The 55,844-nt window shown below is 64.5% G+C and carries 50 protein-coding genes, 1 tRNA gene and 3 pseudogenes (2 of these 54 running past the window's edge); 31 read left to right on the top strand and 23 right to left on the bottom strand.

Translation table 11 applies throughout. The annotated features are described in order from the left end of the window. Both GGD66_RS16510 and GGD66_RS16505 read right to left on the bottom strand, forming a co-directional pair. A protein-coding gene (locus tag GGD66_RS16510; RefSeq protein WP_183258356.1) for an alkene reductase crosses the window boundary here: on the bottom strand, nucleotides 1-756 show its 5' portion. It extends 372 nt beyond the left edge of the window; 756 of the gene's 1,128 nt are visible here — the first part of the coding sequence; the start codon lies at nucleotides 754-756; its stop codon lies off the left edge, out of view. A gap of 117 nt (nucleotides 757-873) precedes the next feature. Next, nucleotides 874-2,370, bottom strand: coding sequence for an aldehyde dehydrogenase family protein (locus tag GGD66_RS16505; protein WP_018321502.1), 1,497 nt, complete (start codon nucleotides 2,368-2,370; stop codon nucleotides 874-876). A 182-nt stretch (nucleotides 2,371-2,552) separates the two neighbouring features. On the opposite strand from GGD66_RS16505, the gene GGD66_RS16500 reads away from it, so the two are divergent. Beyond that, nucleotides 2,553-3,398 carry an SDR family NAD(P)-dependent oxidoreductase gene (locus GGD66_RS16500; RefSeq protein WP_183258355.1) on the top strand — a complete coding sequence of 282 codons (846 nt, stop codon included), beginning with the start codon at nucleotides 2,553-2,555 and terminating at the stop codon, nucleotides 3,396-3,398. 159 nt (nucleotides 3,399-3,557) lie between these two features. On the opposite strand, the gene GGD66_RS16495 is transcribed toward GGD66_RS16500, so the two are convergent. The 3 genes from GGD66_RS16495 to GGD66_RS16485 all read right to left on the bottom strand — a co-directional run bounded on the left by GGD66_RS16495 (nucleotide 3,558) and on the right by GGD66_RS16485 (nucleotide 4,957). Next, nucleotides 3,558-3,764 carry a hypothetical protein gene (locus tag GGD66_RS16495; RefSeq protein ID WP_092255423.1) on the bottom strand — a complete coding sequence of 69 codons (207 nt, stop codon included), beginning with the start codon at nucleotides 3,762-3,764 and terminating at the stop codon, nucleotides 3,558-3,560. A 181-nt stretch (nucleotides 3,765-3,945) separates the two neighbouring features. After that, nucleotides 3,946-4,221 carry a YiaA/YiaB family inner membrane protein gene (locus GGD66_RS16490; protein ID WP_018321499.1) on the bottom strand — a complete coding sequence of 92 codons (276 nt, stop codon included), beginning with the start codon at nucleotides 4,219-4,221 and terminating at the stop codon, nucleotides 3,946-3,948. A gap of 40 nt (nucleotides 4,222-4,261) precedes the next feature. After that, nucleotides 4,262-4,957, bottom strand: a complete 696-nt coding sequence (locus GGD66_RS16485) for a PspA/IM30 family protein (protein ID WP_092255426.1) — start codon at nucleotides 4,955-4,957, stop codon at nucleotides 4,262-4,264. 103 nt (nucleotides 4,958-5,060) lie between these two features. Here GGD66_RS16485 and GGD66_RS16480 point away from each other — a divergent pair, with 103 nt between their 5' ends. The 3 genes and pseudogenes from GGD66_RS16480 to GGD66_RS16470 all read left to right on the top strand — a co-directional run bounded on the left by GGD66_RS16480 (nucleotide 5,061) and on the right by GGD66_RS16470 (nucleotide 8,848). Beyond that, nucleotides 5,061-5,669 (top strand): TetR/AcrR family transcriptional regulator, encoded by a 609-nt coding sequence (locus tag GGD66_RS16480; protein ID WP_092255429.1) that lies wholly within the window; start codon nucleotides 5,061-5,063, stop codon nucleotides 5,667-5,669. A gap of 169 nt (nucleotides 5,670-5,838) precedes the next feature. Then, nucleotides 5,839-7,075: pseudogene (locus GGD66_RS16475) on the top strand (DUF892 family protein). A gap of 150 nt (nucleotides 7,076-7,225) precedes the next feature. Beyond that, the gene (locus GGD66_RS16470; protein WP_183258354.1) at nucleotides 7,226-8,848 is read left to right on the top strand and encodes an ABC transporter substrate-binding protein; all 1,623 of its coding nucleotides are present in this window, start codon (nucleotides 7,226-7,228) and stop codon (nucleotides 8,846-8,848) included. Here GGD66_RS16470 and GGD66_RS16465 read toward each other — a convergent pair. Continuing rightward, entirely contained in the window at nucleotides 8,845-10,188 is a 1,344-nt protein-coding gene (locus GGD66_RS16465; protein WP_183258353.1) for a glycoside hydrolase family 3 protein, read from the bottom strand. The two genes, GGD66_RS16470 and GGD66_RS16465, sit on opposite strands and share 4 nt — an antisense overlap. A 188-nt stretch (nucleotides 10,189-10,376) precedes the next feature. Here GGD66_RS16465 and GGD66_RS16460 point away from each other — a divergent pair, with 188 nt between their 5' ends. The 3 genes from GGD66_RS16460 to GGD66_RS16450 are packed head-to-tail and all read left to right on the top strand — an operon-like array spanning nucleotide 10,377 to nucleotide 14,185. Continuing rightward, nucleotides 10,377-11,885, top strand: a complete 1,509-nt coding sequence (locus tag GGD66_RS16460) for a DUF4173 domain-containing protein (RefSeq protein WP_183258352.1) — start codon at nucleotides 10,377-10,379, stop codon at nucleotides 11,883-11,885. 12 nt (nucleotides 11,886-11,897) lie between these two features. After that, entirely contained in the window at nucleotides 11,898-12,602 is a 705-nt protein-coding gene (locus GGD66_RS16455; RefSeq protein WP_092255443.1) for a response regulator, read from the top strand. Then, nucleotides 12,599-14,185: an ATP-binding protein gene (locus GGD66_RS16450; RefSeq protein WP_183258351.1), complete on the top strand. Its 1,587-nt coding sequence runs from the start codon at nucleotides 12,599-12,601 to the stop codon at nucleotides 14,183-14,185. Before GGD66_RS16455 ends, GGD66_RS16450 begins: the two co-directional genes overlap by 4 nt. 83 nt (nucleotides 14,186-14,268) lie before the next feature. Here GGD66_RS16450 and GGD66_RS16445 read toward each other — a convergent pair whose 3' ends face one another. Beyond that, complete coding sequence (locus GGD66_RS16445) at nucleotides 14,269-14,409, bottom strand: hypothetical protein (protein ID WP_018321489.1); 141 nt, start codon at nucleotides 14,407-14,409, stop codon at nucleotides 14,269-14,271. A gap of 79 nt (nucleotides 14,410-14,488) precedes the next feature. Between GGD66_RS16445 and GGD66_RS16440 the strand changes: the two genes are divergently transcribed. The 6 genes from GGD66_RS16440 (at nucleotide 14,489) to GGD66_RS16415 (ending at nucleotide 20,375) form a co-directional block, all read left to right on the top strand. Beyond that, complete coding sequence (locus GGD66_RS16440) at nucleotides 14,489-15,058, top strand: alpha-ketoglutarate-dependent dioxygenase AlkB (protein WP_183258350.1); 570 nt, start codon at nucleotides 14,489-14,491, stop codon at nucleotides 15,056-15,058. A 205-nt stretch (nucleotides 15,059-15,263) separates the two neighbouring features. Further along, entirely contained in the window at nucleotides 15,264-15,680 is a 417-nt protein-coding gene (locus GGD66_RS16435) for a DUF3606 domain-containing protein (protein ID WP_104464870.1), read from the top strand. A 236-nt stretch (nucleotides 15,681-15,916) separates the two neighbouring features. Further along, entirely contained in the window at nucleotides 15,917-16,846 is a 930-nt protein-coding gene (locus tag GGD66_RS16430; RefSeq protein ID WP_183258349.1) for an alpha/beta hydrolase, read from the top strand. 153 nt (nucleotides 16,847-16,999) lie between these two features. Continuing rightward, complete coding sequence (locus GGD66_RS16425; RefSeq protein WP_183238415.1) at nucleotides 17,000-18,223, top strand: ABC transporter substrate-binding protein; 1,224 nt, start codon at nucleotides 17,000-17,002, stop codon at nucleotides 18,221-18,223. A gap of 402 nt (nucleotides 18,224-18,625) precedes the next feature. After that, complete coding sequence (locus GGD66_RS16420; RefSeq protein WP_018316147.1) at nucleotides 18,626-19,252, top strand: LysE family translocator; 627 nt, start codon at nucleotides 18,626-18,628, stop codon at nucleotides 19,250-19,252. A gap of 31 nt (nucleotides 19,253-19,283) precedes the next feature. After that, nucleotides 19,284-20,375 (top strand): enolase C-terminal domain-like protein, encoded by a 1,092-nt coding sequence (locus GGD66_RS16415; protein ID WP_183258348.1) that lies wholly within the window; start codon nucleotides 19,284-19,286, stop codon nucleotides 20,373-20,375. Nucleotides 20,376-20,384: 9 nt separating this feature from the next. Here GGD66_RS16415 and GGD66_RS16410 read toward each other — a convergent pair whose 3' ends face one another. Further along, entirely contained in the window at nucleotides 20,385-20,924 is a 540-nt protein-coding gene (locus GGD66_RS16410; RefSeq protein WP_246788897.1) for a RidA family protein, read from the bottom strand. An 89-nt stretch (nucleotides 20,925-21,013) separates the two neighbouring features. On the opposite strand from GGD66_RS16410, the gene GGD66_RS16405 reads away from it, so the two are divergent. Beyond that, the gene (locus GGD66_RS16405) at nucleotides 21,014-21,481 is read left to right on the top strand and encodes an NUDIX hydrolase (protein WP_018316151.1); all 468 of its coding nucleotides are present in this window, start codon (nucleotides 21,014-21,016) and stop codon (nucleotides 21,479-21,481) included. A gap of 14 nt (nucleotides 21,482-21,495) precedes the next feature. On the opposite strand, the gene GGD66_RS16400 is transcribed toward GGD66_RS16405, so the two are convergent. The 3 genes from GGD66_RS16400 to GGD66_RS16390 all read right to left on the bottom strand — a co-directional run bounded on the left by GGD66_RS16400 (nucleotide 21,496) and on the right by GGD66_RS16390 (nucleotide 22,851). Further along, entirely contained in the window at nucleotides 21,496-21,981 is a 486-nt protein-coding gene (locus tag GGD66_RS16400; RefSeq protein ID WP_049814776.1) for an L-2-amino-thiazoline-4-carboxylic acid hydrolase, read from the bottom strand. 73 nt (nucleotides 21,982-22,054) lie between these two features. After that, nucleotides 22,055-22,591 (bottom strand): DUF488 family protein, encoded by a 537-nt coding sequence (locus tag GGD66_RS16395; RefSeq protein ID WP_092255465.1) that lies wholly within the window; start codon nucleotides 22,589-22,591, stop codon nucleotides 22,055-22,057. 32 nt (nucleotides 22,592-22,623) lie between these two features. Beyond that, entirely contained in the window at nucleotides 22,624-22,851 is a 228-nt protein-coding gene (locus GGD66_RS16390; protein ID WP_183238404.1) for a DUF2945 domain-containing protein, read from the bottom strand. A gap of 286 nt (nucleotides 22,852-23,137) precedes the next feature. Between GGD66_RS16390 and GGD66_RS16385 the strand changes: the two genes are divergently transcribed. Continuing rightward, nucleotides 23,138-23,572 (top strand): DUF4440 domain-containing protein, encoded by a 435-nt coding sequence (locus tag GGD66_RS16385; RefSeq protein WP_312014140.1) that lies wholly within the window; start codon nucleotides 23,138-23,140, stop codon nucleotides 23,570-23,572. Between the two features lie 241 nt (nucleotides 23,573-23,813). Here the strand turns inward: GGD66_RS16385 and GGD66_RS16380 are convergent. Both GGD66_RS16380 and cpdR read right to left on the bottom strand, forming a co-directional pair. Further along, nucleotides 23,814-23,888: transfer RNA gene (locus GGD66_RS16380), tRNA-Val, on the bottom strand. A 75-nt stretch (nucleotides 23,889-23,963) separates the two neighbouring features. Further along, entirely contained in the window at nucleotides 23,964-24,323 is a 360-nt protein-coding gene (gene cpdR, locus GGD66_RS16375; protein WP_007597092.1) for a cell cycle two-component system response regulator CpdR, read from the bottom strand. Nucleotides 24,324-24,649: 326 nt separating this feature from the next. Here cpdR and GGD66_RS16370 point away from each other — a divergent pair, with 326 nt between their 5' ends. The 4 genes from GGD66_RS16370 (at nucleotide 24,650) to GGD66_RS16355 (ending at nucleotide 28,204) form a co-directional block, all read left to right on the top strand. Then, nucleotides 24,650-25,540: an N-formylglutamate amidohydrolase gene (locus tag GGD66_RS16370; protein ID WP_183258346.1), complete on the top strand. Its 891-nt coding sequence runs from the start codon at nucleotides 24,650-24,652 to the stop codon at nucleotides 25,538-25,540. 532 nt (nucleotides 25,541-26,072) lie between these two features. Next, nucleotides 26,073-26,855: a histidinol-phosphatase gene (gene hisN, locus GGD66_RS16365; protein ID WP_018316157.1), complete on the top strand. Its 783-nt coding sequence runs from the start codon at nucleotides 26,073-26,075 to the stop codon at nucleotides 26,853-26,855. Between the two features lie 21 nt (nucleotides 26,856-26,876). Then, nucleotides 26,877-27,842, top strand: a complete 966-nt coding sequence (locus tag GGD66_RS16360) for a tripartite tricarboxylate transporter substrate binding protein (RefSeq protein ID WP_092255473.1) — start codon at nucleotides 26,877-26,879, stop codon at nucleotides 27,840-27,842. Nucleotides 27,843-27,967: 125 nt separating this feature from the next. Then, entirely contained in the window at nucleotides 27,968-28,204 is a 237-nt protein-coding gene (locus GGD66_RS16355) for a DUF3551 domain-containing protein (protein WP_092255938.1), read from the top strand. Between the two features lie 149 nt (nucleotides 28,205-28,353). Here GGD66_RS16355 and GGD66_RS16350 read toward each other — a convergent pair. Beyond that, nucleotides 28,354-28,635 (bottom strand): annotated as a pseudogene (locus GGD66_RS16350) (SIR2 family protein); the annotation flags it as partial. A 126-nt stretch (nucleotides 28,636-28,761) separates the two neighbouring features. After that, a complete protein-coding gene (locus GGD66_RS16345; RefSeq protein WP_092255480.1) occupies nucleotides 28,762-29,652 on the bottom strand; it encodes a LysR substrate-binding domain-containing protein in 891 nt (296 codons plus the stop codon). A gap of 170 nt (nucleotides 29,653-29,822) precedes the next feature. On the opposite strand from GGD66_RS16345, the gene GGD66_RS16340 reads away from it, so the two are divergent. Then, nucleotides 29,823-30,575: a sulfite exporter TauE/SafE family protein gene (locus GGD66_RS16340; RefSeq protein WP_183258345.1), complete on the top strand. Its 753-nt coding sequence runs from the start codon at nucleotides 29,823-29,825 to the stop codon at nucleotides 30,573-30,575. 133 nt (nucleotides 30,576-30,708) lie between these two features. On the opposite strand, the gene GGD66_RS16335 is transcribed toward GGD66_RS16340, so the two are convergent. Continuing rightward, complete coding sequence (locus GGD66_RS16335; protein ID WP_183258344.1) at nucleotides 30,709-31,341, bottom strand: LysE family translocator; 633 nt, start codon at nucleotides 31,339-31,341, stop codon at nucleotides 30,709-30,711. A 247-nt stretch (nucleotides 31,342-31,588) separates the two neighbouring features. Between GGD66_RS16335 and GGD66_RS16330 the strand changes: the two genes are divergently transcribed. Both GGD66_RS16330 and GGD66_RS16325 read left to right on the top strand, forming a co-directional pair. Continuing rightward, the gene (locus GGD66_RS16330; protein WP_179731779.1) at nucleotides 31,589-33,385 is read left to right on the top strand and encodes an adenylate/guanylate cyclase domain-containing protein; all 1,797 of its coding nucleotides are present in this window, start codon (nucleotides 31,589-31,591) and stop codon (nucleotides 33,383-33,385) included. A 190-nt stretch (nucleotides 33,386-33,575) separates the two neighbouring features. After that, nucleotides 33,576-36,338, top strand: a complete 2,763-nt coding sequence (locus tag GGD66_RS16325) for a di-heme-cytochrome C peroxidase (protein WP_183258343.1) — start codon at nucleotides 33,576-33,578, stop codon at nucleotides 36,336-36,338. A 215-nt stretch (nucleotides 36,339-36,553) separates the two neighbouring features. On the opposite strand, the gene GGD66_RS16320 is transcribed toward GGD66_RS16325, so the two are convergent. Next, nucleotides 36,554-37,501, bottom strand: coding sequence for an alpha/beta fold hydrolase (locus tag GGD66_RS16320; protein WP_028140009.1), 948 nt, complete (start codon nucleotides 37,499-37,501; stop codon nucleotides 36,554-36,556). A gap of 221 nt (nucleotides 37,502-37,722) precedes the next feature. Between GGD66_RS16320 and GGD66_RS16315 the strand changes: the two genes are divergently transcribed. Next, a complete protein-coding gene (locus GGD66_RS16315; protein WP_026201620.1) occupies nucleotides 37,723-38,184 on the top strand; it encodes an Hsp20 family protein in 462 nt (153 codons plus the stop codon). Between the two features lie 285 nt (nucleotides 38,185-38,469). Then, on the top strand, nucleotides 38,470-39,240 hold the full coding sequence (locus GGD66_RS16310; RefSeq protein WP_092255496.1) for an alpha/beta fold hydrolase: 771 nt from the start codon (nucleotides 38,470-38,472) through the stop codon (nucleotides 39,238-39,240). Between the two features lie 238 nt (nucleotides 39,241-39,478). Here the strand turns inward: GGD66_RS16310 and GGD66_RS16305 are convergent, their stop codons facing one another. After that, complete coding sequence (locus tag GGD66_RS16305) at nucleotides 39,479-40,270, bottom strand: hypothetical protein (RefSeq protein ID WP_092255499.1); 792 nt, start codon at nucleotides 40,268-40,270, stop codon at nucleotides 39,479-39,481. A gap of 492 nt (nucleotides 40,271-40,762) precedes the next feature. Between GGD66_RS16305 and gltB the strand changes: the two genes are divergently transcribed. Next, nucleotides 40,763-45,496 carry a glutamate synthase large subunit gene (gltB, locus tag GGD66_RS16300; RefSeq protein ID WP_183258342.1) on the top strand — a complete coding sequence of 1,578 codons (4,734 nt, stop codon included), beginning with the start codon at nucleotides 40,763-40,765 and terminating at the stop codon, nucleotides 45,494-45,496. Nucleotides 45,497-45,656: 160 nt separating this feature from the next. Further along, complete coding sequence (locus tag GGD66_RS16295) at nucleotides 45,657-47,108, top strand: glutamate synthase subunit beta (RefSeq protein ID WP_183258341.1); 1,452 nt, start codon at nucleotides 45,657-45,659, stop codon at nucleotides 47,106-47,108. A 99-nt stretch (nucleotides 47,109-47,207) separates the two neighbouring features. Here the strand turns inward: GGD66_RS16295 and GGD66_RS16290 are convergent, their stop codons facing one another. After that, complete coding sequence (locus GGD66_RS16290) at nucleotides 47,208-47,765, bottom strand: hypothetical protein (protein WP_183236627.1); 558 nt, start codon at nucleotides 47,763-47,765, stop codon at nucleotides 47,208-47,210. 419 nt (nucleotides 47,766-48,184) lie between these two features. Here GGD66_RS16290 and GGD66_RS16285 point away from each other — a divergent pair, with 419 nt between their 5' ends. The 3 genes from GGD66_RS16285 to GGD66_RS16275 all read left to right on the top strand — a co-directional run bounded on the left by GGD66_RS16285 (nucleotide 48,185) and on the right by GGD66_RS16275 (nucleotide 50,480). Next, nucleotides 48,185-48,907, top strand: coding sequence for a hypothetical protein (locus GGD66_RS16285; protein ID WP_183258340.1), 723 nt, complete (start codon nucleotides 48,185-48,187; stop codon nucleotides 48,905-48,907). A gap of 87 nt (nucleotides 48,908-48,994) precedes the next feature. Further along, a complete protein-coding gene (locus GGD66_RS16280; protein WP_183258339.1) occupies nucleotides 48,995-49,744 on the top strand; it encodes a hypothetical protein in 750 nt (249 codons plus the stop codon). Between the two features lie 22 nt (nucleotides 49,745-49,766). Next, on the top strand, nucleotides 49,767-50,480 hold the full coding sequence (locus GGD66_RS16275; RefSeq protein WP_183258338.1) for a hypothetical protein: 714 nt from the start codon (nucleotides 49,767-49,769) through the stop codon (nucleotides 50,478-50,480). A gap of 10 nt (nucleotides 50,481-50,490) precedes the next feature. Here the strand turns inward: GGD66_RS16275 and GGD66_RS16270 are convergent, their stop codons facing one another. Next, a complete protein-coding gene (locus tag GGD66_RS16270; protein WP_183258337.1) occupies nucleotides 50,491-52,248 on the bottom strand; it encodes an outer membrane beta-barrel protein in 1,758 nt (585 codons plus the stop codon). 193 nt (nucleotides 52,249-52,441) lie between these two features. On the opposite strand from GGD66_RS16270, the gene GGD66_RS16265 reads away from it, so the two are divergent. Further along, nucleotides 52,442-53,449, top strand: coding sequence for an SIS domain-containing protein (locus tag GGD66_RS16265; protein ID WP_183258336.1), 1,008 nt, complete (start codon nucleotides 52,442-52,444; stop codon nucleotides 53,447-53,449). Between the two features lie 40 nt (nucleotides 53,450-53,489). On the opposite strand, the pseudogene GGD66_RS16260 reads toward GGD66_RS16265, so the two are convergent. Continuing rightward, nucleotides 53,490-54,038 (bottom strand): annotated as a pseudogene (locus GGD66_RS16260) (carboxymuconolactone decarboxylase family protein); the annotation flags it as partial. 72 nt (nucleotides 54,039-54,110) lie between these two features. Here GGD66_RS16260 and GGD66_RS16255 point away from each other — a divergent pair. After that, nucleotides 54,111-54,431, top strand: a complete 321-nt coding sequence (locus GGD66_RS16255; protein ID WP_183258334.1) for a helix-turn-helix domain-containing protein — start codon at nucleotides 54,111-54,113, stop codon at nucleotides 54,429-54,431. Nucleotides 54,432-54,632: 201 nt separating this feature from the next. On the opposite strand, the gene GGD66_RS16250 is transcribed toward GGD66_RS16255, so the two are convergent. Further along, nucleotides 54,633-55,076: an NfeD family protein gene (locus tag GGD66_RS16250; RefSeq protein WP_026201621.1), complete on the bottom strand. Its 444-nt coding sequence runs from the start codon at nucleotides 55,074-55,076 to the stop codon at nucleotides 54,633-54,635. Nucleotides 55,077-55,131: 55 nt separating this feature from the next. Next, nucleotides 55,132-55,844 carry the 3' portion of an SPFH domain-containing protein gene (locus tag GGD66_RS16245; protein WP_183258333.1) on the bottom strand. Its footprint extends 292 nt past the window's final position, so the window shows 713 of its 1,005 coding nt (coding positions 293-1,005); its start codon lies beyond the right edge, outside the window; the stop codon is at nucleotides 55,132-55,134.

Below are 55,844 nucleotides of genomic sequence, written 5' to 3'. Positions count from 1 at the left end.
GTAGAGCGGCATCGGATCGGGCTCGCCGGAATCATTGGCGATGCCATGCGGCGACAGCCGCACGCCGACGCGGTTCGCCCCCCAGACGTCGATCGCGGCCTGCGTGATCTCCAGCAGCAGCCGCGCGCGGTTCTCGATCGATCCACCATATTGATCGGTGCGCTGGTTGCTGCGTGATTGCAGGAATTGCTCGAGCAGATAGCCGTTGGCACCGTGGATCTCGACGCCGTCGAAGCCGGCCGCGAGCGCATTCTTCGCGCCTTGCCGGAAGGCCTCGACGATACCCTTGACCTCCTCGGTCTCCAGCGCGCGCGGCGCCTCATAGTCCGAGATCTTGCCGTCGGCCGTCATCGCCTTCATGCCCTCGGCCTTGATCGGGATCGCCGAAGCCGAAACCGGCAGCTCGCCGCCGTGGAACGAGGAATGCGAGACGCGGCCGACATGCCAGAGCTGGAGGAAGATGATGCCGCCCTTGGCGTGCACGGCATCCGTCACCTTGCGCCAGCCGGCGATCTGCGCCTCGGAATAGATGCCGGGCGTCGCCGGATTGCCGCGGCCGTGCGAGAGCACCGGCGAGGCTTCGGCGATGAGCAGGCCGCCTTGCGTCGCACGCTGGCCGTAATATTCGGCGTTGAGCGGCCTCGGAGAAAAGCTCTCGCGCTCGGCCCGCATGCGCGTCAGCGGTGCCATCGCCACGCGATGCGCAAGCTTGTACGGCCCGACCTGCAACGGTCTAAACAACGCCTCGAATTTCATGCTGACCCCGAATTACTTTGGAAGGATGCGGATCATATAGCGAGGGGCGGCCCCCGGAAAAGGCGCCGCCCCACAAAAGCAGATATTCCCTCTCGCGGAAGGCGGAGAGCACAGGGGCTAGGCCGTCTTGACCCAGACGGCCTTCACGTTGAGATATTCCTCGACATGCTGCTTGCCGGACTCGCGGCCATAGCCGCTCATCTTGTAGCCGCCGAAGGGCACGGCCGGGTCCATGGCCTGGTAGCAGTTCACCCACACCGAACCGGCACGCAGCGATTTTGCGACCGCATGCGCTTTGCTGACGTCGCGCGTCCACAGGCCCGAACCGAGGCCGAAGGTGGTGTTGTTGGCGCGCTTGACCAGCTCGTCCATGTCCTTGAATGCGATCGCTGAGATGACGGGGCCAAAAATCTCCTCCTGCGCGATGCGCATGTTGTCCTGCACGCCTGCGAACACGGTCGGCGAGACGAAGAAGCCCTTCGACAATGCCCCCTCGGTGACGCGGCCCCCGCCGGCGAGCGCCTTCGCGCCTTCCTTCTGGCCGATGTCGAGATAGCCGGTGACGCGCTCGAGCTGCTGCTCGGACACCAGCGGGCCGATCTGCACATTGGGATCGAGACCGTTGCCGACCTGCAGCTTCTTGCCGAACTCGGCGACGCGGCCGACGAACTCCTCGTAGATCGACTGCTCGACGAAAAGGCGCGTGCCGGCGCTGCAGATCTGGCCCGAATTGGCGAACACCGCCATCGCCGCACCCGGCACTGCGGCGTCGAGATCGGCGTCGGCGAACACGATGTCCGGCGACTTGCCGCCGAGCTCGAGCGAAACACGCTTCAAGTTGCCGGCGGAGGCGCGGATGATCGACTGACCCGTGACATGCGAGCCGGTGAAGGCGACCTTGTCGACGTCATGATGCGAGGCGAGCGCGGCGCCCGCGGTCTCGCCATAGCCGGGCACGACGTTGACGACGCCGGGCGGAATGCCGGCCTCCATCGCCAGCTCCGCGATGCGCAGCGAGGTCAGCGGCGCCTCTTCGGCGGGCTTGAGCACCACGGTGCAGCCGGTCGCGATCGCCGGACCGATCTTCCAGATCGTCGCGGTCAGCGGGCCGTTCCAGGGAATGATGGCGCCGACGACACCGATCGGCTCCTTCAGCGTGTAGGAGAAGATTTCGCCGGGCAACGAGTTCTCGATGGTCTCGCCGTGGATCGCCGTGGTCTGGCCGGCGTAATAACGCAGCATGCCGACGGCGCGCAGACGATAGGCCCGGGTGCGGCTGAGAGGCGCACCCATGTCGAGGGTGTCGAGCTGCGACAATTCGTCGAAATTCTTCTCGACGAGATCGGCGAGCTTGAGCAGCAGATTCTGCCGCTCGAACGGTTTCACTTTGCTCCAGGGGCCCTCGAAGGCGCGGCGGGCGGCGGCAACCGCACGATCGATGTCTTCCTTGTCGCCCTCGGCGACGGTTGCGAGCAATTCGCCGGTGGCAGGGTTGTGAGTCTCGAAGCGCTTGCCTGAGGCTGCGTCGACCCACTTCCCGTCGATCAGCATCTGCTTGTAGGACCCATTCGCGAACGGATGGCGCGTGATCGGAATAGCCTGCGACACAGCCATGGCTGCACTCCCTGTCAGGTGATTTATTGGTTCGATCTGGGCGGGATCGTTGAGATGAAGGATACAGCCGTGCCGGATAGGCGTAAAGGCAGCGCCGAACGAAGACCTCCCATGCCAACTTGTGCAGGGTCGGAGTGCTGCCATGTTATAACGCGACGAAGAGTCCTCCCCGGAGATGATCCATGCCACATCCCGCCATCGTCAAAGACAATGTCGCCGTGATCACAGGTGGCGCATCCGGAATCGGATTTGCCGCCGCCGCAGCGTTCGCGCGCGCCGGCATGAAGGTGTGTATCGCGGACGTGGACCAGAAGCGGCTGGCGGACGCTGCGACAAAACTGTCATCCGTCACGGTTGCCACGAACGTGATGACCTTCGCCGTCGATGTCAGCAGCGCGGAGAGCGTGACGGAACTGGAACACGTCGTGGCTGCGCAGTTCGGCGGAACGGACCTGCTCATGAACAATGCCGGCATCCAGCCGGGCAGCACGCTGTTCGGCGAACCCGACAATTGGCAGCGCATCATCGCCGTCAATATGTGGGGCATCATCAACGGCTCGCGCATCTTCGCACCCAACATGATCGCACGCGGCAAGACCGGCCTCATCATCAACACCGGCTCGAAGCAGGGCATCACCACGCCGCCGGGCGATCCCGCCTACAATGTCTCCAAGGCCGGCGTGAAGGCATTTACCGAAGCGCTTCAGCACGAGCTGCGCAACATGAGAGACTGTCGCGTCACGGCACATTTGCTTATTCCCGGCTTCGTCTTCACCGGCCTCACCGCGAAGGGGCGCACCGAAAAGCCGGCCGGCGCCTGGACGCCGGAGCAAACTGTCGATTTCATGCTGGCGCGGCTGGAGGCGGGCGATTTCTACATCCTGTGCCCGGACAACGACGTGCCGCGCGCGCTCGACGAGAAGCGCATGCAATGGGCCGCCGGCGACATCGTCGAGAACCGCCCGCCGCTGTCGCGCTGGCACCCGGACTACGCGGATGCGTTCACCAGGTTCGTGGAAGGGAAATAACTGTCAGACCCTCATGGTGAGGAGCGCGCCCTTGCGCGCGTCTCGAACCATGCAGGCCCGGCTGCAACAGCCCGGCCTCGATCCTTCGAGACGCCCGCTTTCAGCGGGCTCCTCAGGATGAGGGTTGGAGTGTTCGCGGCGCGGTAAGTCGCAACCGCCCTACAGCGTCTCTTGCTGATGCCCGCAATTCTTGCAAGCGAACTTGACCCGGGTCTGGCCTTTTTCCGCCTGGATCCGGTTCGGCGCGCCGCACTTGCCGCAGACGGCCTCGATGCGGGTCGCGCCCTGCTTGACGACGATGGTCTTCTTTTCCATCGATTCGCGGATCAGGCGCTCGGCCTCCTCACGCAGCGATTGTTTCGACAAAGCTCGTCTCCGCCTCTGGAAAGCGCGAGAGCCATAACGCACCTGCGTTCGAAGTACAATGCGGGATGCGGATCGGAAGGCCCGATCAAAACGTCATTCCGGGTGGTCGCGGACGCGAGAGCCGCGGCGCGACGCTCCGCGGCTCTCTTGCTCGTGGTCCGATTGGCGCAAGGCACATTCTTCAAGCCGCCTTGGAAACCTCCATCAGCAGCCGTTCGGCCTTGGCATCCTCGATGCGGTTCACCAGCCGGCTGCTCTCGTGATTGTCGCGCACGGTCTTGGTCAGGGTGATGCAGGTCTGGATCAGCATCACGATGCCCATGGTGAGATAGCCCTTCATCCAGAGGTCGATCGGCAGGAAGAAGATGCCGATGGCAATGAGGAACGCGGAGGCTGCGAAGGACGCGTAAGTGAAGGTCACCCAGGCGCTGCTATGGGGTTGGCCGTTCTGGTTCATGATCGTCTCCTGTTGGTTCGAATGATGATGGGGTTGGGGATCAGGCAGTCGGCGCGCGCTTGGACTTCAACCGGACCAGCACGTCGTCCGCAGTCGTCTTCAGCCGGGGGCCAAAACCCTGCTCGGCGAGTCTCTCGGCGGTGGCGAGCGGACCGGTGGCCGCATCGAGCTCGACCAGCGCATCATCGGCCGCCTGGGCCTCCACCTGCCGCTCGCGCAGGCGCCGCAGGGTGCTCTCCGCCTCCGGCAACGTGGATTCGTAAGGGCGTGCCGCCTCGATGCCGCTGCGGCGAAGCGAGCGCACCGCCTCCGAGGCGCGGGCGACGCGGCGGCCGCGATCGAGCTCGGTGATGCGGGCCTGCGCGGTTGCGACGTGTCGCTTCAGCCGGGCGATCTCGGTCGCGAACAAGGCGCGGGCCGTCATCGCCGCATCGCGGTCGGCCTCCAAGCCTGCGATGGCTTCGGCAGCGTCCCTGGCGAGATCCTCGCGGCCGCCGTCGAGCGCCGCAACCGCGCGCGTCTCGAGATCGGCAATGCGGGCGATCGTCGCCTCGAGCTTGCGGCCTTCCTGCTGATCCTGCGCGATGGCCAGGGCCAGCGTCCGCTTGCTGCGCTCGACGGCGGCTGCCGCATCCCGCATCTGCTGGTCGAGGATCAGAAGGGCAGTTCGGTCTTCCAGCTCTTCGCCGGCGGCGGCCACGCTGCCGCGGAAAAGTGTCACGACGGTCTTGAACATCTGTTGCTCCCTGTTATGAGCGTTGCTCACAGAACCTTTGTAGCAACAACCTTGAACATTGTTCAAGAGAAATTTGAGCAACGCTCAAGAATTTCGCCGACATATGTCTAAAGCCTTGGAACGTCGAGAGAAACTTCGATCCGCGCTCATCCTGGCGGCGGAACGGATGATCGCGGACCGTGGTTTGTCAGGGCTGAAAACCCGCGATCTCGCCCGCGAGATCGGCTGCGCCAATGGTGCGGTCTATAATCTCGTGGCCGACATGGACGAGCTGATCCTGCGTGTGGGGTCGCGCACGTTGCTCCGGCTCGACGAGGCGCTGAGCGTGGCGGAAGGCGCGGGCGTCCCCTCGCCGCAGGAGACCCTGGTCCGCATCGCCATCGCCTATTGCGATTTCGCGGCGGAAAATCTCCAGCTCTGGCGCGCGCTGTTCGAGCACCGCATGGAGGCCGACAAGGTCGTCCCCGACTGGTCCGTCGCGGATCAGATGCAGCTGTTCCGCCACATCTACCAGCCGCTGGCCGCGCTGTTTCCAAAGCGCGGCCAGGAGGAGCTCGGCATCACCGCGCGCAGCCTGTTCTCGGCGGTGCATGGCATGGTGGCGCTGGGGTTGGAGCAGAAGCTGGTCGCCGTGCCGCTACCGGCGCTGCGCAAGGAAATCGCAGGCCTCGTGCGCGCGATGATTGACGGACTGATCGCGCGGGCGCCGTAGAGCCGCGCAGCAGCGGGATCGTAGAGATCTCGCCTGCACCAACGAACGTGCATATGCGCTCCGCTTTACTTCCTCGCACAGCACCGGATCCGAATCTCGACGAGAGTAGGAACGAACATTCCGAGGGTCGGTTGACGCGCATAGTTTCCCTCAGAGCGCGAGCCCTCCCATGTATCATCACGTCAAAAAACTGATGTTCACCGTGCGTGTCGACGAACCCGATCCCCGCTTCGGCAATATGCTGCTCGAGCAGTTCGGCGGCGCCAACGGGGAACTCGCGGCCGCGATGCAATACTCGATTCAAGGTTTGAATTGCGAGGACCCCGACCGCAAGGATCTCTTGATGGATATCGGCACCGAAGAGCTCAGCCATCTCGAAGTCGTCGGTTGTCTCGCACGGATGCATCTTGCGCCTTCGAAGAACGACCGCCAGGCGGCGGAAGCCGATCCGCTGATTGCGATCGCCGGCGGCGGCGGCGTCAACCTGTTCAATTCGCAAGGCAATCCCTGGACCGCCGACTATCTCAAGATCACCGGCGAGCTCGACGTCGACCTCCGCAGCAACATCGCCGCCGAGGCGCGCGCGAAGATCGTCTATGAACGGCTGATCAATTTCTGCGACGACGCCGGCAGCAAGGACGCACTCCAGTTCCTGATGACGCGGGAGATCACTCATATGAAGGCGTTCGCGCGAGCGCTCGAAAGCCTGGCGAAGCCGGCCTTCAGCGTCGGCAGGATCGCGCCGACGCCCGGCCTGGTGAACCAGTACTTCAACGATTCCACCGGCAGCGGTGAGCACGGCGAAATCGACACCCGCGGTCCCTGGAACGAGGGTGAGGACTGGGTGTTCACGGAATCGCCCGCGCTGCAGTCCGCCGATCCCGGCGCCGGACGAAGCCGGCCTGACCGATCTGCTGCTCCATGAACTGCGCGACATTCTCCATGCCGAGAAGCAGTTGACCAAGGCGCTTCCCAAGATGGCGCAGGCCGCCCGCTTCGACCAGCTGCGGGAATTGTTCGAGCTGCATCTGGCCGAGACCGAGAATCAGATCGAGCGCATCAACGAATGCTTCGAGCTGCTCGGCGAGAACGCGCGCGCCAAGCCTTGCAAGGGCATGATGGGCCTCATCGAGGAAGGCCAGGAGGTCATGAAGGAAGGCGAAGAAAAAGAGGACGCAGCCGCCGACCTCGCACTGATTTCTGCGGCTCAACGCGTCGAACATTACGAGATGTCCGGCTATACCACCGCACGCAACCTGGCACAGCAGCTCCGGCATAGCGCAGTGGTCGCCCTGCTCTCCAAATCCCTCGCCGAAGAGGAAAACGCCGATCTCCTGCTCAATCAGGTCGCGCGATCGCTGATGTCGGTTGCGAAGATGCCTGCCGCTCTGGAGCAGGCCGAATAGGAAGCGCCTGGCGCAACGCACCGGCGCACTGAATGAAACCGCCTCGCGCCGTCGCGCGAGGCGGCCGGCCACGGAGACGGTACGATCATTCGTGCCGGTGGCACACACCTTGCCTCTCGATACCGGACAATTGCCGGACAGGAGGCCCCCATGAGCAGTTCACCCTTCCATATCAGCCGCCGCAGCGTGGTGCTCGGCGGCGTGGGTGCCGTCGGCATAAGTGCCGTCGCGCCTTCCTTCGCCTGGGCGCAGGGCCGGAGCGAGACGCTGCTGGTGGTGCAGGAGCTGGGCCCGAACTCGCTGGACATGCAGGGCGTCGGCTCCAACCAGACCGTGAACGGGCTATCGTGGAATTGCTACGACCGCCTGCTCTCCTACGCCTCCAAGACGCTGCCGGACGGAACGCTGTCGTATGATCGCGAGAGGCTCGCGCCCGAACTCGCCGAGAGCTGGGAGGTCGCGGCCGACGGCATGTCCTGCACCTTCCGCCTGCGAAAAGATGCAAAATTCCACGACCGGACGCCGGTTACGGCCAAGGACGTGAAATGGTCGTTCGACCGCGCGGTGAAGGTCGGCGGCTTTCCGACCTTCCAAATGTCGGCGGGATCGCTGGAAAAGCCCGAGCAGTTCGTGGTCGTCGACGATCACACTTTCCGCATCGACTATGTCCGCAAGGACAAGATGCTGCTGTTCAACGTCGCCGTCGTGGTGCCGTTCATCATCAATTCCGAGTTGGCGAAGAAAAATGCGACGGTTGAAGACCCGTGGGCGCTCGCGTGGCTGAAGAACAACGAGGCCGGCGGCGGCGCCTACAGGATCGAGAGCTGGAAGCCCGGCAGCGAGACCGTGCTGGCGCGCTTCGACGACTGGAAGAGCGGACCGTTGCCGAAGATCAGGCGCGTGATCGCACGCGACGTTCCCTCCGGCGGCACGCGCCGCGCCATGCTGGAGCGAGGCGATGCGGACTTGTCGAGCGGCTTTGCGCCGCGCGATTTCGACCAGCTGATCAGGGAAGGCAAGGTCAGGGTGTCGGGCGTGCCGATCCCCAATGCGCTCTGGTACGTTGCTCTGAACACCGCAAAGCCGCCGTTCGACAACGCCAAGCTGCGCCAGGCCATCGCCTGGGCGATGCCGTATGAGCAGATCCAGAGCAGCGCGTTCTTTGGCCGTGCCGTTCCCATGTACGGCGGCGCCGCCAACGTATCAAAGCCGGTCTGGCCGCAGCCGTTTCCCTATGTCGCCGATCTCGACAAGGCCAAGGCGTTGGTGAAGGAGGCCGGCTTCGCCTCCGGCCTGGAGACGACCTTGTCGCTCGACTCAGGCACCGCGACCGTCGGCGAGCCGACCGCGATCCTGATCCAGGAGAACCTCACCAAGATCGGCATCAAGGCGGCAATCGAGAAGATCCCCGGCGCGAACTGGCGGACGACGCTGAATAAAAAAGAGCTGCCGCTTGCGCTCAACCGTTTCAGCGGCTGGCTCGATTATCCCGAATATTACTTCTACTGGAATTTCCACGGCAACAACTCGATCTTCAACATCTCCTCCTACCAGAACAAGGAGATGGACGCGCTGATCGACAAGGCCCGCTTCACCGCGGACGCAGCCGAGTACGACCGGTGCGTGAAGGACTTCATCGCGCTCTGCATCCGCGACGTGCCGATCGTTCCGCTCAACCAGCCAATCCACGACGTCGCCATGCAGAAGGCCGTCACCGGCTACGAGTTCTGGTTTCACCGCGAGCCGGACTACCGTCAGTATGTGAAAAGCTAGTCCTGGCGGGCGAGGCTGATCGCGCCCGAGCCTACGCGTGCCTGCTCGACCGGAAACCCTCTTTCCAGCCGCGTCGCGCTGGCGCTCAGCATCGCCGCATCGAGCCTGCCCTGCCGTAAGCCGTCCAGAGCGCAGGCGAAGACTCGGTAGAACTGCGCGCCGTCATAGGCGACCAGCAGCAGGTCGACGCCGGCATTGATCGCCTCGACCACGGCCTTGCAGACGTCGTTCTGGTAAATCGCACCCATCACGAGGTCGTCGGTCATCACCATGCCCTGGTAGCCCCATTTGTCACGGAGAATGCCATCGACGACGCGCTTGGAATGCGAGGCGGCGCGGTCGGGATCGACCGCGGTCAGCGTGACATGCCCGACCATCAGCGCGCTACGCGAATGCGACAGCACCTCGCGGAACGGAAGCCAGTCGGTGGCTTCCAATTCCCCGACCGGCGTATCGAGATTGGCACTGAAATGATGCGTGTCGTTACGCACGCGGCCGATGCCCGGGAAATGCTTGAGCGTGGCACCGACGCCGGATTCTTCCAGCCCGCGGACATAGGCGCTTGCGATCGTGCTGACGACAGCAGGATCGGTTGCAATTGCGCGCTGGCCGATCAGCGTGTGAAAATCGAGACGATTGCGCCTCGCCGGCGGCTTGAGGTCGAGCACCGGCGCGAGATTGAGGTTGACGCCAAGCGCGCTGAGCTCATGTCCGTGAATGCGGCCGAATTCTTCGGCTTTGGCCTGCTGGTCGTCGGGAGCTAGCCCAGTGAGCGTCGCCAGCGCCGGCACCTTGGTGAGCGGCGGGGCAAGATGCCCGACGATGCCGCCTTCCTGGTCGGCAGCGACGACCAGCGGCGGCAGGCCCGCCGCGCGCCGCTTGTCCTGAAGCGCCGAGATTTCGGCACGTAGCGCCGCAATCGTCCGGCCCCGGATGTTGTGCCGGGTCACGTAGACGCCGCCGATCAATCCCTGCTCGGCCAGCCGCGCGACCTCGGGAAACGAGGAATAGCCGACCATGAAATGAGGCCCGAGCTGTCGCGCCTCGGCGGCGCTTGCGCCGAGAACGTCGTGCTTGCGCAGCTCGAACTTCAGATGTGCCGCGGACATCAGGAGTGGCGGCAAGCACCAGAGCGTGACGAGCAGCTTGCCCGCGATACTACGCCAGCGCCCGCGGCGCAGCAGGAGAACGACGATCGCGATGCTTGCGACGACAAGCGCGATGTTTCCGGCGCCGCGCAACGGGACCAGATAGGGATCGTTCTTGTTCGCGGCCGCGAATGCGACCACAGGCGCGGCAAGCCAGAGCAGGATGAGACCGATACGGCGGAGGAATTGCATGATGCATCACGCGCTGGGAGTGGCGATGCTTCGCACCTATCAAAGCGATTTGCGCTGGGCGAGAGGCAAAAGCGCGCCTGCACGAAAACTGCAAAAGACTCCTGAAACCGTGCAGACGATGATCCCGGCTTCTGCACAAGCACCGTTCAGACTTCGTGATGCCACCAATCACGAAAGGTCTTCTGGACATGACGAGCCTGGCTTCGACGATAGCAGCGGACCTCCAGCCGCTCAGGCATTCCTCCATTCCGGCCAAGCTCAGCCTCGCGCTGGTGCTGGCCGCACTGGCGGACTGGTTGTTCTATGGCCACCGGATCGGCCTATCGCTGGCCCTCTTTGCCGTCGCCACCGCTTGCGTGTCGGTGCTCTTCAATCACGCGGCCCTGAACCTGCGGCGCGCCCTGATCGCCACAGCCATTCTCATCGCCGGCCTCGCACCGGCCGTCGAGGAGCTCAACGCGATCTCGTTGCTGATCCTCGGCGCGGCGCTGCTTATCGCCCTGCTGCTGGCGACCAATCCGGAAGCGACCGGACTCGCCGACCGCGTCCGCGCGCTACGCAACTTCATCCTGCTCGGCCCCTTGAGGTTCTTCCTCGATGCGCCTCAGGGGTTCAACGCGTCGGCGCTGACCCGCGGCATCGCGCGCTGGCTGCTCCCTGCAGCACTCAGCACGGTCTTCGTCGCGCTGTTCGCCGCGGCCAATCCGGTGATCGAGCAATGGGTGTCCCTGCTCAATCCGAAACTCATCCTCCAATATATCAGCATCCCGCGCGTCCTGTTCTGGGCCTTGATGCTGGCGCTGGTCTGGCCGTTCATCCATGTGCGCTGGCGGCGCAAATCCATCGTCACCACCGCCGTCGCGGACGGACCTGTGCCGCCGCCGCTCCCGCCGCTGGTCTCGGCGGAGTTTCTTGGCCCCTCCACCATCCTGCGCTCGTTGATCCTGTTCAATCTGCTGTTCGCGGCGCAGTCCATTCTCGACGGCATCTATCTCTGGGGCCATATGGCGCTGCCGGACAATCTGACCTACGCGGGCTATGCGCATCGCGGCGCCTATCCGCTGATCGTGACCGCCCTGCTCGCGGCGGCTTTCGTGCTTGTTGCGATGCGCCCGGGCGGGCCGGCTGAGAAATCGCCAGTGATCCGCCCGCTGGTCTATCTCTGGGTCGGGCAGAACGTGCTTCTCGTCGCCTCCTCCATCCTTCGCCTCGACCTCTACGTCGACATCTACATGCTGACCTACTGGCGGATCGCGGCCTTCATCTGGATGGGGCTGGTCGCGCTCGGACTGGTCCTGATCGTGACCCGCATCGCCCTCAACCGGTCCAACCAATGGCTCGTGGGCGTCAATCTGATCGCGCTCGCGATCGTGCTCTATGGCTGCTCACTCGTGAACTTCGATGCCTTCATTGCCGACTACAATGTCAGCCACAGCCGGGAAGCATCGGGCAACGGCGTGCAGATCGACATCGACTATCTCCTGACGCTCGGACCGCAGGCACTCCCCGCCATCGACAGGGCCATCGCACTTCGGCCCGGCGCCAGCGAGAGCTGTCTTGTGTCGCGACGCGACCGCCTTGTAGAACAGCAGCGTCAGGATCTGGCCTGGCGGAGCTGGGGCTTTCGGAGTTGGCGGCTGCAGCGCAGGCTGGACGCGCAGGCGAAAGATCAGACCGGCAGCCGGCCGGCAGGGTGAGCGGAGACTTTCTTGGCGCATCGCATTCTCATCGTCGACGACGAAGGCCATATCCGCGAGGTCATCCGCGTTGCGCTGAAGAAGGCCGGCATGGACGTGATCGAGGCCCGCGACGGCAAGGAGGCGCTCAGCCGCTTTGCCGCCGACAGGCCAGATCTGATCGTGCTCGACATCGGCATGCCCGAGTTCGACGGCCTCGATGTCTGCCGCGAGATCCGCAAGACGTCCGACGTGCCGATCCTGTTCCTGTCGGCGCGCGACGAGGAGATCGACCGCATCCTCGGCCTCGAGATCGGCGGCGACGACTACGTGACGAAGCCGTTCAGCCCGCGCGAGCTGGTGGCGCGGGTCAACGTGATCCTGCGCCGGCTCAGTCCGCGCAACGGCGAGATCAAGGCGGGTCCCACCGCGCTGTCGCAAGGCGGCCTGCTGATCGATCCCGAGCAGCATGTCGCGACCTTTGCCGGCACGCCGCTGAAGCTGACCGCGATCGAGTTCGGCATCCTGCGTGCGTTCCTGACCCGACCGACCTCGGTGTTCAACCGCGAGCAGCTGATGCGGGCGGCCTATCAGCTCAACATCCAGGTCTCCGACCGCACCATCGACAGCCACATCCGCAACATCCGCGCCAAGCTCGCCGCGCTGGCCTGCGACAACGTGATCGAGACCATCCACGGCGTCGGCTTCAAGCTCGGCCGCTGCGAGAAAGCGGCATGAGCGCGGCGCCCGACAAATGGCGGCCCTCGCTGGGGCTCGTGATCTTCACGGTGCTGACCACCGTAGGCGTGCTGCCGCTGGTCGGCCTGTTCTTCTTCCGCCTCTATGACAACCAGCTGATCCGCCAGACCCAGGCCGAGCTGATCGCGCAAAGCCGCGTGCTGGCGACGATCTATGCACAGGAGGTCACGGCCAGGCTCGACAGCGGCCTGACGCTCGGCGCCGAGGTGCCGCCGAACGTGCTGCCCGACCCCGGCGACCAGGTCACCCCGATCCGTCCCGCACTTGACCTGACCGCGAACGATCTGCTGCGGCGGCGGCCGGATGCGCAAGCCGCGCCTCATCCGGCGCAGGCGGCCTATGTCGAGATCGGCGCAAAGCTGACGCCGATCATCCGCGAGACCCAGAAGGTAACGCTGGCGGGCTTCCGCATCCTCGATCCGCAGGGCGTCGTCATCGCCGGGCGGCAGGAGGTCGGCCAATCGCTCGCCCATATCGAGGAGGTCGCGGACGCGCTGCACGGGCAATACCGCGCCACCTTGCGCAACCGCGTGCCGGACAAGCCGCCGCCGCCGATCTATTCCTTCAGCCGCGGCCTCGGCGTGCACGTGTTCTCGGCGATGCCCGTCATCGTCAACAACCGCGTCGCGGGCGTGATCTACACCACGCGGACGCCGAGCAACATCTTCGACCATCTTTATCAGGAGCGCGCCAAGTTCGTGCTGGCCGGGCTCGCCGTCATCCTCGGCACGATCGCAATCGGCCTCGTGTTCTCGCGCACCATCACCCTGCCGATGCGCGAGCTGATCGACCGCGCTGCCAGAATCGGCCGTGGCGACCGCGAGGCCTTCCAGCCACTCCGGCATTACGGCACGCGCGAGTTCGCCCAGCTCTCGCACAGTTTCCTCGGCATGGCCGAGCAGCTGGCGCGGCGCTCCGACTATATCGCGACGTTCTCGGCCCATCTCACCCACGAGCTGAAATCGCCGCTGACCTCGATCAAGGGCGCGGCCGAGCTGTTGCAGGATTCGTATCAAGGCAGGTCTGACGGACTGACGCCGGCCGAGCAGAAGACGTTCATCGCCAACATCCTGTCCGACACTCAGCGGTTGGAGGCGATGGCGCAGCGGCTGCGCGATCTGGCGCGCGCCGAGAGCCTGCCGCAGAACGAGCGCACGGAGCTGGCGCCCGTCATCGCCGACCTCAGAAACAGGTTTCCGGCCAGCTCCATCGAGGCCAGCGGCAGCCTCGACCGGGCGATCGGCATGTCCGGCGAAAAGGCGCTGATCGTGCTGTCGCATCTCGCCGACAACGCGATGCGGCACAAGGCCGGGACGATCAGGCTGCATGCTGTGGACGAGCGCACGACCCTGCGTCTGACGGTGAGCAATGACGGCGAGCCGATCTCGGCACCGAACCGCGACAGGATTTTTGATGCCTTCTTCACCACCCGCCGCGACCAGGGCGGCACCGGGATGGGGCTTGCGATCGCGCGCGCGGTGATGGCGAGCCATGGTGGCTCGATCAGGCTGAAGCCGACCGACGAGGGCGCAGCCTTCGAACTGCAATTCCCTGTCGCCTGAGGCGCGATGAGGTCATCGCCCCTCAGCTTTTATTTGGGCATGATCTGTTCGGAAAACCGCTTCACACTTTTCCGGATCATGCCCTAGATCGCAAACACCCACGCCGCGACGATGGTGCCGATGGTGACGAGACCCGCGATGGTCCAGCCAGCGGCATATTCCAGCTCAGGATGACCGGTCGCCCGCATGATCTCTGCCGGATCGGCGGTATGCTTGTGTGCCATGACAGCCTCGCACGTTTCTTCCCGCGTCATATGTAAGTCGCACCAGCCGCCATTAGGTTCCATCACGGAAATGCGAGGCATGACGCAGCTTGGCTTGTTCGCCGTCCCTGACGAAGGCCCTACCGGTCTTCGCTACGCGGACAATTTTATCGAAACCGCCGTCGAGCAAGGCTTGATCGGCCGCATCGCAACATTGCCGCTCGAGCGTTTTCAGTTCGGGGCGTTCGAGGGCAACCGCCGGGTGGCGTCGTTCGGCTATCGCTATGACTACACGCTGCAGCGGCTCGCCGAGGCGGAGCCGATCCCGGACTGGCTATTGCCCATCGCGCGTCAGGCCGAGGCCTGGGCCGGGCTGCCGGAGGCCAGCGTCCGGCAGGTGCTCTGCACCGAGTATGAGGCCGGCGTCGGCATCGGCTGGCACCGCGACAAGCCTCACTTCGACAAGATCCTCGGCCTGTCGCTCGGCTCGGCCTGCAAATTCCGCTTCCGCCGCCGCAGCGGCGACAAATGGCAGCGCCACACGCTCGAGGCCCAGCCGCGCTCGCTGTACATGATGGAGGGCGAGGCGCGCTCGCAATGGGAGCACAGTATCCCGCCGGTCGAGGCGCGGCGTTACTCCATCACGTTCCGGACGATGAAGCGGGCCTAACGCGGCCGGCCAGACAAAAAATGCGAAAACAACCCCATGCAAAGTAGAACGCCCGTTCTGCCCGAGGCGTGGCCACGCCGCACAAGGGTTTGACACATCGGTGCAAAACCGCCGCCTTGCGCAATCACCGCACGGCTTGCGTCTTGCCTTCCGAATCCGGTTGCATGCTAGATTGGCAGCACGCATTCCGCGGCAGGAGGGAAGCATGGCCGACAACAAGGCAAAGCGCGGCGGGGCCGATCGGGCGCTGATTGCGCTCACGGAAAAATATGAAGTCGCCTACTGGTCGAAGAAGTTCAAGGTGACCCCGGCCAAGCTGAAATACGCCGTCAAGAAGGTCGGCCGTTCCGCCAAGAAGGTCGAGGCGTATATCAAGCTCCAGAAGCACCGCGCCTCCGACAAGAGCCGGATCGCGCTGAGCGAAGCCTATGAGGTCCGTTACTGGTCGAAGAGATTCAAGATCACCCCGGCCAAGCTGAAAGCTGCCGTCGCCGCGGCCGGCCATTCCTCCAGGAAGGTCGAGGCCTATCTCGCCGCCCGGAAGACGGCAAAGAAGAAATCGGCCAGGAAGACGACAAAGAAGACGACGAAGAAGGCAGCCAAGCGCAAGAGCGCCGCCTGAGACCTCGGAAGCCATGGTCACATGGGCCACGTCGTCGCCAGTGCGCCCGGAGGCCGCTGGCGGCCGGGCGCCAGCCGAAAATCTCGCACGCGACGGCAGTGGGGCTTTCGGGGTGATCGCTTTGCTGTCGCCAAACCAAAGGTGCCGTGAAATCGCCTCAAGGCGGACGAATAAGGCGAATTGAAAAGACAGGCCAAACCGGCGAACCAATATGGGGGCGCAAAGGCCGGCACCAAATGAAGAATTATCTCGCTTTTTTCCTGTTTCTGTCCATTACGACAGCTTCTGCGCACGGCCCGTTGCCGGCGCGGCTGACGCCGCCCTCCGACCTCGTCCTGACAGGCCTGACCGATTCCGACACCACCGCCGGCGGCACTGCGCGGCTGTGCGAGCAGGTCACCTTCTCGCGGGGCCTGCGCTACGGCGAAAACGAGGCCAACGTGCTCGACGTCGCCGCCAGCACGACCAAGGCGGATACGCCGCGGCCGGTGCTGCTATTCGTGACCGGCGACAGTTTCACCGGTGACCGCGCCGCCCCCGAGCTGTCGCGCCAGATCCAGGACCAGGCCATGTGCTTTGCCGCCCGCAATGACATGATCGGGGTGCGCGTCAATTATCGCCTGGCCCCCGCAGCGACCTGGCCGATGGGAGCGACCGACGTGGCGGCGGCGCTGTCCTGGGTCCACGGCAATATCGACCTGTTCAACGGCGACGCCCGCGAGATCGTCGCGGTCGGATACGGCGCCGGTGCGTTCCATGTCGCAACCCTGCTGGCGCATCCCGAGCTCCAGGCCGACCGTGCCGATGTCGCGGCCGTCGTGCTGGTATCCGGCATCTATCGTGCCGGCAAGGACGCCAGCGACAGCGAGAAGGCCTATCTCGGCGGCGACGCCAGCCAGTACAACGCGCGCTCGGTATTCCCCGGCATCCTCAATGTCGATGTGCCGATCGTGCTGGCCTGGGCCGCGGACGATTCCCCTGGCCTCGTGACGCAGGGTGAGACCCTGAAGAAGACGCTCTGCGGCGCCGGCCATTGTCCGCGCAGCGCGCTGCTGCGCAGCCGCGACGGCATTGCCTCCGCCTTCGGACTGGATGGCTCCGGCGACAGCCTCGCCGAGCCGACCCTGCTGCTGGTGCATCAGCTCGAGGCACGGGGGCTGCCGTAGCGGCGTGTCAGTACGCCTGCCATTTCCGTACGGGCCTGCGCTATATTGAAGCGGGCTGCCAAGCCACACGATTGCCAAACGCCTGATCTAGATCAACTCGCCTTGGTGCGGACTGAGCCGACCTCGTTGGGGGCCAACGACAAGGTGTCGAGCATGCGCGTCACCGGCAGACTGCTGTTCGTTTTGATCGCCGCACTCGCGTCGCTTGGCGCGATGTCCGAGCAACGCGCGGACCAACCCACAAGCGACAAGGAAATCCGCATCGGCAATGTCATGCCGTATTCGGGAGCGCTCTCTGAATTCGGCGCGATCGGTCAGGCGGAGGCCGCCTATTTCGACATGGTCAACGCGCGCGGCGGCATCAATGGCCGCAAGATCCGCTTCATCACGCGCGACGACAATTCCGATCCGTCGACCGCGCTGGAGCTGACGCGCAATCTGGTCGAGAAGGACGACGTGCACCTGATGTTCGGGTCGTTCGGCACGCCCGGCAATCTCGCCACGCGCTGGTATCTGAACGAGAAGAAGGTGCCGCAGCTTTTCGTCGCCTCCGGCGACGAGGAGCTGAGCCAGGCCAGGGCTTTCCCCTGGACCATGGGCTGGCAGCCGTCGATCCGGTCGGAGGGGCGCATCTACGCCAACTACATTCAGGCCTATTATCCCAGGAAGAAGATCGTCGTGCTCTGGCAGAACGACCAGTTCGGACGCATGCTCTACAAGGGAATCCAGGACGGACTTGGCGATCTGAACCGCCATATCCTCGTCGACATCGCCTTTGACATCGGTGACGAGCACCTCGACGGGCACGTCTCGATCCTCAAGCGCGCGGGTGCCGATATCTTCGTCTTTCTCGGCGTGCCGTCGACGGCATCCAAGGTGATCAGGCTCGCGGCTTCGCTCAACTGGCGTCCGGTCTTCATCGTCAACGATACTTCCGCCTCGATCGCCAATGCGATGGCGCCCGCAGGCCTGGAGAATTCGGCCGGCGTGATCTCGGCGGCCTTCCTGAAGGACCCCAGCGACCCCGCCTGGAAAGACGATCCTGCCATGAAGGAATGGTTCGCCTTCATGGACAAATACCATCAGGTCGAAAGCACCAACAACAGCGCCGCGGTCTTCGGCTACGCCGCGGCCGAGGCGTTGACGCAGGTGCTGAAGCAATGCGGCGACGACCTGTCACGCGAGAACATCATGCGTCAGGCGGCTTCGCTGAGGGGTTACAACCCTTCCGTCGCGCTGCCCAACATCAGGATGAATACCTCGCCGAACAACTATCTGCCGATCAAGCAGATGCGGCTGGTGCAGTTCGACGGGCGGTCGTGGCAGCCTTTTGGTGAGGTGATCGAGACGGCGTTCACGGAGGGGGCGGCGAGGTGAGGCCCACGTAGACCTTTTGGTGGGCCTCCTTCCTCTCTCGTTGCGGGAAGCGCACGCTTACCCTCCCCTGGAGGGTAAGAGAGCATGCCCCACGGAAGCTCTCTCAGAACAGCAGCCCTCACGCGGGCTTGAGCGAAGCCAGTGCGTTTTCCAGCAGCGCGCGCCGCATCGCCGGATTTCACCACCGCGGGATCGAGATAGAGCTCCAGGCCCGGCGCGCGCTCGGTGATGACACCGCTTCGCTCGGCCGCCGCATCGCTCAGCGCGTCGACCGAATAGGGAATCACCTCGCGGCTGATGGAGACAGCTCTGAGAACCAGGAGCCTATGCCGCATCGAGGGCTTGCATTGAGAGACCGGGTCTGGCTGGTTCTAGCTCCTGACAATCAGACCGGAACTCACCATGATCCAGTTCGACACGTTGCTGACCTATATCGCGGTGGTTCTCGGCCTCTTTCTCATTCCGGGTCCCGCGGTGCTCTTGGTGCTCGGGCGCGCGTCTGTGGGCGGGCATCGCGTCGGAATTGCCACCGGTCTTGGCATCGCTACTGGAGACCTGCTTCACACCGCGATGGCTACGCTCGGATTGTCGGCGGTGCTGATGACCTCGGCCCTCGCCTTCAGCCTGGTGAAGTACGCCGGCGCTGCCTACCTCATATATCTCGGCATCCGCGCGCTTATGGAAAGAGGCGAGGATATCAAGTTGGCGCAGTCGCGTTTGGTCGACGCGTCGCTCGCCTTCCGGCAGGCGGTGCTGGCCGAACTGCTCAACCCGAAGACGGCGCTCTTCTTCCTGGCCTTTCTCCCACAGTTCGTACATTCCGAGAAGGGCTCCGTCGTTGCCCAGCTTGCAATTCTTGGCCTCATCTTCGTCATCATGAGCGCGATCTACACCGCGTTGATCGCTCTTGTTGCCGGGCAAGTCGCTGGCTGGCTCACCCGTCATCGCAGCATCGGCCGCTGGCAGGGCCGCGTCATCGGGGCGATCTACCTGGGTCTTGGCGTTCGCATGGCCTTGCAGCAAAAGTAGCCTGATCGTTCCGCCCCGCCTGGAGAGACTCATGACCGAGACCATTCGCATCAAGCGCTTCCATGCGCGGCCCGTGATCGTGCCGATGAACCTGCCGCTGCAGACCTCGACCGGCGCTGTCGCCAAGGCCCCGCTGGTGCTGATCGACTGCGAGACCGACCAGGGCGCCCGCGGGCACGCCTATCTGTTCTCGATCACACCGTCGGCATTGAAGCCGCTGACGGCGATGGTCACAGAAATGTCAGACCTGCTTGCCGGCGACGAGCTGCTGCCGTTCGAGATCGAGCGCAAGCTGACCCAGCGCTTCACCCTGCTTGGCCTCGCCGGCCTGCAGCGGCTGGCGCAATCCGGCATCGACATGGCGGCGTGGGATGCGCTTGCCCGCAGCAGAGGCCTGCCGCTGGCACGGCTGCTCGGCGGCGCGCCGAAGCCGGTCAAGGCGTACAATTCGAAGGGGCTCGGCATCATGCCCGCGCGCGCCGCGGTCGAGGAGGCGCACAAGCTGCTGGCCGAGGGATTTCAGGCCGCCAAGATCCGCGTCGGCCGGCCCGATGCGCGGGAGGATCTCGCCGTCGTCCGCGCGGTGAGAAAGGCCGTCGGCGACGAGGTGACGCTAATGTGCGACTACAATCAGGCACTGACGGTGACCGACGCCATCCAACGCGGCGAGATGCTCGACGACGAGGGCTTGAGCTGGATCGAGGAGCCGATCCGCCACGACGATTATGCCGGCTGCGCCCGCATCGCCGACGCACTGCATACGCCGGTCCAGATCGGCGAGAATTTTGACAGCGCCTTCTCGATGCAGGCGGCGCTTTCCGCGGAAGCCTGCGATTACGTGATGCCCGACGTGCAACGGATCGGCGGCGTGACCGGATGGCTGCGCGCCGCGTCGCTCGCGCATGCCGCCGGCATCGAGATGTCCTCGCATCTGTTCTCCGAAGTGAGCGCGCATCTGCTCTGCGTGACGCCGACGGCGCACTGGCTGGAATATGTCGACTGGGCCGACGCTGTGCTGTCGACGCGGCTCGAGATCAAGGACGGCTTTGCGCTGCCGAGCGAGGAGCCCGGCAACGGGATCGCGTGGGACGAGGCGGCGATTGCCAAATATCTCGTCAGATAACGCTGCCCGCTATGACCGAACAGCGGCAATCATGTTCAGCTCGACCGGCGCCCCTCGCGGCAACTCGGCGACGCCGACGGACGTCCGCGTATGACGACCGCGCTCGCCGAGGCGTTCGATCAGCCGGTCGGAGGCACCGTTCATGACTTGCGACTGCTGGGTAAATCCAGGCGCTGAAGCGACGTATCCAACGAGCTGCAGGACCTGGACGATCCGGTCCTCTCCGCCTGTGGCGTGATTGATGGCGGAGATGCAGAGATCAGCGCAAAGGGAAGCAGCTTCCTGTGCGGCCGCGATATCGACGCCTGCTCCGACCTTGCCCACATACAGCAGGTCTTCGCCGCGACGCGGCAGCTGGCCACTGACATAGGCGAGCCCGCCATGGATGATCACCGGCAAGTAGTTGCCGCCGGGCTTATTCACGCTGCTCATCTCAATAGCCTGCCTTCTCTTCACATCTGGCGGAGCGACGCATTTCGTCGCACGCGATAGCTCGATCGCACCAGCTCGCCGTGGCGGATGACCGGACAATGACAGGCCGCGAATCATGGATCAAGCCTGCGAAGCTGATCAGGCCTGGCGTGAAGACCTGACCTTCGTGCATTGCACGGAGGCGGCGCGCGCGATAACGATCCGTCATGACCATTTGGCGCCCTCATCCCCACATCCGCGTCGTCGCGATCGGCCTGCACTGGCGGGACGGGCGCCTGCTGGCGGCCGAAATTCGCGACGATGCCGGGCGGATCAAGGGCGTACGCCCGCTCGGCGGCGAGATCGAGTTCGGCGAGAGCTGGCGCGCTGCGCTGATGCGCGAGCTCAACGAGGAGCTCGGCATCGACGTCACCATCGCAAGCGAGCCGTTGGTGCTGGAGAACATTTTTGTGCACGAGGGATCGACCGGGCACGAGGTGATGTTCATCTGCGAGGTGGAGTTTCCTGACGGCGCCTTCGCCGGTGAGGACCGCATCGACTTCCTCGAGGACAATGGAGAGCCGATCGTCGCGCGCTGGTTCAACCTTGCCGAGCTCGACGTGGACGGCGGACCGAGCCTTTATCCGACCGGGTTGAAGGATGTACTGCTGGGAGCAAAAGACGGCGGGACGTGAGAGGAGGCGCTCCCTCACCGGCCCTCGCCGCCATCGCGCCGATAGCGGAAGTCGCAATGGGACGCGCCTTGCATGATCGTCTGCGTCCGCGCGAGCTTGATGTCGGGACCAAAGCCTTCCGCGGTCGCAAAATCGGCCGTGCAGATCAGGAGGAAGCCGAGCTCCGGTTCGCCGAGCGCCTTATAGAATTCGGCATAGGCGCAGCGCTTGACGTCGAAGGCAAAGGCATCATGCGACTGCTCGATGACGTCATAGGCGAGCGCGTCATCGCGGGAGTAGGTCTTGAAGGCAGACGATACGGCCTTGCCGAGATCGGCTTCGCTCTCTCCCTGGCTCTTGGCCTTCCAGAATTCCTCGCCGAAGCCGCGATAGAGATCGCCGAGCGCCTTGCGCACCAGCGCGTTGGCGCGCGCCTCGCCGAGCTCGGCCTGGAGCGCCTTGACCAGCGGCACCAGCACCTGGGCCTGGATTTTTGCTTGCTCGATGACGGATATGCTCATGGGCGGGCTCGCGTCGGAAGGCCACATCGCAGCCAGGATGGAGCGTAAGCATAATCTCCGCGGCGAGGATTAGCTAACTCTCGGCCGGGTAGGCCAGGCGGCCGTCGGCCACGCCCCGCGCCGCCGGGTTCATTTCGGCCGGTTTGACCTGCCCGGGACCGAGAATGTGGAACACCGTCTCGCCGGCGGCGAGCAGGTAGTCGGTGATGATCCTACGGTGACATCGCCACCACAATGTCTCCGCGCACATGATGGCGCAGCGCTCCATCTGCCCGACGGCGCGCAGATGTGCGAGCCCTTCGTGAAAGGCCGCGCCCATCGCGTGGTCGGCGTAATTGTGAAAGCTGCCGTTCTGCCAGAAGGCATTGGTCTCACGCGGCACCTCGCGCTTGCGGCTGCGCAGGCCGCCGAGCGAGGCAATGTGCTCGTAGCCGATCGAAGCAGCCGCGAGCGATTGCGGCAGGGTCTCGCGATTGTACTGCGGGTTGGTACGGGAGCGGGGCACGGTCCGAACGTCAACCACGAAGGTGACCGCGCTGTGATGCAACAATTCGAGGAATTCCTCGATCGAACGTGTGGCGTGGCCGATGGTGAAGAACGGATGAGCCATGGTGAGACCTCGACCGCTCGGCTCGCCGGCCGTCAGCTTTTCAACGACCGCAACGCCCGGCCCTTGTGCAGGGCGACGTGATCGGTCTTGTCGCTCCTGATCTCGTACTGCGGATCGTCGGGCGTGGCGTGATGGACGTAGCCCTTGTAATCGACGTCGGCGGTGTGCACGCGCAGGATATGGCCGCGCACCCGGCCGGCCTCGGAATTCCAGCTGACGTGGTCGCCGACGGCAAACCTTTTTCCGCGGGTCTTGGACATGGCGGATCAATGCGCGGCAGCACCGGCCTGTTCCAGGGGGCAGCCCCCGACCGCGCGGGGCAGGCTAAATCCCTGCGGCAATCCACCAAGGCGTGGGCAACGAAGACGTGATGCAGCGGCGACCGCGGATCGCGCGATCCTGAAAGGTCGGCGAGGCGATCGATGATATTACGGCCATCATTCAAAACGAGAGGTAACCATGCCCCCTTCCGGGATGTCTCGAGGCTCCATCAGGCCGCGGCCATCTGCGCGATGCCGTCGTGCTGCGGCAGCGACCGCAGCGCTGGTGCTCGCCGCAACGTTCTGGTCAGCAGGAGGGGCGCAAGCTGCCGCAAATGACGCCGAGGCACGAGCCACCTTCGAGAAATTCATCGCCGCGCAGAATGCGCATGATGCGGACGATGTGAAGGTGATGCTCTGGAATTCGCCCGGCACGCTGTTGTTTGCGAGAGGCATCGAGACGCGAGGCCGCGATGCGGTCGCCACCCGCTTCAAGGCCTATTATGAGGGCACCTGGCACCTCGAACCCGACATGTCGAAATTCCACGTTGCGGTGATCTCGAACGAGGTGATGCAGATCCTCGTTCCAATCGTTTTCACACGCGGCCTTCCGGGCAAGCCGTCGCAACAAAATACGTTTCTGATCAGCCAGACCTACGTTCAGGATGCGACCGGCTGGCACGTCGCCTCCATCCTGCCGGTGGCGACGGAACTGAAGTGATGGCCGGGATGGGCCTCTGGAGGGGCAACCCGGATTGCGCTTCGCTCCATCGGGGCTACGGGCTGTCCAGCGAAACCGAGCAAGACGCGCCAGTCCGTCTCCGCTCTTCGAGCTACGCCGGACACGCTTCGCATTGAGATCGTGGCTTGCCGAGCCCCGTAGCTCGCGGCGGCAGCCCGCCTGCGCCCTTCGGCCTTCGGCCTTCGGCGCGGCATCCTTCTCTCGCTTCGCGAGCGAAGGATGGTGGGCACGACAGGGATCGAACCTGTGACCCCTACCATGTCAAGGTAGTGCTCTCCCGCTGAGCTACGTGCCCTAATAGTCCACTTACGTCGGGTGGGGTCCCTATAACGGACGAGGGGACCCTGCGCAAGGACGGAACGGGGCCGATTTAGGCCGCCAGCATCTTGTTCACTTCGCTGACCAATTCGCGCAGATGCACGGGCTTGGACAGCACCTTGGCGTTCTTGGGGGCGTCCGAATCCGAGTTCAGTGCGACCGCGGCGAAGCCGGTGATGAACATGATCTTGATGTCGGGGTCGAGTTCCGAGGCCCGGCGGGCGAGCTCGATGCCGTCCATCTCCGGCATCACGATGTCGGTGAGCAGCATCTCGAACGGCTCTTCCCGCAACCGCTGATAGGCGGCCATGCCGTTGTCGTGGGACGAGACCTGAAAACCGGCGTTTTCCAGCGCCTTGACCAGGAAACGGCGCATGTCGTTGTCGTCTTCGGCGAGCAGGATTTTTGGCATGGCAGGAAACGTCGAATCCCCAGAGGATATCAGCAGAGCTTACTAAGCCGGACAGAGGGTAAATTTGGGGTGAAAATCTTAACCCCAAGCCGGCTGCGCTGCCGGCTCCTTGTGAACCGGAATGCCGCTCGAATCAATCGAGCCCCCGGCGCATCCCCGCTTCCCTGCCCACACGGTTAAGACATGTTCCAGCGCCAATCACATCTTTTCGCTTGGCAGAATGGTTGCGATTCCGGACAATGACGACACATAAGAGCCGCATCGATCGGCCGAATCAATTCGATCCGGGGCCCGGATCCTGCCGCTAAGGGACGAAGCCTGAGAAGATGACCCGGTTTGACGGCGAGGTGTCGCCAGCCTTCGAGATCGTTGAGCCCGCGCAATGGCGCGCGCCTGTCATCTTCAACTCGCCCCATTCCGGCTCGACCTATCCGGACGAATTCCTCGCGGCGTCCAGGATCGACCTGCCGACGCTGCGGCGGTCAGAAGATTCCTTCATGGACGAGCTGATCGGCCATTTGAGCGAGCGCGGCTTTCCGACCGTGCGGGTCAACTTTCCCCGCTCCTATGTCGACGTCAATCGCGAGCCCTATGAGCTCGATCCCCGCATGTTCAGCGGACGGCTGCCGAGCTTTGCCAATACCCGCTCGATGCGGGTCGCCGGTGGCCTCGGCACCATTCCGCGCGTGGTCGGCGACGGCCAGGAGATCTACCGCGACCGCATCCTGGTCGACGATGCGCTGGGGCGGATCGAGACGCTGTACAAGCCCTACCACCGCGCGCTGCGCCGGCTGATCAACAAGGTGCACCAGATGTTCGGCACCGTGGTGCTGGTCGACTGCCATTCGATGCCGTCGGTCGGCGTGTCCCGCGACGAGCCGCGCCGGCCCGACGTCGTGATCGGCGACCGCTACGGCACGAGCTGCACCCCGCTTCTGCCCGACCGGGTCGAGGAGACCATGACCGGCCTCGGCTATTCGATCGGCCGCAACAAGCCCTATGCCGGCGGCTTCATCACCGAGCATTACGGCAATCCCGCGAGTGGCCTGCACGCGGTGCAGCTCGAGCTCAACCGCTCGATCTACATGGACGAGCGGCGGCGCGAGCGGAGTGCGCGCTTTGCGCAAGTGGCATCCGACTTCGGCGTTCTCGCCGACGTGCTCGCGACCACGATTCCCTTCGGCGATCTCGGCCCGTTCCAGGCCGCGGCCGAATAGGCGCCGGCCTTCCTTCGTCAGATCGTATTGCCTGTGATTGGCGCGAGCGCGCCTTCGCTTCGCTTTCGCTGCGCACGTTGAAACGAAAACAGAGCCGCAAAGAAAAAAGGGCCGCTCGCGAATGACGCAAGCGGCCCAAGTCTAGGGAGGAAACGCCCAAGGAGGGCAGCGGTAACGCCAAGCGCTACCGCACCGCAACAATATGCGACCGCGACGCACAAAGTGCAAGGGCTTTCGAGCCGTTTCCCATGCAGTACGCACATGGCTCAATTGCTTCTATGGAAACCCAGATTCAGTTTCTTTGATAAGGAAATTCAATGGGTTGATAGTCATTTGCATACGAACAAGGCATATTCGGAACTAAGTTTTCAACTCCGTGATCGATATTTGGCCAGCAGATGACTTGAATGAGGCAGCCGCCTTCGGCATCCAAAATACCAGGGTGCAAGATCAAGACAGCGCTGCACGCGGCAGGCGAATTGAGCTAGGCAGGAGGAAGCTCCATCCAACTTTCGCTTTGAGGATTTGGCCTGTGACGGTGATCGACTTCTCCGCCTTCATCGGACGGCTCGCCACCGCCTCCGGCGAAACTATCCTGCCGTTCTTCCGCACCTCGCTGTCGATCGACGACAAGAGCAAGACCAAGGATTTCGACCCCGTCACGGAGGCCGATCGCGCCGCTGAGGCGGTGATGCGCCGGCTGATCAAGGCCAACTTCCCCCAGCACGGTATCGTCGGCGAGGAATTCGGCAACGAGCGCGAGGACGCCGACTATGTCTGGGTGCTCGACCCCATCGACGGCACCAAATCCTTCATCGGCGGCTTTCCGATCTGGGGAACGCTGATCGCACTGCTGCACAAGGGCGCGCCGGTCTACGGCATGATGCACCAGCCCTTCATCGGCGAGCGCTTCTCCGGCGACAACGGTTCGGCCAACTACAAGGGCCCGTCCGGCGAGCGCCGGCTCCAGGTCCGCCGCTGCGCCTCACTTTCGGAAGCCACGACCTACACCACCAGCCCGCTTCTGATGAACGACCGCGACCGCGCCATTTTCAGCCGTATCGAGCAGGGCGCGCGTCTGTCGCGCTATGGCGGCGACTGCTACTCCTATTGCATGCTGGCGGCCGGCCACGTCGATCTCGTGGTCGAGACCGAGCTGAAGCCTTACGACATCGCAGCGCTGATCCCGATCGTGACCGGCGCCGGCGGCGTCGTCACCACCTGGGAAGGCAAGCCGGCCCAGGGCGGCGGCCGCATCGTCGCGGCCGGGGATGCCCGGGTTCACGAAGAAGCACTGAAACTGCTCAACCAATAACAAACGCGAGCGGAGGCTTGCATGACCATCTCACGCAGGCTTCTTCTTGGATTATTGCTGCTGCTGCCGACGCTGGCGTCCGCGCAGAACTTTCCGACGAAGCCGATCAAGTTGATCGTGCCGTTCCCGGCCGGCGGGCCCAACGACATCATCGCGCGGGTGATCGGCCAGCGCATGTCGGAGCTGTCAGGGCAGCCGGTGCTGATCGACAATCGCGGCGGCCAGGGCGGCGTGCTCGGCACCGATGCGGTCTCCAAGGCCCCGCCCGACGGCTACACCATCGCGATCTCCTCAGCCGGCGCGCTCGCGATCAGCCCGAGCATGGAAAAGGTCGCCTACGACACCTTGAGCGACCTCACCCCGGTGACACTGGTTGCGACCGTGCCGGAAATGCTCGTGGTCGCCACCAACGTGCCCGCCAAGGACATCGGCGAATTGATCGCGCTCGCCAAGGCGCAGCCGGGAAAGCTCAACTTCGCCTCCTCCGGCGCTGGCAGCCTGCCACACCTCGCTGGCGAGCTGTTCAAGCTGACGGCGAAGATCGACATCGTCCACGTGCCCTATCGCGGCGCAGCTCCGGCCGTGAACGATCTCTTGGGCCAGCAGGTGCAGATGACGTTTCTCGATCTCCCCGTGCTGCTGCCGCAGGTCAAGGCCGGCGCGCTGCGTCCCATTGCGGTCGGCTCGGCCGCGCGGGCGCCGACCGCGCCCGATGTGCCGACCACCGCGGAAGCGGGTTTTGCCGGCCTCCACATCGAGAACTGGTACGGCATGGTCGCACCGAAGGGCACGCCGAAGGAGATCGTCACGGCGCTGCATGGCCTCGCCACCAAGGCGATGGCGGATCCGGCGGTGAAGGGAAAGCTCGCCGCCCAGGGCGCGACGCTGGTCGGCGACGAGCCGGAGCACTTCCGGCAGTTCATCGCGGACGAGACCGCGAAATGGGCCAAGGTGATCAAGGACGCCGGCGTGGAGACGGCGAAGTAGGGCCGGCTGACGGGCCGCTGGCGGCCGACCTCGCCGAACCCGATGTGCCGCGACCCCAGGCGTGCCGAGCCCATTTGGAACGCCGCCTCACTGGCCGCGTTTCAATGTCGAAATTGGAGATTTCCATGAAGCGTCGTTTGCTGATAGCTGCCGCCACTCTGTCGTTCATGGCGTGCCTTGGCTGTTCGACCTCGGCAGTTGCGCAGGATCGCTACTGCCTCCAGGGCCGGACCTGGGGCTATCCGGGCAATTGCCAGTTTGCCAGTTACGCTCAATGCATGGCGACCGCCTCGGGCACGCACGCCTATTGCGGCATCAACCCGCGCTATGCCCAGGCACGCCGTTACAGGGAATACCGGTAAGTAACCTCCGCTAAGGCGAGCCGTGCCATGGACCCGGAGCGATCCCTGACGGCCGTGGTCTTCTCCGGCGGCCTGGGCCTAGGTGCCTATCATGGCGGGGCATCGAAGCCCTGACTGATCTGGCACCGCGGATCGATTGGGTGGCCGGTTCATCGGCGGGCGCGATCACGGCAGCCTTGATCGCGGGAAGCGGTCACGCCATCCATCGGCGCAATGGTGGTGATGTCCCAGTTCGTCAAGACGGCTTCCTGCACAGGATTGCGCTGCGCGACAAATACAAAGGATTTCGGCCGGTCCTGGCGGTGGCCGGAATCGTCCCAAATCTGCCGGTGCAGGAGCAGACGTATGTTGGGGTCGGACATGCTGTAGCCGACCAACAGCAGCATGCTTCCCAAGGCGTCGGCGCGGAAACGGATATCTAGCGGGGAATTGAGCAATCCGGAGAAAGACCAGATCGATCCGAAGCGGCCACCGGTCGACCTGGAGAAATGGCAGAAATCGAACACGCACTAGGCGCGGTCTGTCAGGACGTCGCTCCTCGATCGCGACGGCACTGCTCACACCGTCTCTGCCCTTAAGTGCTCCACCAGCATCTTGGCCGGCCGTGGCAGCGCCTTGAAGCTGCGCGCGCAGATCACGAGGCGGCGGTTGGCGAAGGCATCGCGCAGGCGGACGATGGCGAGCGGCATCAGCTTGGCGCAGCGCCGGGCGGCGGATTCGGGCACGAGGGCCACGCCGACATCGGCGGCGACCATCTGGCAGATCGCGTCGAAATCGCGCAGGCGTGCGCGGAAATGCGGGCGCATGCCAAGCCGCGCCGCGTGCTTCGAAATATGCATCTGAAGCGCAGTGGCGCTGGTCAGCCCGACGAACTCGCACGCCCCCGCCTCCTGGAAATCGATCTGGCGGCGGCCGGCGAACGGGCCGCGGCGCGAGGTCACCAGCGCCAGGCGGTCCTCGCTGAACACGAAGCGCTCGATATGATCGGGCAGCGCGTGCTCGGCGGCGAAGCCGAGATCGGCCGCGCCTGCGGTGATCGCGGCCGCGATGTCGGTGCTCTCGCGCTCCTCGATGTCGACGGCGATGTCGCGATGCTCGCGCAGGAAGCCGGCCAGCGCCTTCGGCAGGTGCTCGGACAGGCCGGAGGTGTTGGCGAGGAAATGCACACTGGCGCGCACGCCAGAGGCAAAGCCGGCGAGATCGCCGCGCATGGCGTCGATCTGGTGGATGACCAGCCGCGCATGGTCGAGCAGGCTCTCGCCGGCCGCGGTCAGCTCGACGCCGCGCCGTCCGCGCTTGAGCAGCGCGACCCCGAGCGCGTCCTCGAGCCCCTTGATGCGCGCGCTGGCCGAGGCCAGGGCCAGATGCGACCGCTCCGCGCCGCGGGTGATGCTGCGCTGGTCGGCGACCGCGATGAACAGCTGGAGGTCGACGAGGTCGAAACGCATGGCAGGTCTCTTTCTTGTTGTTGGAGCACGATCTTGACGGAAAACCGCTGCGCACTTTGCGCTGACGCGGCCCTGCGGGTCCGGATCATGCGCCAGCCTTCGCTCTTAACGAAGGCTTACTCCGTAACCTCCAGATTGTGCCCGCGCGCGGCTTCGGTCAATGTGCAGGCATGATCGACCCGCTTCTCATTGTCATCGCCGCCGTCTTCCTGGTCGCCGGATTCGTCAAGGGCGTGGTCGGGCTCGGCCTGCCGACCGTGTCCATGGGCCTGCTCGCGGTGAGCATGACGCCCAGCCGCGCGATCGCCATCGTCATCGTGCCCGCCATCGTCACCAACATCTGGCAGACCTTCGTCGGCCCTTATCTGCGCGACATCCTGAAGCGGCTGTGGCCGCTGATGATCGGCACCGTGATCGGATGCTGGCTCAATGCCGGCGCGCTGACCGGGCCGCATGCGCGCTACGGCACCATCGTGCTCGGCGTCCTGCTCGTCATCTATGCCGTGATCGGTCTGAACAAGCTCCAATTCCGCGTCGCGCAGCAAAACGAGAAATGGGTGGGCGGCGTGGTCGGTGTCGTCACCGGCGTGATCTCGGCCTCGACCGGCGTGCAGGTGATCCCCTCGATGCCGTTCATGCAGGCGATCGGCATGGAGAAGGACGAGCTGGTGCAGGCGCTCGGCGTGTTCTTCACGACAGCGACGCTGGCGCTCGCCTTCAACCTCACCGCCGTTGGCCTGTTGACGCCAGCCAATGTCGTGCCGGGCGCGGTGGGTATGGCCATGGCTTTTGCCGGCATGTTCGTGGGACAGTCGGTGCGGGCGCGGATGCCGGCGGAAGCGTTCCGCCGCTGGTTCCTGATCGCGATGATCCTGCTCGGCCTTTATCTCGCCGGCAGCGCGCTGGCGAAGGAATTCGTTTGAGGGAAGATCGTAGACCGTAGGGAGGGCAAAGCGAAGCGTGCCCACGCATTTTTTGTGACCGAGAGAGGTGGTGGGCACGGCGCAAGTGCGCCTTTGCCCACCCTACGCAGCTTCCCTCATCCGTTCGAACGAGCTACCGCGTCTCCAGCATGGCGACGCGGATGCCGAGATAGATGAAGAGGCCGCCGAGCGCGCGGTTGACCCAGGCGATCGCGCCCTCGGACTCGCGGAGCCGGTGGGCGGCTTTGGCCGCGAACGCGGCCAGCACCAGGCACCACAGCGTCCCTGTAGAGATGAAGATCAGGCCGAGCGTCAGGAAGGCGAGCGGCTTGTGCGGTGAATCGGCCGCAACGAATTGCGGCAGGAAGGCCAGGAAGAATAGCGCGACCTTGGGATTGAGCGCGTTGGTGAAGACCCCTTGGAGGAACACCCGCCGCAGCGAGCTTCGCACCGGCTCGTCGATCGACGCCGCCAGCACCGGGCGCAACCACAGCATCTGAATCCCGGTGAACACGAGATAGGCCGCGCCGACCAGTTTCAGGATCGAAAAGGCGGTCGACGAGGCCATCAGCAGGGCCGAAAGGCCGATCGCGGCGGCCGCGACATGGACAAAACAGCCGCAACTGATGCCGAATGCGGCCGCGGCGCCGCCCCGCCAGCCCATCTGCATGCTGCGACCGATGACGTAGACGGAATCAGGCCCCGGCGTGATGTTGAGCAGCACGCCCGAGAGGATGAAGAGCCCGATTTCGTGAATGCCCAGCATGCAAAAGGTGCCCCTGCCGCCCGTTCGTGCGTCGCAATTCCGCTTAGTCGGTTCGGCCGCCGCCGTCCACCGCCGGGATTGCGTGGGATTTACCTCGAATTTGCAATGCGGATCATGCTTCCGCTCGGCCACATCTGCTTTATAAAGGCGAGGTTCTTGAAATGCGGGATTCGAGCCGACTTGCCACGCTGTGGCCAGTCCCAGGTCCCTTCACGATCACTTATCGATCCCTTGGAGCTTCCGGGATATGGAAAGACGTCTGGCCGCCATCGTCTGCGCCGATGTCGCCGGCTATTCGCGCATGATGGGCAGCGACGAGGCCGGCACCCATGCCGCCTTCAAGGCCCATCGCAGCGCGATCCACCCGATCATCCTCAATCACGGCGGCCGCGTCGTGAAGAACACCGGCGACGGCTTCCTGCTGGAGTTCCCCTCGATCGTCGGCGCCACCGAAGCCGCGATCGCGATGCAGACGCTGATGGCGGAGCGCAACCACCATCTGCCGGCCGACCGCGCCATGCAGTTCCGCCTCGGTATCCATATGGGCGACGTCATCGCCGATGAGGACGAGGTATTCGGTGACGATGTCAACATTGCCGTCCGCCTGGAATCGGTGGCGAGCCCCGGCGGCTTTGCGATCTCGGCCAAGGCCTACAAGGAGGCGAGCAAGCATCTCAGCGTGCCGCTGGTCGATGCCGGCAATCATCGCTTCAAGAACATCAAGGATGCGGTCGGGGTCTGGACCTGGACACCCGAGGGTGCACCAGCGCTCGCGCCCGAGCTGCGGGAGGCGTCCGCCCTCTCGCAACAGTACCGCACCGCGATCGTCGGCGTGCTGCCGTTCGCCAATCTCAGCGATGCCCAGGACGAATATTTCTCCGACGGCCTCACCGAGGATCTGATCCACGCGCTGTCGCTGCAATCCTTCTATCGCGTGCTGAGCCGCAACTCGACTTTCGCCTTCAAGGGCAGGAACACCAGCACCCGCCTGATCGCGCGCGAGATCGACGCCACCTATTTGATCCAGGGCTCGGTGCGGCGCGCCGGAGCCAAGATCCGCGTCACCGCCGAGCTGATCGCGCCGGAGACCGGCGAGCAGCTCTGGACCGGCCGTTACGACCGCGACATCGGCGACTTCTTCGCGATGCAGGACGAGATCACGACCAATCTGTCCGCCGCCATCGCCACCGAGATCGTCCGTGCCGAAGCCTCGGCGCCCGCGCGGCTCTCGACCGACGTCACCGCCTGGGATCGCTTCCTCAAGGGGCTGTCGCATTACTACCGGCAGACCAAGGAGGACCTGGCCACCGCCGTCGATCTGTTCCGGGAGGCCATCAGGGTCGATCCCAAACTGTCGATCGCGCACGCCTATCTCGCCACGATCCAGATCCAGAGCATCCAGTTCGGCTGGGTCAAGGGCACGCGGGAGATGTGGGCCGAGGCGATGAACCTCGCCGAAACCAGCGTCCGGCTCGACCCGCGCTCGTCCTTTGCGTTCTCGATCCTGTCCTGGGCGCACGCCATGGAAGGGCATTATGAGGCGGCGATGGACGCGGCCAAGCGCGCGGTCGCGCTCAATCCCTACGACATGGGCGCGCGGGGCGTCCTCGGCATCTGCCATTTCGTCATCGGCGAGCACCGGGAGGCGATCGAGCTGTTCTCGATGGCCGCGCAGCGCGACAACAGCGACCCGCGCTACCAATGGGCGGCACTGAACGCCTTCAGCCATTATCTGTTGCGCCAATATGACGCGACCCTGTCATGGGCGCGCGAGCAGCTCTACATCAACCCCAACCACATGCAGGCGCTGGCGATCCGCGCCGCAGCCCTGGCACAATTGGGCCGGGCCGCCGAGGCGAGCGAGGCGACCGGCGTGCTGATGGGCAATTACCCGACCCTCAATGTCGATCGTCATTTGCGCAACTTCCACTGGAAGCGGCCCGAGGATCTCGCCCATTATCGCGAGGGGCTGCTGAAGGCCGGCGTGCCGCTCGGCAAGCTGACCCTGGTTCAGAGCGACGTCAAACGCGTCGCCGAATCCTGACCGGCAGGCCGCGGTCCTCCACGGTGTTCCCTCAGTCTTTGGCCAGAACCGCCTGCTTGTTGACAGGACAGTGAATTCGGCCACACTTCGCCACACGCTGAAGTAGTATAATCTGATGTCGGTTTGTTAGGACTTTCCGCGCTTGATCGGCGCCTCATTTCACGATTCGCTGTTTTCAGGATTTTGGGCCATGCATGACCCCGCTTCGAAACTGCCGTTCGATCCCTCGATCCAGGTCTCGCCGAACAATCCCTGCCCATTCCTGCGCGGCCTCGTCGGCGAGGGCTTCGTCGAGGGCGGCACCGTCCCGCTCGGCAAGCTGTCGGAGACGATCGCGAACGCGACCGGCGAGACCGGGCTGAAGAAGGCGTCTGCCCGGCTCCAGGTCCGCGGCGTGGCGCTCATCGCCAATGGTCTAGGTCACATCCTCAAGAGCATCTTTTCGGGCGCGCAGCTCGATGCGCTGCGCGGGGGCCCGCTGGACAAACGCGGTGCCGGCTCGCGCATCCTCGGCGTCGACGGCAAGGTCAACGAGGACGAGATCGCTCGGTTCGCGAGTTTCGGCCGGACTTACACCGATCCGAATGGCGGCTCCGAGCTGGGCCTCAACGCCTCGGAAATCGAAATCTTCATGCGCGACAACCTCAAGCGCGCCGGCAGCGCCGCGCGCTGGTACTACCCGCTGCTGATGAAGTTCGAATGGCCGATCCTCCTGAAGATCATCGGCAAGGGCACGGGCGAGGATCGCTATCTCAGCGTTGCCGACGTGCGCACGCTGTTCAACGAGCGCCAATTCCCCGCGCGCATCAACCAGCGACTGGTCCCACCGGTGCTATCGACCTGCCAGCGCGTGGTACGGGGCGCCCTCAAGCTTGCGGCCTTGCTGGTCGCCATCGGCCTCGTTGCTCTTGTCGCGGTGGCCGAATTCCCCAATCAGGTTCGCGCCATGCTGCCGCAGAAGGGAATTCTCGTAAATCTCCTGCCGCCGCCCTTGCCCGCGGTCCCGGAGACGAAGGCCGCCTTCTGGCTCGAGCAGAACTGGTCGCTGAAGGACCGGCACTGGTTCCACCATGCCAGCCAGGGCACCGCGACCTTCCCCGTGCCCTATGAATGGTTCATGGCGCTGGAGCAGCCACGCCTTCATCTGCTCTCGAAGCCCGGCATGATGAAGGACAGCGCCTACCTCGAAGGCTTCGGCTTTATTCCCAGCCCGCACTCGATTCAGACCGACACGACGACGTTGCGCCGCTTCGGTTACGCCAATGTCTACGAGACGACGCAGGTGCCGGACTGGTCGACCAGATGGACGCCGGTGGAGAACGTCGACGGCCTGCCGGTCGGTTTCGCGCGGATGACCGGCGTCGTCGATCCCGCGACCGGCCGTCGCGAGGACGACAAGATCGGGCTGACCTGCGCGGCCTGCCACACCGGCCAGATCCATTACCAGGGCGTGGACGTGCGCTTCGACGGCGGCCCGGCCATGACCGACCTGAAAAAGCTGGAGCTCTCGACCGGCCTGTCGATCGCCTACACCCTGTATGTCCCGTTCCGCTTCCAGCGCTTTGCCGATCGCGTGCTCGGCCCCGATGCCAGCAAGACTGACCGCGCCGCACTCAAGCAGAAGCTCAGCGCGATCGGCACGTTCCTGATTGACTGGGCGAAAACCCAGCAAAAGACGGTTGAAAGCAAGAAGACCTGGAACGGCAGGCAGCAGCAGGACACGGAGGAAGGGTTCGGCCGCCTCGACGCTCTCAATCGCATCGGCAACCAGGTCTTCTCGCAGGATCTCGCGCTGAGCGGGGTCAAGGGCTTCGAGAAGAACCTGCATGCCCAGGACGCGCCGGTCAGCTACCCCGCGATCTGGACCGTGCCCTGGTTCAAATTCGCCCAGTACGACGCATCGATCGAGCAGCCGTTAATTCGCAACGCCGGCGAAGCGCTCGGCGTGACGGCGCTGCTCAACCTGTCCGACGCCTATCCGGAGGACCGGCTGTGGCGGTCCTCAGTGAACATCAGGACACTCGGCTGGATCGAGGACATGCTGAGAGGCCCCGATCCGTTCAAGCCGGCCGATCCCTCTGCCGATCCGAAATTCGGCGGCCTGCTGGCGCCGCAATGGCCCTCGCAGATCCTCGGCGATGCATGGAGGATCGATCAGGCCAAGGTCGAGAACGGCCGCAAGATCTACGCCGAGATGTGCTCCGGATGTCACCTGCCGGCCGTCAACACCAAGGCTTTCTGGTCCTCGACTCATTGGGAGGCGAGCGGCGACAGCAAGGTCCTGAACGCGGTCACGATTCCCCTCAAGGAGATCAAGACGGATCCCGAACAATCCCTTGTTCTCAGCAACAGGATTGTCGATGTGCCCGGCTTCCTGAAGGTGAATACGGCCGACCTCCAGAAATGGTGGCAATGCGACATCCCGACCGCGAGCAAATCGCCCAATGAGATGGTCTATGCGCTCGGGCTCATGACGGTGGTCGATCTCGTCGCCCGCAAATGGATGGACGACGAGAAGGTCCCTGAGGCCGAACGGGCGAAATTGTGGAATCTCGCGCGCAAAAATTGTCTCAATCCGGCGCCCGACCCGCGCTATCGCGCGCGGCCATTGAACGGCATCTGGGCAACGGCGCCTTACCTGCACAACGGTTCGGTGCCTTCGCTGTATTGGTTGCTGAAGCCGGCGAACGAGCGCCCAACCAAATTCTGCATGGGCCGCCGCGACTATGATCCCGTCACCGTCGGCTTTGCGGTGACCGCGGATGAGACGTGCAAGACGGGCGAAACGCAGTTCTCGGCGGGATCGGAGAAGGACCCGGTCCAGGGCAACAGCGTGCTCGGCCATTCCTTCGAGCGCAAGGAAGGCGAACCGAAACGCGACGGCGTCATCGGCCGCATGTTCAAGGACGATAACGAGCGCTACGACCTGATCGAGTATCTGAAGACGCTGTAGATGATCTTCACCTCTCCCCGCTTGCGGGGAGAGGTCGAATTCGATTGCAGATCGAATTCGGGTGAGGGGGACTCTCCGCGAATCCAACTCTCACCGCCCCCGCGGAGACTCCCCTCACCCCGACCCTGTCAGCGCGAGCGAAGCTCGTCGCGTCCCCGCATCCGCCCCTCGCCAAGGCTTCGGCGGACATGAGCGGGGCGAGGGAGAAGGTCTCCTCACTTAAACAACGGCGTGCCCGGCACGAAGGCGTCGAAGGCGGCCCAGAACTGGGAGCGGTAGCGGTCCTGCTCCTGGAGGATCTCGTGCTTGGCGCCGGCGATCACGAGATGGGAGCCGGCGCGTAAGTGATAGGCGAACTCCTCGATCGCCGCGGTCGAGACCACCGCGTCGTTGGAGGCCGCCAGCATCAGGATCGGCTGGCGGATCTGCGAGGGGTAGTTCTTGCCCTTGAAGGTGTTCATGGCGCGGAAGGCGGTATCGGCCCAGGCCACGGTCGGTGACGCCAGCCCGAGCGTCGGGTCCTCCTCCAGGATCGCGGCATTGCGCGCATAGCGCACCGGATCGCTGGTCACGGGATTGTTGATGAAGGGATCGAGCCCGGTGAGACGGTCACTGCCGCCGGGGACATAACGGCCGCCCTGCCCGAGCAGGCGCATGGTCTTGAGCAGCGCACGCACCGGAAGCGAGGTGGTGCGGCCGGGCAGGTCGATCATCGGTGCCGACAGCACCATGCGATCGAACCAGCGCTTGCCCGCATGCGCCACCCGCAGCATCACCGTGCCGCCCATGGAGTGGGCCAGCGCGAAGAAGGGCGGCGGGCAGTCCGGCAGCACGACCTGCTGCACGAAGGCCTCCACGTCGACCTCGAAATCGGAGAAATCGCGCACATAGCCCTTGCGCGGGTCGCGCAGGCGGCGCGAGGAATGGCCCTGCCCGCGCCAATCGATCATCGCCACGGCAAAGCCGCGGTCGCGCAAATCGCGCACGGTCTCGAAATATTTCTCGATCTGCTCGCTGCGTCCGGTGAAGACGCAGACGGTACCCTTGCGGTTCGCCGGCGGCGCCCAGCGCGCAAAGCGCAGCTCGGCACCATCGGGCGTCTTGATGGTACCGCTGACGACGTCTTCGGGGACGGGATTGGACGGGATCGAGACCAGCGTCATGATTGGAAGTGCTTGGGCGCGAAGTGCTGCAAATCAAGGGGCGGGAGCGCCGAAAAGGCGCTGATTGCCGCCCTCTTGAACGCCGTCTCGTTCCACCCATATCATCTTCGTGCAGGCCGCTACCAGTGTTTCGGAACCGGAACATCAGGCTGCACACAGACTAAAGCCCGGCCCGATTGGCGGGCGGGTTACCCAACAGTCGCTCAATGGAGGACTTGACCATGCGTAGCTATGATCTCACCCCCTTCTATCGTTCCACCGTCGGCTTCGATCGCCTCTTCAGCCTGCTCGACCAGGCCAGCTCGGACGGCAGCCCCGGTTATCCCCCCTACAACATCGAGCGTACCGGCGAGAACGCCTACCGCATCACCGTTGCGGTGTCGGGCTTCGCCAGGGATGAGCTCTCCATCGTCGCGAAGGAAAACACGCTGACGATCAAGGGCGAGAAAGTCGCCAACGAGAACAGCAAGTCCGAAGTGCTCTACCGCGGCATCGCCGCGCGTGCCTTCGAGCGCGCCTTCCAGCTCGCCGACTTCGTGCAGGTGAAGGACGCCTCGCTCGAGAACGGGCTGCTTCACGTCGACCTCGTCCGTGAGATTCCCGAGGCGAAGAAGCCGCGCCAGATCGCGATCAACACCAGCGCACCCAAGGCGCAGGTGATCGAGAACTCGGTCGCCGCCTAAGCAATAGGCCACTTCCAGGTTGCGAAAACGCCCCGGTGCCCCGGGGCGTTTTTTTGCGTGCTCAGTCCGCGGCTTTTGTCTTCGGTCGAAATGGAAATACAGGTTCGGGTCGTCATTCTAAGTCTGGTCCGGTTCAGGCGCGAGAAACCAGAGATAGCTGCATCGATTGCGCAATCGCGATGCTCCCCGACCAGACGCTTGTCACAGCTTGGTGACCGCGCGTAACGCCGACGCTCCACGTGCCGTCCTTTCGAGATCGAACTCAAAACAAGACGGAGAAAGATCATGTCACTCTGGCGCAGCCTTTTTGTCGCCGCGAGCCTTCTGGCGGCTCCCCTCAGCCTTGCTCATGCGCAGACGCCGCAAACGGTGAAGGCGAAAAACGTCGTGCTGGTGCACGGTGCCTGGGCCGACGGCTCGAGCTGGTCGGAGGTGATCCCGATCCTCCAGGCCGCAGGCCTGCACGTGACCGCGGTGCAGAATCCGCTGTCGTCGCTTGCGGACTCGGTCGAGGCGACCAAGCGCGCGCTGGCCGAGCAGGATGGTCCGACGGTGCTGGTCGCGCATTCCTGGGGCGGCACCGTGATCAGCCAGGTCGGCACCGATCCGAAAGTGACCGGGCTCGTCTATGTCGCCGCCCGTGCGCCGGATGCGAACGAGGATTTCGTCGCACTGTCGAAACAGTTTCCAACCGGCCCCGTCCGCGCCGGCATCGTCGAGCGCGACGGCTACACCAAGCTTTCAGAAGAGGCCTTCCTGAAGTACTTCGCCAACGGCGTGAAGCCCGAACAGGCCAAAGAGCTCTACGCCGTGCAATGGCCGACCGCGGCGTCGATCTTCGCCGGCCGCACCACGGAAGCTGCGTGGCATTCGAAGCCGAGCTGGTACGCGGTGTCGAAGAACGATTACACCATCAATCCCGATCTCGAGCGCTTCCTCGCCAAGCGCATGAACGCAACCACGATCGAGCTCGATGCCGGCCATCTCTCGCTGGTGTCGCATCCGAAGGAGGTCACGAATTTGATCCTGGAAGCGGCGGGGTATCCGCGGAGCTGAGGCTTCACCGCGACAACGCAAAAGCGCCCGAGATCCTCGGCGCTTTTTGTTTTGCTCAGTCTCCCGGATGTCGTCCCCGCGAACGCGAGGACCCATAACCCCAGGGAGCAGTTTGGCGAAGGCCAGTGGTCCGGTACTCGCACCTCATCCGCACCGATAGATCACGCGGTATGGGTCCCTGCGTTCGCAGGGACGACGGCGTGGGTGCGGCCGGCGCGATCGCGTCAAACTCGCGGTGCTAATCCAGCCCCTGCGCGGCAGGCATCTCCTGCGTCGGCAGAATCGTTGGGGCCGGCTTGGCCTGGCCGACGGTTGGCGCAATGGCTTGTGGCGCGGCCTCGGCAGGCCTCGCCTGCGCGGCAGCGGTCTGCTGCGGGGCTTGGGCCTGCGGCGCCTGAGCCTGCTGCGCCACCGGCTCCGCCGGCTTGGCGGCGGCGACCGGCGTCTCGCCGCGTCGCGGGGCGGCCTTGGGCAGCGGCACGGCGCGGCTCGTCACATGCGGGATCGCGGCCGGCGGCCGCGGCGGGCCGCTGCGGATCACGGTCGGCGGCGGCAGCGCGCTTTGCGGACCGTAAGGCGAGGACGCGCGCTCGTCATAGGCGGGCGCCATGCCGTAGGCGTCGGCGGCTGGCATGAAACGGATGATCCGCCCGTCGCGGGCGTCGATCACGAGCCGGCCGTCGTCACCGCGACGGTCGATCACCGCGATGGTGTAGACGCTGCCGCGCAGGCGCGGGATGCCGAGCGGCGAGAAGCCGTTTTCACGCAAGACCGCGTAGACCTCGGTCGACGGCAGCAACGCCGGACCGCGCTCCTCGTAGCCATAGCCGTAACCGTAGCCTTGGCCGTAACGCGGCGGCGGTGGCGGGGCGGCTTCGGGGGGCGCATAGGGTCCGTCGAAATCCGACGCCGGGATGATCGCCCCTCTCGCAATACCGTTCGCGGGAACTTGCGCCAAAACCTGCCCATGCCCGGCGCTCATGGCGAGCGCCAGCGTGGCGGCAGCCACACATCCTGTGAAAAACTTCATCGTCGACACGCTCCTGTCAGGCCCCCGAATGCCTCGCGCTCTTTCGTTTCTTGCGGCGTGGCGCGCCTTTCGAAGGGTTGATCCGAAGCTTCATTTGGGATTTCGGCGCCCACAGGGCCGGATCGGGGCGCGTTTGCTTCAAAACCGGGGCCGCGCAACTTTCGGAAAGCGATTGATTGACATATCGGGAATCGGGACTTCCGCACGCTTGTGTGCTAGACAAAAATTTGGCAAGGTGATGGTTAGGACAGGAAGACTGTCTCAATTTTGCTTGCGGTTCCGGCATTGGAATTGCAACGAAAGCGGGTGCTTTCGAGCACCATAAGGCAACGGGCAAAGCCGTTCTCGGGGACGAAGAACGCCTTGGCCTGAATTTAAGAAAATGCGGCTCGCTAGCGGACGAGCGGTGACCCAGAGGCGGGTGCCGCGGAACGCCCAAGGTGCGCCGATGATGGCGGTGAGGCAGCTTGCCGCATGGAGAGGATTGGAACAATGAACGGGTCGCAATTCGAGCGCGCAAACATCGTGGCAGAAGAGCTGTCGGCGACGGTCGCCTCGAAAACGACCGATCCGATTCAGGAACACAATTCGCGCCCGCCAGCCGTTGGCCTCTACGATCCGAGCCTGGAAAAGGATTCCTGCGGCGTCGGCTTCATCGCCAATATCAAGGGCAAGAAGTCGCACGAGATCGTCGCGGACGCGCTGAGCATCCTGTGCAATCTTGAGCATCGCGGCGCCGTCGGCGCCGACCCGCGCGCCGGTGACGGCGCCGGCATCCTGGTGCAGATCCCGCACGCCTTCTTCAGCCGCAAGGCGAAGGAGCTCGGCTTCGCATTGCCCGCACCCGGCGAATACGCCATCGGCGCGCTGTTCATGCCGCGCGACACCGCATGGCGCAACGTCATCAAGAGCATCATCGCCGACCAGATCAAGGAGGAGGGCCTGACCCTGCTCGGCTGGCGCGACGTGCCGACCGATAATTCCTCGCTCGGCGTCACCGTGAAGCCGACCGAGCCTGCCTGCATGCAGGTGTTCATCGGCCGCAACGGCACCGCCAAGACCGAGGACGAGTTCGAGCGTCGGCTCTACATCCTGCGCAAGTCGATCTCGCAGGCGATCTACCAGCGCCGCGACCGCGGCCTTGCAGGCTATTACCCCTGCTCGATGTCCTGCCGCACCGTGATCTACAAGGGCATGTTCCTCGCCGACCAGCTCGGCAAGTACTATCCCGACCTGCACGAGACAGATTTCGAGAGCGCGCTCGCGCTGGTGCATCAGCGCTTCTCGACCAACACCTTCCCGGCCTGGTCGCTGGCGCATCCCTATCGCATGATCGCGCATAACGGCGAGATCAACACGCTGCGCGGCAACACCAACTGGATGGCAGCGCGGCAGGCCTCGGTGAGCTCCGAGCTCTACGGCAAGGACATCAACCGGCTCTGGCCGATCTCCTACGAGGGACAGTCGGACACCGCCTGCTTCGACAACGCGCTCGAATTCCTGGTGCAGGGCGGCTACTCGCTGCCGCACGCCGTCATGATGATGATTCCGGAGGCGTGGGCCGGCAATCCTCTGATGGATGAGAAGCGCCGCGCCTTCTACGAATATCATGCCGCGCTGATGGAGCCGTGGGACGGCCCCGCCGCGATCGCCTTCACCGACGGTCGCCAGATCGGCGCCACGCTCGACCGCAACGGCCTGCGGCCCGCGCGCTATCTCGTCACCAAGGACGACCGCATCGTGATGGCGTCCGAGATGGGCGTGCTGACGATCCCCGAAGACCAGATCATCACCAAGTGGCGCTTGCAGCCCGGCAAGATGCTGCTGGTCGACCTCGAGCAGGGTCGCCTGATCCCGGACGACGAGATCAAGGCCGAGCTCGCCAAGAGCCACCCCTACAAGGAGTGGCTGGAGCGGACCCAGATCGTGCTGGAGGAGCTGCCGAAGGTTCCGACCACCGGCGTGCGCTCCAATTTGTCGCTGCTCGATCGCCAGCAGGCGTTCGGCTACAGCCAGGAAGACATCGCGATCCTGATGACGCCGATGGCGGCTACGGGCGAGGAAGCCGCGGGCTCGATGGGCAACGACACGCCGATCTCGGCGCTGTCGGACAAGTCCAAGCCGCTGTTCACCTACTTCAAGCAGAACTTTGCGCAGGTCACCAACCCGCCGATCGACCCGATCCGCGAGGAGCTGGTGATGAGCCTCGTCTCCATCATCGGACCGCGGCCGAACCTGTTCGATCTGCAGGGGCTTGCCACCACCAAGCGTCTCGAAGCGCGCCAGCCGATCCTGACCGACGCGGATCTCGAAAAGATCCGCTCGATCTCGGATGTTGCCGAGTCGCACTTCAAGTCGCGCACGCTGGACACCACCTTCCACGCCGGTCTCGGCGCGGCAGGCATGGACCAGGTGCTCGACGAGCTCTGCGCGCGCGCCGAAAGCGCGGTGCGCGAGGGCGTCAACATCATCATCCTGTCCGACCGCATGGTCGGCACCGACCGGGTGCCGATTCCGGCACTGCTGGCCTGCGCCGCCGTGCATCATCATCTGATCCGCGTCGGACTGCGTACCTCGGTCGGTCTCGTCGTCGAATCCGGCGAGCCGCGCGAAGTGCATCACTTTGCCTGCCTGGCCGGCTACGGAGCCGAGGCGATCAATCCTTATCTCGCGTTCGAAACCATCGTCGCGATGAAGGACCGCCTGCCCGGCTCGCTCGACGATTACGAGATCGTCAAGCGCTACATCAAGTCGATCGGCAAGGGCCTTTTGAAGGTGATGTCCAAGATGGGCATCTCGACCTACCAGTCCTATTGCGGCGCGCAGATTTTTGACGCGGTCGGCCTCAAGGCGGACTTCGTCGCAAAGTTCTTCGCGGGCACGCATACCCGCGTCGAGGGCGTCGGCCTTGGCGAGATCGCCGAGGAGGCGGTGCGCCGTCATGCCGACGCGTTCGGCGAGGCGCAGGTCTACAAGACCGCGCTCGACGTCGGCGGCGAATACGCCTATCGCAGCCGCGGCGAGGACCATGCCTGGACCGCCGAATCGGTGTCGCTGCTGCAGCACGCCGCGCGCGGCAATTCGCAGGAGCGCTATCGCGCCTTCGCAAAGATCCTCAACGAGCAGTCGGAGCGTCTGCTGACGCTGCGCGGCCTGTTCCGGATCAAGAACGCCGACGAAGAGAAGCGCAAGCCGATCCCGCTCGACCAGGTCGAGCCCGCCAAGGACATCGTCAGGCGCTTCGCCACGGGCGCGATGAGCTTCGGCTCGATCTCGCGCGAGGCGCACACCACGCTCGCCATCGCCATGAACCGGATCGGCGGCAAGTCGAACACCGGCGAAGGCGGCGAGGAAGCAGACCGCTTCAAGCCGATGCCGAACGGCGATTCCATGCGTTCGGCGATCAAGCAGGTCGCCTCGGGCCGCTTCGGCGTCACCACGGAGTATCTCGTCAACTCCGACATGATGCAGATCAAGATGGCGCAGGGCGCCAAGCCCGGCGAAGGCGGTCAGTTGCCTGGCCACAAGGTCGATGCGACCATCGCCAAGGTCCGGCACTCGACGCCGGGAGTCGGCCTGATCTCGCCGCCGCCGCACCACGACATCTATTCGATCGAGGATCTGGCGCAGCTCATCTACGACCTCAAGAACGTCAACCCGACGGGCGACGTCTCGGTCAAGCTCGTCTCCGAGATCGGCGTCGGCACGGTGGCCGCGGGCGTCGCCAAGGCGCGCGCCGACCATGTCACCATCGCCGGCTTCGAAGGCGGCACCGGTGCTTCACCCCTGACCTCGATCAAGCATGCCGGCTCGCCCTGGGAGATTGGGCTAGCCGAAACCCACCAGACCCTGGTGCGCGAGCGGCTGCGCAGCCGCATCGTGGTTCAGGTCGACGGCGGCTTCCGCACCGGCCGTGACGTCGTGATCGGCGCATTGCTGGGCGCCGACGAGTTCGGCTTCGCCACCGCGCCGCTGATCGCGGCCGGCTGCATCATGATGCGCAAGTGTCATCTCAACACCTGCCCTGTCGGCGTCGCGACCCAGGACCCCGTCCTGCGCAAGCGCTTCACCGGTCAGCCCGAGCACGTGATCAACTACTTCTTCTTCGTTGCGGAGGAAGTCCGCGAGATCATGGCTTCGCTCGGGTTCCGGACCTTCAACGAGATGGTCGGCCAGGTTCAGCTGCTCGACCAGACAAAACTGGTCGCGCACTGGAAGGCCAAGGGCCTCGATTTCTCCAAGCTGTTCGTCAAGCAGAAGGAAGAGAAGGGCCAGAAGATCTATCACTCCGAGCGCCAGAACCATCATCTGGAGGCGGTGCTCGACCGCTCGCTGATCGAGAAGGCAACGCCTGCGCTCGACCGCGGCGCGCCGGTGAAGATCGAGGCCACGATCAACAGCACCAACCGCTCCGCGGGCGCGATGCTCTCCGGTGCGGTCGCCAAGATCTACGGCCATGCCGGCCTGCCGCACGACACCATCCATGTCAGCCTCAAGGGCACCGCAGGCCAGGCTTTCGGCGCCTGGCTCGCCCACGGCGTCACCTTCGAGCTCGAAGGTGAAGGCAACGACTATGTCGGCAAGGGTCTCTCGGGCGGCAAGATCATCGTCAAGCCGCCGAAGAACTCCGCCATCGTGCCGGAAGAAAGCATCATCGTCGGCAACACCGTGATGTACGGCGCGATCGAGGGCGAGTGCTATTTCCGCGGCATCGCCGGCGAACGCTTTGCCGTGCGCAACTCGGGCGCGGTCGCCGTGGTCGAGGGCGCCGGCGATCATTGCTGCGAATACATGACCGGCGGCATCGTGGTCGTGCTCGGCAAGACCGGGCGCAACTTCGCGGCCGGCATGTCCGGCGGCATCGCCTACGTGGTCGACGAGACCGGCGATTTCGACAGGCTGTGCAACATGGCGATGGTCGAGCTCGAGCCGGTGCTGTCGGAGGAGCTGATCAACGCCGGCACCTATCACCATTCCGGTGACCTCGAGGCGCACGGCCGGGTCGACGTGTTCAACAACCTGCTCGCCTCCGACGTCGAGCGGCTGCACGTCCTGATCTCGCGCCATGCGAAAGCCACCGGCTCCAAGCGCGCCGCCGACATCCTTGCCAATTGGAAGGAATGGCTGCCCAAATTCCGCAAGGTGATGCCGGTCGAATACCGGCGCGCGCTGCGCGAGATGGCCGCCAACGCGGACGCCGAGCCGAAAATCGCGATCGGGGCGTAAGAGAAAGCCCTCATGGTGAGGAGGCGCGGAAAGCGCCGCCTCGAACCATGAGACCACCATCCGGGCCTCTATCCTTCGAGACGCGGCGCGAAGAGCGCGCCGCTCCTCAGGATGAGGAGTGAGAGAACAAAGAACTTAAGCGGCAGGGACTTCGGGTTTAATGGGCAAGATCACGGGTTTTCTGGAAATCGAACGGCACGACCGCAAGTACGCCCCGGTCGCCGAACGCGTGAAGCATTACAACGAGTTCGTCGTTCCCTTGACCGAGAAGGAAACGCGCGACCAGGCCGCGCGCTGCATGAATTGCGGCATTCCCTATTGCCACGGCACCGGCTCGGTCGCGCCCGGCACGCCCGGCTGCCCGGTCAACAACCAGATCCCCGACTGGAACGACCTCGTCTACCAGGGCAATTGGGAAGAAGCCTCGCGCAATCTGCACTCGACCAACAATTTCCCGGAGTTCACCGGGCGCATCTGCCCGGCGCCGTGTGAAGCCTCCTGCACGCTCAACATCGACGACAACCCCGTCACCATCAAGACCATCGAATGCGCGATCGTCGACCGCGCCTGGGACAATGGCTGGCTGAAGCCTGAGGTCGCAGCGGTCAAGACCGGCAAGAAGGTCGCGGTGATCGGCTCGGGCCCGGCCGGCATGGCCTGCGCCCAGCAGCTCGCGCGCGCCGGCCACGACGTGCATTTGTTCGAGAAGTACGCCAAGGCCGGCGGCCTGCTGCGGTACGGCATCCCCGACTTCAAGATGGAGAAGGGTGTCATCGACCGCCGCGTCAAGCAGATGGAGGGCGAAGGCGTCACGTTCCACTACAACAGCCATGTCGGCGTCGACGGCAATGTCGATCCGCGCGAGATGCTCAACGAGTATGACGCGGTGGCGCTGACCGGCGGCGCGGAAGCCCCGCGCGACCTGCCGATTCCCGGCCGCGAGCTGTCAGGCATCCACTACGCCATGGACTTCCTGCCGCAGCAGAACCGCCGCGTCGCCAGCGAGCCGCTGAACGGCGTCAAGGAGATCCTGGCCGGCGGCAAGCACGTCGTCGTCATCGGCGGCGGTGACACCGGATCAGACTGCATCGGCACCTCGCTGCGCCAGGGCGCGCTGTCCGTGACCCAGCTCGAGATCATGCCCGCCCCGCCCGAGCGCGAGAACAAGGGCCTGACCTGGCCGAATTGGCCGCTGAAGATGCGGACGTCCTCAAGCCAGGCCGAAGGCGCAGTGCGCGAATACGCCGTGCTGACCCAGAAGTTTTCCGGCGAGAACGGCCAGGTCAAGAAGCTGCACTGCGTGCACGTCGACGACAAGTTCAAGCCGATTGCCGGCACCGAGTTCGAGTTAGAGGCCGAGCTCGTCCTGCTCGCTATGGGCTTCGTCCATCCCGTGCACGAGGGCCTGCTCAAGATGCTCGCCGTCGAGCTCGACCCGCGCGGCAACGTCAAGGCCAACACGCTGGACTACCAGACCTCCCGCCCGAACGTCTTCACCGCCGGCGACATGCGCCGCGGCCAGTCGCTGGTGGTGTGGGCGATCCGCGAAGGGCGGCTGTGCGCAAGGTCGATCGACACGTTCCTGATGGGGAAAACGGATCTGCCGCGCTGAGATTTTCCGCGGCAGGACTCACTTCCTCAGGTTCGGAGCTATCCCGAGCACACCACATCGTTTGCCCGATCCGGATGAGATGTCCGGATCGATGCGCAATCAGATGCCGCCGAGCCATCCGCTGGCGGTTTTGGTCGAGACCTGACCCGAAAATGCGACGCGCACGCTGAGCGCGCTGCCGTCGCTCTCCAACGCGATCGATTCAATCGTGGCGCGCGTGCCGGCCAGCACATCGGCGCGTTTCACGAAGCGGCCGATGGCGGCATTCATCTGTGCGACCAGCGGATCGAGCTTCCTCTTCGTCATGTCGACGATGCGAGCGTGGGCGAGGTGATCTACGCTCGCCGATACAAATCCGACCGGAACGATCGCCGGCTCCCCGACAGTCACGTATTGTGACTGCGATCCGGGCTTACCCGGCCCCGCGACGGCGATGGGAACGGTGACACGCATATACAGATCGCGCAGCAGGGCGTTGCAGAGCTCGACATGCGCATCGACCGAGATCGGCAGCGATGAACTCGCCGCGCCCCAGTTCGTCTGACCAAACGAGACGTTGGATAACGTCACGGACTTGACCAAATTTCCCCCGCGGCAAGGGAGCTGTTTGCTGGTCGCAGGCAGCAGCGCCTCGAATGTGCGGCTCGCCTGCTTCATGGCCAGCTCGGCCTTGCCCGAGACTGCAAGCGCGTTTCCAATTCGTGTGACGTTCACCGCGGTGCCGACCGCAACGTCGATCGGAGCCTTGTCCAGCAGGCTCTGTGCGTGAGCCGGAACGGCGAACATCGATGCAAAACAAAAAAGGAAAACTCTATTCATAAACGCCCCCAATTCGGCAATGGCTTGTGCAATGACTCCTGAAACTCTAGGCTCGCCGCATCAGCCGAGGCTTCTGTCAGCGTTCAATTAGTCGCATACACGCAAAGATTGATCAATTCGTACGACGCGTTTCGGGGCAAGCACCCCTACGCCCTACCCCTCGCTTTAGCGAACCCTGCAAACCCGAGAAGGTCGGCGGCGGACCTTCAGGCCTTCTTCCGGGCAACAACGACCGACGACGACGACGAAAGCACAGAATGCGGCGTACTTTTCTGGTGGTCTGCGCGCTTTGCATCGCCGTCATCGGTGACGGTGGCGCGTTTGCGTCGTCGGCCGGGACCTTCGCGAGTACGCTACGCCGCTTCGGCGTGGATCTCGTTGTGCCGCTGGAGCGCTTCGACCCAACATCCTCTCGGGCGCTATTCCCCGGCGCGATGATCGCGAGGGTGGACGTCAATACGCTGTCGGACAAAGGCAAGATACTACGCCTGTCCGGCGCGACCATTTGTTCCGTCCCCGGAATCGACTATGGCAGCGGGCAAAGAACCTCCACCTACAGGCAATCGCAATCAACGCGTTCACCCGAGCCGGGATCGGACATCCGCGAGGCGATGCTGCTGTTCGGCTTCGACCAGGAGACTCTGGGCTCTCTCAAAGGATACAGTCTGGAGCTTTCTCAGCCCCGGCTGTTCAGCATCCCGTTCGATCGCTTGAACGAGTTCTCGGCTCGGAGCGACGCCGATGCAGCCTGCGCCGCCACGTCCGGCAATCGATCGGTCATCAGCCGATCGCTGGTTGCCACCATAGACGTCACGATCGTCTCGCACCGTCCACTGTCGCCTCGACAACTCGATAGCGCGGCAAGGACGCTGTCGCCGGACAGTCCGGTCGCCTTTCGGAAGGCGGCGGGAGATGAATTCGCCTATTCCGCAAAGTTGCCGGATCGATGGGTGGGCATCGCTACCGAACTAGTACGATAGACGGGACAACGCACACATTCTAGGTTGTCGGCGGGAAACGTCTGGTCTAGCTTTCAACTTTGTACTTGATATTCTTTTGGGGGCATCATGTTGAGATATTTGCTTCCCGCCGTCGCCTTGTGCACGGCGGTGTCCACCGCACATGCGCGCGACTTCGGCCTCGAGCGCTTTGCCGATATCGTCAGCCAGACCTATCCGGGCTACAGCGTGTTTGCGCCCTTTATCGAAGCGCCCAGCAACGACCCGCTTCACTTCCAGAGCGGCTACCTCGGCAGCGTCTGGAGGGCGACGAGGGAAAAGGGCAGGACGCAGGGTGGGACCTATTCTCACGGCGATATGGGCTTCTACTGCAACCCGAACCAAGCCGTGATGCCCACTCCACGCAACACCTTGCGTGTACAAGACTGGCGCTACAAGACAGAGATCACCCTCACTGGCGAATTTACCGTATCCGGCGCAAGGCCCGAGGACACCATTTTCAAGCTCTCGGCCATCGACGCGAAGTACATCAAGGACGTTACGGTCGATATCAAGAGCGCGGTAAAATACGCGGCGCCGTTTGACGTCCTGATGAATTGGTCCAACGAGGCGCTGGCACGGTGCCCCTCATTCAGCAGAGTGCTCACGTCAGCCATCGCCGGTGACGTCACGGTGAAAATCTACTTCGTCGCGGGAGTCAGTGCGACATTGCAGTTCGACATCGCTTCCAAGGTGAAGGCGAATCTCGGTTTCAACGTTACGCCCGTGCAGGTCGGCACGCCCGACAAGCCGGCGATGGTGCTTACCGAGGGCAATCAGATCTTCGCCGTCACGGCCATGCCCGCACCACTACGATAGATCCAGCGGCTGATTCATGCGCATGAGCGTATTTGCACTTCGGGCCGCTGCCGCCGTTCTGGCGGTGGCGGTCGGGGCTTGCGCGCGGCCACCGACCCTTGGCAGCGTGCTCAAGGACCGGTATCCGGGCTATCAGCAGGTCTTACCGGCCACCTCGGTGAGCCTCAGCGATCGCAACTACGAATTCGTTCCCGGCACCCTCATGTCGGCGGTCGAACTCAGGCCGGCGTCGCGCAACGAAGCCGCACTCTGGCAGGCGGACCCGATCTATTGTCCTCCGGGCTATCCGCTATCCGACGTGGGCCGGCGAGACAGGTCTCCAACCCACGTCACCTACAATTTCGATCTCTCACTGCGTCACGCACTGCATTTGCGCAAGGCCAAGGCCGACCTCAATCTCGAGGAGAACGAGATCGAGTTCATTCGACGCGTTACAATCCGGATCGACTCTCCGCGAACCTACGCGATCCGAGGCCGCGCGCCCGTGCCCCGCCATGTGAAGGCTTGCGTCGACGCCATCATGAAGCGTCCAGGCATTCAGAAGGTTCGCGGCATCATTGTCGGAAACGTGCATGTGGACGTCCTGTTCAAGGACAATGCCAGCGTGATGGCCAAATGGTCAGTGGCCAACAAGATCAACTCGTCGCTGGGCTTCGGCGCTCTGAAGGGAGAAAGCTACACCATCAGCGGGGACAATCTGGTGTTTGGCGCCGATCTGGTTCGCGTGAGAAACTAGGGGCCCGCCCCTAATTCTGCAACCTCACGCCCACCATCACCACCGTCCCCGACGAACTCGACCCCGGCTGGTTCGAGTCCAGGATGTCGTGGCGCAGCGTGCCCTTGACCCAGATGTTGCGGTTGAGCTTGTAGATCAGATTGCTCTCGAACGAGTAGGTCTTGTCGTTGCGGTTCTGGCCCTGGTAGTCGAGCGTGCCGTAGGTGAACTTGCCGACGGCGGTGAGCCAGCGGCGGAAGTCGTGGTCGACTTCGGCCGAGTAGGTGCGCACCAGCACGCCGGAGGAGCCAGGGATGGTGGTCTCGGCGATCTGCGTGTCGGTGAAGAATTTCACCGTGGTGAGGCCGCTCGCATTCCAGATCAGCGAGCCCGTGGTCAGAAACCCTGCGAGCTGGCTGAGGCGCGGGTCGGTGTAGTTGCGCGCGGAATAGCCGACCGAGATTTCGCCGGTGAGGATGCGCGAGAATTCGAAGGACGAGCCGACCTTGGCGTAGCCGCCGTTTGAATCGCGGAAATAGCCGTTGCGGTCGGCGGCCTGGTCGTGGACGCGGGTGTCGCCCTGGATCTCGACGAATGGCTTCAATCCCGGCTTGAGGTCGTAGGAGAAGCGGCCGATGCCGCCATACTGGTTGAAATCGCGATCGCCGTTGCTGAAGGTCGAGCCGTCGGTGAGCTTGGAGTCCGTGTAGGCGGTGCGATCGACCGTGGCGCCGGCGGCGACCTGGAAACGATTGAAGGTCTGGTCGAAGCCGACGGTGGTGCCATAGGCGGCGTAAACCGGATATTTCTGCAGGCCGGCCTGCACGTTCGGGCTGCCGGGATTGTCGGTGGCGAGCCGCAGGCGCAGCTGCGAGGTCAGCTTGAGATCGCGGTCGACGTCGAGGCGGCCGTCGACATGGCCGGTGAAGTCGGGACGATCGGCCTCGACCGGCGAAGGCGAGGCAAAACCGTTGATCGTCGCCGGCATGTTGTTGGTGTAGCCGGAGAACGAGCCGCGCAGGTCAGCGACCAGCGCGTGGCGCTCCCAGTCGGACATCACCAGCAGATCAGGCGCAACGACATAGACTGGCGATCCCACCGGCTTGTTGAGACGCGTCGGATTGCTGTCGTAGCCGGTGGAGAGCTCGAGCCCGCCCTTGATCAGGAAGCTGCCGGCATAGTCGCCGACGGCTCCGAACGCATCGTCATCTGCCTTGAGCCGGCGGCGCAGCGGCTGGCCGGGCACGGTGCCCGCCATCGCCGCCGGCACCGGCGCCTTGTTGGCGGACGCGGATGGCGGCGGCGCGATTCTGGGCAGGCCGAGCGTCGAGGGCGGCGGCGCCGTGGTCGGCACCGGCGAGCCGGGCCCGGCGGCGCGCTTCGGCTTCGGCTGGCCCGGATAGAGCTTGGGTTGCTGTCGCTTGCGGTTGAGCGAATCATAGCCGGAGCCGCTCCCGCCGGTGGCGGCGGGCAGTCCGTAGGTCGGGACCTGACCGACGCGCGAGGTCGCCGGCGTCTGCTGGCGTTTGCGCGGATCGGCACTGGGATCGGGCAGTGCCGGCAACGCGTCCGACGGCGCCTGCGGCACGCCTGCCGTGCGGCGGGTCGGCAGCGTCTCGGGCGCGACGAAGCCGCCGCGGTTGGGATTGAACAGATCGGGCGTGAGGCTCTGGCCGGCCGCGGGCGCGCTTGTGAGGGCCGTCAGCGCAAGACCCGGCGCAAGGCACGGCAAAGCCGCGCGCAGGAACTGCGCGCGTTTGCTCCGGCCGGTGCCTGGAGACGACCCCACGATGGAACAACTCCAACGAAATCAAACACTTTCACGGTGACCTCCGCCAATTGGCGGGAACCATCGTTAATGGAGTTAAAACAATTATGGTTAATGACCGGTTGAGGGCTTAGGCGCGCTCGTCGCCTCCACGCCCGCGCCGTGCTAATGAGGCGCCGACCGGGCCAATGCCTCCTCCTCCCTGGACCAGAACATGCCGAGTTCGAAACCGCTGATGACCCAATCATCCGGCCCCATCCCCGACAGCGTCGAATCCGCGCTCCGCACGCTGGAGACGGAGAGCGGCGGCATCAACGCGCTCGCAGCCGCCCTGCGCGGCCCGCTGGGCGAGACGTTTGCCAAGGCGGTCGATCTGATCCGCAACGCCAAGGGCCGCGTCATCGTCACCGGGCTCGGCAAGTCGGGCCATATGGGGCGCAAGATCGCGGCGACGCTGGCCTCGACTGGCACGCCGGCCTTCTTCGTGCATGCCGCGGAGGCCGGCCATGGCGATCTCGGCATGATCACCACCGACGACGTCATCATGGCGCTGTCCTGGTCCGGCGAGCAGCCGGAGATGAAGAACCTCGTGAACTACTCGGCGCGGTTCGCCATTCCCATGATCGCGGTGACGTCGAACGCGACCTCCTCGCTGGGACAAGCCGCCGACCTCGTGATCGAGCTGCCGAAGGCGCGCGAGGCCTGCCCGCACAATCTGGCGCCGACCACCTCGACCCTGATGCAGGCCGCGATCGGCGATGCCCTCGCGATCGCGCTGCTCGAAGGCCGCGGCTTCACCGCGCTGGAGTTCGCGCATTTCCACCCCGGCGGCAAGCTGGGCGCGATGCTGAAATTCGTCCGCGACTACATGCGCACCGGCGCCGAGATCCCGGTCAAGCCCCTGGGCACCAAGATGTCGGAGGCCGTGGTCGAGATGTCGGCCAAGGGCCTCGGCTGCGTCTGCATCGTCAACGAAGCGAACGAGGTCGCGGGCATCATCACCGACGGTGATCTGCGCCGCCACATGCGCCCCGATTTGCTGACGGCGTCGGTCGACGAGATCATGACGAAGCAGCCGAAGACCGTGCCGCCGTCGATGCTCGCCACCGAGATGATCGAAGTGCTGAACACAAGCAAGATCACGACGCTGGTCGTGACCGAGGCGGGCAAGGTGGTGGGCATCGTGCATCTGCACGATCTGCTGCGGGCCGGCGTGGCGTAGTTTCTTCGCCTCTCCCCGCTTGCGGGGCGAGGGAGTCCCCCGCCGGAAATCGCGCCGCGTTCTCCTCCAGCGGCAGCCGCAGCCCGTTCGCCAGATACGACACCGTGCGATAGAAGCCGCACAGCAGCATGATCTCCAGAATCTGCGCCTCGTCGTAATGCGCCGAGAGCGCGGCAAACTCTTCATCTCTGAACGTCGCGCGGTGATGCAGCGCGTCGACTGCTGCGATCAGCGCCTGTTCGGCCGGCGACCAGCACGGTGACGTCGCATCGCCCTGCACTGTGGCACGCACCTCGTCTTCGGCGAGCTTCGCCGGCCCGGCGAAGACCGCGACATGTACGCCCCATTCATACTCGCATCTGTTCAGCGCGCAGGTGCGGTCGATGACGATCTCGCGCTGGCGCAGGGAGAGCGGGCCGGGATCGAGCAGGCCGCCGGCGCGAAACTTGTCCCAGGCGCGGCTGTGGCCCGCCATCACCCGGAACAGCACCAGCGGCGGCGCGCCGCGCATGATGCGATCGAACTGCGCCTGGATCTCCGGGGGATAAGGCGGGGTGAGCGGGGCAATGCGCGGCGTGGACTGGGACATCGGCCGCCTCCTTTGCTACATTTATTGTAGCAATACGCTACACTATCTGTAGCACGACGCAAGAGGGCCGCGATGGCAAAACAGGCAGCATCAGGAAGCGTCCGCGGCTCGCGCACCGGGCGGCCGATCATGGCGCTGCTGGACCTGCTCGGCCGGCGCTGGAGCCTGCGAATATTGTGGGAGTTGCGCGGCGAGCCCCTCACCTCCCGCGCATTGCGCACCGCCTGCGACGAGGCCTCACCAACGGTGCTGCAAGCGCGGCTGACGGAGCTGCGCGAGGCGGGATTCGTGGAGCTGGGTGAAGGCAGAGGCTATGGGCTGACGCCGCTCGGGCGGGAATTGTGCGAGACGTTCATGCCGCTGCACCGGTTTGCGGAGAGGTGGAAGGGGTAGCGCTTTTTCTTACCCTCCCCTGGAGGGGTCCGGGACGAGCGAAGCTCGCCCGTGGGTCGGCTCACATGGAGCGTAGCGAAATGTGAGACGGGGTGGGGTGACGGTCTCTCCACCGCGGCAGCGCCCGTGTTGAGAGATCACCCCACCCCGCTCGCGCTACGCGCGATCGACCCTCCCCCTCCAGGGGAGGGTAAGAGACGGCTACGCCGCCGCCACGGTCAGGTTCGCACCGTCGACCTGCACCACCTTCACCCGCGTCCCCGCCGGCGTATCCGGACCTGCGACGCGCCACACGGTGTCGCCGATGCGCACGGTGCCGCTGCCGTCGATGATCGGCTTCTCCAGCGTGAACTCGCGCCCCAGCAGTGCCTCGGTGCGCTTGTTGAGGAACGGGCTGGCGCTTGCATCCGGCTTCGGCCGCGCAAGGCGGCGCCATATCGGCACGGCGGCGGCGGCAAACACCGCGAACATCACGAGCTGGATCTGCCACGATATGACGACGGTGAACGAGATCAGGCCGACGAGCAGCGCGGCGAGCCCGAGCCAGAACAGGAATATGCCCGGCGCCAGCACCTCCAGCGCCATCAGGACGAAGCCGAAGATCAGCCAATTCCAGCTGCCGAGCGATACGAACATGTCGGTCATGACACGACCTTCCATCATGGTGCATGCCCCCGTGCGGAGGGACATGCTCCGGTGACTATCCCTGCCGCGGCGCCACCGCCGGCGGCGTGCTGCCGGTCGTCGGCACCGAGCCGGTGCGGCGCGCGGCGGCGGCTGCGGAGGCGGCGCTTTCGCCGAACGTTGCCTTTGCGATCTCGCCGATGCCGGCGAGCGAGCCCAGCATGGAGGTTGCTTCCATCGGCAGCATGATGATCTTCTGGTTCGGCGCGTCCGCGAACTGGCCGAACGCCTTGATATATTTGTCGGCGATGAAATAGTTCAACGCGGCGACGTCGCCCTTGCCGATCGCTTCCGACACCGCCAGCGTCGCCTTGGCTTCGGCCTCGGCCAGACGCTCGCGCGCCTCGGCGTCGCGGAAGGCGGCCTCGCGGCGGCCTTCGGCCTGGAGGATCTGGCCCTGCTTGGCGCCCTCGGCGCGCAAAATCTCGGACTGGCGCTGGCCTTCGGCGGCGAGGATGTCGGCGCGCTTGACGCGCTCGGCCTTCATCTGCCGGCCCATGGCTTCGACGAGGTCGGCGGGCGGCACGATGTCCTTGATCTCGATGCGGTTGACCTTGACGCCCCAGGGCGACACCGCGGCGTCGACGACGCGCAGCAGGCGCTCGTTGATCTCGTCGCGGTGCGACAGCACCTGGTCGAGATCCATCGATCCCATCACCGAACGGATGTTGGTCATGGTCAGGACCGTGATCGCCTGGGTCAGATTGGCGACCTCGTAGCTCGCCTTCG

Source organism: Bradyrhizobium sp. CIR48, from assembly GCF_014198315.1.
GTDB lineage: Bacteria > Pseudomonadota > Alphaproteobacteria > Rhizobiales > Xanthobacteraceae > Bradyrhizobium.
The sequence above is the reverse complement of the archived record's forward strand: the minus strand, read 5'-3'. Positions and strand labels throughout refer to the sequence as shown.

Excerpts from the sequence above, each read along its gene's own strand:
- GGD66_RS16505 (WP_018321502.1), bottom strand. The coding sequence starts at position 2,370 with ATGGCTGTGTCGCAGGCTATTCCGATCACGCGCCATCCGTTCGCGAAT.
- GGD66_RS16500 (WP_183258355.1), top strand. The coding sequence starts at position 2,553 with ATGCCACATCCCGCCATCGTCAAAGACAATGTCGCCGTGATCACAGGT.
- GGD66_RS16490 (WP_018321499.1), bottom strand. The coding sequence starts at position 4,221 with ATGAACCAGAACGGCCAACCCCATAGCAGCGCCTGGGTGACCTTCACT.
- GGD66_RS16485 (WP_092255426.1), bottom strand. The coding sequence starts at position 4,957 with ATGTTCAAGACCGTCGTGACACTTTTCCGCGGCAGCGTGGCCGCCGCC.
- GGD66_RS16480 (WP_092255429.1), top strand. The coding sequence starts at position 5,061 with ATGTCTAAAGCCTTGGAACGTCGAGAGAAACTTCGATCCGCGCTCATC.
- GGD66_RS16470 (WP_183258354.1), top strand. The coding sequence starts at position 7,226 with ATGAGCAGTTCACCCTTCCATATCAGCCGCCGCAGCGTGGTGCTCGGC.
- GGD66_RS16465 (WP_183258353.1), bottom strand. The coding sequence starts at position 10,188 with ATGCAATTCCTCCGCCGTATCGGTCTCATCCTGCTCTGGCTTGCCGCG.
- GGD66_RS16460 (WP_183258352.1), top strand. The coding sequence starts at position 10,377 with ATGACGAGCCTGGCTTCGACGATAGCAGCGGACCTCCAGCCGCTCAGG.
- GGD66_RS16450 (WP_183258351.1), top strand. The coding sequence starts at position 12,599 with ATGAGCGCGGCGCCCGACAAATGGCGGCCCTCGCTGGGGCTCGTGATC.
- GGD66_RS16445 (WP_018321489.1), bottom strand. The coding sequence starts at position 14,409 with ATGGCACACAAGCATACCGCCGATCCGGCAGAGATCATGCGGGCGACC.
- GGD66_RS16440 (WP_183258350.1), top strand. The coding sequence starts at position 14,489 with ATGACGCAGCTTGGCTTGTTCGCCGTCCCTGACGAAGGCCCTACCGGT.
- GGD66_RS16435 (WP_104464870.1), top strand. The coding sequence starts at position 15,264 with ATGGCCGACAACAAGGCAAAGCGCGGCGGGGCCGATCGGGCGCTGATT.
- GGD66_RS16430 (WP_183258349.1), top strand. The coding sequence starts at position 15,917 with ATGAAGAATTATCTCGCTTTTTTCCTGTTTCTGTCCATTACGACAGCT.
- GGD66_RS16425 (WP_183238415.1), top strand. The coding sequence starts at position 17,000 with ATGCGCGTCACCGGCAGACTGCTGTTCGTTTTGATCGCCGCACTCGCG.
- GGD66_RS16420 (WP_018316147.1), top strand. The coding sequence starts at position 18,626 with ATGATCCAGTTCGACACGTTGCTGACCTATATCGCGGTGGTTCTCGGC.
- GGD66_RS16415 (WP_183258348.1), top strand. The coding sequence starts at position 19,284 with ATGACCGAGACCATTCGCATCAAGCGCTTCCATGCGCGGCCCGTGATC.
- GGD66_RS16410 (WP_246788897.1), bottom strand. The coding sequence starts at position 20,924 with ATGATTCGCGGCCTGTCATTGTCCGGTCATCCGCCACGGCGAGCTGGT.
- GGD66_RS16405 (WP_018316151.1), top strand. The coding sequence starts at position 21,014 with ATGACCATTTGGCGCCCTCATCCCCACATCCGCGTCGTCGCGATCGGC.
- GGD66_RS16400 (WP_049814776.1), bottom strand. The coding sequence starts at position 21,981 with ATGAGCATATCCGTCATCGAGCAAGCAAAAATCCAGGCCCAGGTGCTG.
- GGD66_RS16395 (WP_092255465.1), bottom strand. The coding sequence starts at position 22,591 with ATGGCTCATCCGTTCTTCACCATCGGCCACGCCACACGTTCGATCGAG.
- GGD66_RS16390 (WP_183238404.1), bottom strand. The coding sequence starts at position 22,851 with ATGTCCAAGACCCGCGGAAAAAGGTTTGCCGTCGGCGACCACGTCAGC.
- cpdR (WP_007597092.1), bottom strand. The coding sequence starts at position 24,323 with ATGCCAAAAATCCTGCTCGCCGAAGACGACAACGACATGCGCCGTTTC.
- GGD66_RS16370 (WP_183258346.1), top strand. The coding sequence starts at position 24,650 with ATGACCCGGTTTGACGGCGAGGTGTCGCCAGCCTTCGAGATCGTTGAG.
- GGD66_RS16360 (WP_092255473.1), top strand. The coding sequence starts at position 26,877 with ATGACCATCTCACGCAGGCTTCTTCTTGGATTATTGCTGCTGCTGCCG.
- GGD66_RS16355 (WP_092255938.1), top strand. The coding sequence starts at position 27,968 with ATGAAGCGTCGTTTGCTGATAGCTGCCGCCACTCTGTCGTTCATGGCG.
- GGD66_RS16345 (WP_092255480.1), bottom strand. The coding sequence starts at position 29,652 with ATGCGTTTCGACCTCGTCGACCTCCAGCTGTTCATCGCGGTCGCCGAC.
- GGD66_RS16340 (WP_183258345.1), top strand. The coding sequence starts at position 29,823 with ATGATCGACCCGCTTCTCATTGTCATCGCCGCCGTCTTCCTGGTCGCC.
- GGD66_RS16335 (WP_183258344.1), bottom strand. The coding sequence starts at position 31,341 with ATGCTGGGCATTCACGAAATCGGGCTCTTCATCCTCTCGGGCGTGCTG.
- GGD66_RS16330 (WP_179731779.1), top strand. The coding sequence starts at position 31,589 with ATGGAAAGACGTCTGGCCGCCATCGTCTGCGCCGATGTCGCCGGCTAT.
- GGD66_RS16325 (WP_183258343.1), top strand. The coding sequence starts at position 33,576 with ATGCATGACCCCGCTTCGAAACTGCCGTTCGATCCCTCGATCCAGGTC.
- GGD66_RS16320 (WP_028140009.1), bottom strand. The coding sequence starts at position 37,501 with ATGACGCTGGTCTCGATCCCGTCCAATCCCGTCCCCGAAGACGTCGTC.
- GGD66_RS16315 (WP_026201620.1), top strand. The coding sequence starts at position 37,723 with ATGCGTAGCTATGATCTCACCCCCTTCTATCGTTCCACCGTCGGCTTC.
- GGD66_RS16310 (WP_092255496.1), top strand. The coding sequence starts at position 38,470 with ATGTCACTCTGGCGCAGCCTTTTTGTCGCCGCGAGCCTTCTGGCGGCT.
- GGD66_RS16305 (WP_092255499.1), bottom strand. The coding sequence starts at position 40,270 with ATGAAGTTTTTCACAGGATGTGTGGCTGCCGCCACGCTGGCGCTCGCC.
- gltB (WP_183258342.1), top strand. The coding sequence starts at position 40,763 with ATGAACGGGTCGCAATTCGAGCGCGCAAACATCGTGGCAGAAGAGCTG.
- GGD66_RS16295 (WP_183258341.1), top strand. The coding sequence starts at position 45,657 with ATGGGCAAGATCACGGGTTTTCTGGAAATCGAACGGCACGACCGCAAG.
- GGD66_RS16290 (WP_183236627.1), bottom strand. The coding sequence starts at position 47,765 with ATGAAGCAGGCGAGCCGCACATTCGAGGCGCTGCTGCCTGCGACCAGC.
- GGD66_RS16285 (WP_183258340.1), top strand. The coding sequence starts at position 48,185 with ATGCGGCGTACTTTTCTGGTGGTCTGCGCGCTTTGCATCGCCGTCATC.
- GGD66_RS16280 (WP_183258339.1), top strand. The coding sequence starts at position 48,995 with ATGTTGAGATATTTGCTTCCCGCCGTCGCCTTGTGCACGGCGGTGTCC.
- GGD66_RS16275 (WP_183258338.1), top strand. The coding sequence starts at position 49,767 with ATGAGCGTATTTGCACTTCGGGCCGCTGCCGCCGTTCTGGCGGTGGCG.
- GGD66_RS16265 (WP_183258336.1), top strand. The coding sequence starts at position 52,442 with ATGCCGAGTTCGAAACCGCTGATGACCCAATCATCCGGCCCCATCCCC.
- GGD66_RS16255 (WP_183258334.1), top strand. The coding sequence starts at position 54,111 with ATGGCAAAACAGGCAGCATCAGGAAGCGTCCGCGGCTCGCGCACCGGG.
- GGD66_RS16250 (WP_026201621.1), bottom strand. The coding sequence starts at position 55,076 with ATGACCGACATGTTCGTATCGCTCGGCAGCTGGAATTGGCTGATCTTC.